The sequence below is a fragment of the Cylindrospermopsis sp. CR12 genome, from assembly GCF_001432185.1.
In the GTDB taxonomy this organism is placed as follows: Bacteria; Cyanobacteriota; Cyanobacteriia; order Cyanobacteriales; family Nostocaceae; genus Raphidiopsis; species Raphidiopsis raciborskii.
Window position 1 is genome coordinate 1 of sequence record NZ_LMVE01000006.1, and the last position, 57,671, is coordinate 57,671.

50 protein-coding genes, 2 tRNA genes and 1 pseudogene (1 of these 53 running past the window's edge) are annotated in these 57,671 nt (G+C 39.4%); 22 read left to right on the forward strand and 31 right to left on the reverse strand.

Going from position 1 to position 57,671, the window contains the following annotated elements; translation table 11 throughout:
• Positions 1–591: 591 nt before the first annotated feature.
• The 11 genes from ASL19_RS00360 to ASL19_RS00410 all read right to left on the reverse strand — a co-directional run bounded on the left by ASL19_RS00360 (position 592) and on the right by ASL19_RS00410 (position 10,782).
• Positions 592–1,269: a heme-copper oxidase subunit III gene (locus ASL19_RS00360; RefSeq protein ID WP_082604625.1), complete on the reverse strand. Its 678-nt coding sequence runs from the start codon at positions 1,267–1,269 to the stop codon at positions 592–594.
• Positions 1,270–2,943 (reverse strand): cbb3-type cytochrome c oxidase subunit I, encoded by a 1,674-nt coding sequence (locus ASL19_RS00365; RefSeq protein WP_057176838.1) that lies wholly within the window; start codon positions 2,941–2,943, stop codon positions 1,270–1,272.
• Positions 2,944–2,985: 42 nt separating this feature from the next.
• Positions 2,986–3,927, reverse strand: a complete 942-nt coding sequence (locus ASL19_RS00370; protein ID WP_057176839.1) for a cytochrome c oxidase subunit II — start codon at positions 3,925–3,927, stop codon at positions 2,986–2,988.
• Between the two features lie 60 nt (positions 3,928–3,987).
• Positions 3,988–4,596 (reverse strand): DUF2231 domain-containing protein, encoded by a 609-nt coding sequence (locus tag ASL19_RS00375; RefSeq protein WP_057176840.1) that lies wholly within the window; start codon positions 4,594–4,596, stop codon positions 3,988–3,990.
• Entirely contained in the window at positions 4,593–5,093 is a 501-nt protein-coding gene (locus ASL19_RS00380; protein ID WP_006279045.1) for a DUF2231 domain-containing protein, read from the reverse strand. The genes ASL19_RS00375 and ASL19_RS00380 overlap by 4 nt, the downstream gene beginning before the upstream one ends.
• A 467-nt stretch (positions 5,094–5,560) precedes the next feature.
• On the reverse strand, positions 5,561–6,502 hold the full coding sequence (gene holB / locus ASL19_RS00385; protein WP_057176841.1) for a DNA polymerase III subunit delta': 942 nt from the start codon (positions 6,500–6,502) through the stop codon (positions 5,561–5,563).
• A 16-nt stretch (positions 6,503–6,518) separates the two neighbouring features.
• On the reverse strand, positions 6,519–7,169 hold the full coding sequence (tmk, locus tag ASL19_RS00390; protein ID WP_006279047.1) for a dTMP kinase: 651 nt from the start codon (positions 7,167–7,169) through the stop codon (positions 6,519–6,521).
• Positions 7,170–7,603: 434 nt separating this feature from the next.
• Positions 7,604–7,676, reverse strand: a tRNA-Arg gene (locus ASL19_RS00395).
• 74 nt (positions 7,677–7,750) lie between these two features.
• Positions 7,751–9,109 carry an FADH(2)-oxidizing methylenetetrahydrofolate--tRNA-(uracil(54)-C(5))-methyltransferase TrmFO gene (trmFO, locus tag ASL19_RS00400; protein WP_006279048.1) on the reverse strand — a complete coding sequence of 453 codons (1,359 nt, stop codon included), beginning with the start codon at positions 9,107–9,109 and terminating at the stop codon, positions 7,751–7,753.
• Between the two features lie 9 nt (positions 9,110–9,118).
• A complete protein-coding gene (locus tag ASL19_RS00405) occupies positions 9,119–9,943 on the reverse strand; it encodes an SDR family oxidoreductase (protein WP_057176899.1) in 825 nt (274 codons plus the stop codon).
• Positions 9,944–10,110: 167 nt separating this feature from the next.
• Positions 10,111–10,782, reverse strand: coding sequence for a pentapeptide repeat-containing protein (locus tag ASL19_RS00410; RefSeq protein ID WP_057176842.1), 672 nt, complete (start codon positions 10,780–10,782; stop codon positions 10,111–10,113).
• Positions 10,783–10,897: 115 nt separating this feature from the next.
• Here ASL19_RS00410 and gcvP point away from each other — a divergent pair, with 115 nt between their 5' ends.
• Positions 10,898–13,798 (forward strand): aminomethyl-transferring glycine dehydrogenase, encoded by a 2,901-nt coding sequence (gene gcvP, locus ASL19_RS00415; protein ID WP_057176843.1) that lies wholly within the window; start codon positions 10,898–10,900, stop codon positions 13,796–13,798.
• Positions 13,799–13,826: 28 nt separating this feature from the next.
• Here the strand turns inward: gcvP and ASL19_RS00420 are convergent, their stop codons facing one another.
• The 5 genes from ASL19_RS00420 to psbZ all read right to left on the reverse strand — a co-directional run bounded on the left by ASL19_RS00420 (position 13,827) and on the right by psbZ (position 16,683).
• A complete protein-coding gene (locus tag ASL19_RS00420) occupies positions 13,827–15,056 on the reverse strand; it encodes a glutamate-5-semialdehyde dehydrogenase (protein ID WP_006279052.1) in 1,230 nt (409 codons plus the stop codon).
• A 15-nt stretch (positions 15,057–15,071) separates the two neighbouring features.
• Positions 15,072–15,479, reverse strand: coding sequence for a hypothetical protein (locus ASL19_RS00425; protein WP_006279053.1), 408 nt, complete (start codon positions 15,477–15,479; stop codon positions 15,072–15,074).
• Positions 15,480–15,662: 183 nt separating this feature from the next.
• Positions 15,663–15,734: transfer RNA gene (locus ASL19_RS00430), tRNA-Gly, on the reverse strand.
• A gap of 101 nt (positions 15,735–15,835) precedes the next feature.
• Positions 15,836–16,339, reverse strand: coding sequence for a 6,7-dimethyl-8-ribityllumazine synthase (ribH, locus tag ASL19_RS00435; RefSeq protein WP_006279054.1), 504 nt, complete (start codon positions 16,337–16,339; stop codon positions 15,836–15,838).
• A 155-nt stretch (positions 16,340–16,494) separates the two neighbouring features.
• On the reverse strand, positions 16,495–16,683 hold the full coding sequence (gene psbZ / locus ASL19_RS00440) for a photosystem II reaction center protein PsbZ (protein ID WP_006279055.1): 189 nt from the start codon (positions 16,681–16,683) through the stop codon (positions 16,495–16,497).
• Between the two features lie 118 nt (positions 16,684–16,801).
• Here psbZ and ASL19_RS00445 point away from each other — a divergent pair, with 118 nt between their 5' ends.
• Both ASL19_RS00445 and ASL19_RS00450 read left to right on the forward strand, forming a co-directional pair.
• Positions 16,802–19,540: a CBS domain-containing protein gene (locus tag ASL19_RS00445; RefSeq protein WP_057176844.1), complete on the forward strand. Its 2,739-nt coding sequence runs from the start codon at positions 16,802–16,804 to the stop codon at positions 19,538–19,540.
• A 14-nt stretch (positions 19,541–19,554) separates the two neighbouring features.
• Positions 19,555–20,160 carry a molybdenum cofactor guanylyltransferase gene (locus ASL19_RS00450; protein WP_057176845.1) on the forward strand — a complete coding sequence of 202 codons (606 nt, stop codon included), beginning with the start codon at positions 19,555–19,557 and terminating at the stop codon, positions 20,158–20,160.
• Here the strand turns inward: ASL19_RS00450 and ASL19_RS00455 are convergent.
• The 4 genes from ASL19_RS00455 to ASL19_RS00470 all read right to left on the reverse strand — a co-directional run bounded on the left by ASL19_RS00455 (position 20,151) and on the right by ASL19_RS00470 (position 23,911).
• Entirely contained in the window at positions 20,151–21,098 is a 948-nt protein-coding gene (locus ASL19_RS00455; protein WP_057176846.1) for an FTR1 family protein, read from the reverse strand. The two genes, ASL19_RS00450 and ASL19_RS00455, sit on opposite strands and share 10 nt — an antisense overlap.
• A gap of 68 nt (positions 21,099–21,166) precedes the next feature.
• The gene (locus ASL19_RS00460; RefSeq protein WP_040010301.1) at positions 21,167–21,601 is read right to left on the reverse strand and encodes a bacterioferritin; all 435 of its coding nucleotides are present in this window, start codon (positions 21,599–21,601) and stop codon (positions 21,167–21,169) included.
• A gap of 160 nt (positions 21,602–21,761) precedes the next feature.
• The gene (locus ASL19_RS00465; RefSeq protein WP_057176900.1) at positions 21,762–22,757 is read right to left on the reverse strand and encodes a helix-hairpin-helix domain-containing protein; all 996 of its coding nucleotides are present in this window, start codon (positions 22,755–22,757) and stop codon (positions 21,762–21,764) included.
• A gap of 155 nt (positions 22,758–22,912) precedes the next feature.
• Positions 22,913–23,911, reverse strand: coding sequence for a multicopper oxidase domain-containing protein (locus tag ASL19_RS00470; RefSeq protein ID WP_057176847.1), 999 nt, complete (start codon positions 23,909–23,911; stop codon positions 22,913–22,915).
• Positions 23,912–24,535: 624 nt separating this feature from the next.
• Here ASL19_RS00470 and ASL19_RS00475 point away from each other — a divergent pair.
• From ASL19_RS00475 to ASL19_RS00505, 7 genes are all read left to right on the forward strand, one after another.
• Positions 24,536–25,459 carry an energy-coupling factor ABC transporter permease gene (locus ASL19_RS00475; RefSeq protein WP_006279062.1) on the forward strand — a complete coding sequence of 308 codons (924 nt, stop codon included), beginning with the start codon at positions 24,536–24,538 and terminating at the stop codon, positions 25,457–25,459.
• Positions 25,452–26,099 carry an energy-coupling factor transporter transmembrane protein EcfT gene (locus tag ASL19_RS00480; RefSeq protein WP_057176848.1) on the forward strand — a complete coding sequence of 216 codons (648 nt, stop codon included), beginning with the start codon at positions 25,452–25,454 and terminating at the stop codon, positions 26,097–26,099. Before ASL19_RS00475 ends, ASL19_RS00480 begins: the two co-directional genes overlap by 8 nt.
• Positions 26,100–26,110: 11 nt before the next feature.
• A complete protein-coding gene (locus ASL19_RS00485; RefSeq protein ID WP_057176849.1) occupies positions 26,111–26,875 on the forward strand; it encodes an energy-coupling factor ABC transporter ATP-binding protein in 765 nt (254 codons plus the stop codon).
• Positions 26,876–26,923: 48 nt separating this feature from the next.
• Positions 26,924–27,385: a hypothetical protein gene (locus ASL19_RS00490; RefSeq protein ID WP_072149048.1), complete on the forward strand. Its 462-nt coding sequence runs from the start codon at positions 26,924–26,926 to the stop codon at positions 27,383–27,385.
• A 19-nt stretch (positions 27,386–27,404) separates the two neighbouring features.
• Positions 27,405–28,064, forward strand: coding sequence for a DUF1361 domain-containing protein (locus tag ASL19_RS00495; protein WP_057176851.1), 660 nt, complete (start codon positions 27,405–27,407; stop codon positions 28,062–28,064).
• A gap of 186 nt (positions 28,065–28,250) precedes the next feature.
• Positions 28,251–30,455, forward strand: coding sequence for a polysaccharide biosynthesis tyrosine autokinase (locus ASL19_RS00500; protein ID WP_235528887.1), 2,205 nt, complete (start codon positions 28,251–28,253; stop codon positions 30,453–30,455).
• 100 nt (positions 30,456–30,555) lie between these two features.
• Positions 30,556–31,713, forward strand: a complete 1,158-nt coding sequence (locus tag ASL19_RS00505) for a SpoIID/LytB domain-containing protein (RefSeq protein WP_057176853.1) — start codon at positions 30,556–30,558, stop codon at positions 31,711–31,713.
• Here ASL19_RS00505 and shc read toward each other — a convergent pair.
• Positions 31,700–33,616 (reverse strand): squalene--hopene cyclase, encoded by a 1,917-nt coding sequence (shc, locus tag ASL19_RS00510; RefSeq protein WP_057176854.1) that lies wholly within the window; start codon positions 33,614–33,616, stop codon positions 31,700–31,702. The genes ASL19_RS00505 and shc overlap by 14 nt on opposite strands.
• 130 nt (positions 33,617–33,746) lie before the next feature.
• Here shc and ASL19_RS00515 point away from each other — a divergent pair, with 130 nt between their 5' ends.
• Entirely contained in the window at positions 33,747–34,910 is a 1,164-nt protein-coding gene (locus ASL19_RS00515; RefSeq protein WP_057176855.1) for a glycosyltransferase, read from the forward strand.
• Positions 34,911–35,040: 130 nt separating this feature from the next.
• A complete protein-coding gene (locus tag ASL19_RS00520; protein WP_057176856.1) occupies positions 35,041–36,618 on the forward strand; it encodes a SpoIID/LytB domain-containing protein in 1,578 nt (525 codons plus the stop codon).
• An 83-nt stretch (positions 36,619–36,701) separates the two neighbouring features.
• Here the strand turns inward: ASL19_RS00520 and ASL19_RS00525 are convergent, their stop codons facing one another.
• A complete protein-coding gene (locus ASL19_RS00525; protein ID WP_057176857.1) occupies positions 36,702–37,001 on the reverse strand; it encodes a ferredoxin in 300 nt (99 codons plus the stop codon).
• Between the two features lie 273 nt (positions 37,002–37,274).
• Between ASL19_RS00525 and ASL19_RS00530 the strand changes: the two genes are divergently transcribed.
• The 4 genes from ASL19_RS00530 (at position 37,275) to ASL19_RS00545 (ending at position 38,930) form a co-directional block, all read left to right on the forward strand.
• Positions 37,275–37,931 (forward strand): helix-turn-helix domain-containing protein, encoded by a 657-nt coding sequence (locus ASL19_RS00530; protein ID WP_057176901.1) that lies wholly within the window; start codon positions 37,275–37,277, stop codon positions 37,929–37,931.
• Positions 37,932–38,021: 90 nt separating this feature from the next.
• Positions 38,022–38,279, forward strand: coding sequence for a hypothetical protein (locus ASL19_RS00535; protein ID WP_040010320.1), 258 nt, complete (start codon positions 38,022–38,024; stop codon positions 38,277–38,279).
• Positions 38,280–38,298: 19 nt separating this feature from the next.
• Positions 38,299–38,607: a DUF3181 family protein gene (locus tag ASL19_RS00540; RefSeq protein ID WP_057176858.1), complete on the forward strand. Its 309-nt coding sequence runs from the start codon at positions 38,299–38,301 to the stop codon at positions 38,605–38,607.
• Positions 38,608–38,711: 104 nt separating this feature from the next.
• The gene (locus tag ASL19_RS00545) at positions 38,712–38,930 is read left to right on the forward strand and encodes a hypothetical protein (protein ID WP_057176859.1); all 219 of its coding nucleotides are present in this window, start codon (positions 38,712–38,714) and stop codon (positions 38,928–38,930) included.
• A gap of 74 nt (positions 38,931–39,004) precedes the next feature.
• On the opposite strand, the gene cobW is transcribed toward ASL19_RS00545, so the two are convergent.
• Positions 39,005–40,078, reverse strand: a complete 1,074-nt coding sequence (cobW, locus tag ASL19_RS00550) for a cobalamin biosynthesis protein CobW (RefSeq protein ID WP_057176860.1) — start codon at positions 40,076–40,078, stop codon at positions 39,005–39,007.
• A gap of 59 nt (positions 40,079–40,137) precedes the next feature.
• Positions 40,138–40,554: pseudogene (locus tag ASL19_RS00555) on the reverse strand (amidohydrolase family protein); the annotation flags it as partial.
• A gap of 262 nt (positions 40,555–40,816) precedes the next feature.
• On the opposite strand from ASL19_RS00555, the gene ASL19_RS00560 reads away from it, so the two are divergent.
• A complete protein-coding gene (locus ASL19_RS00560; RefSeq protein ID WP_057176862.1) occupies positions 40,817–41,254 on the forward strand; it encodes a cupin domain-containing protein in 438 nt (145 codons plus the stop codon).
• Between the two features lie 173 nt (positions 41,255–41,427).
• Positions 41,428–41,880, forward strand: coding sequence for an NUDIX hydrolase (locus ASL19_RS00565; RefSeq protein ID WP_057176863.1), 453 nt, complete (start codon positions 41,428–41,430; stop codon positions 41,878–41,880).
• Positions 41,881–41,909: 29 nt separating this feature from the next.
• On the opposite strand, the gene ASL19_RS00570 is transcribed toward ASL19_RS00565, so the two are convergent.
• Positions 41,910–45,092 carry a DUF4114 domain-containing protein gene (locus ASL19_RS00570; RefSeq protein ID WP_082604626.1) on the reverse strand — a complete coding sequence of 1,061 codons (3,183 nt, stop codon included), beginning with the start codon at positions 45,090–45,092 and terminating at the stop codon, positions 41,910–41,912.
• A gap of 316 nt (positions 45,093–45,408) precedes the next feature.
• On the reverse strand, positions 45,409–46,620 hold the full coding sequence (locus tag ASL19_RS00575) for a hypothetical protein (RefSeq protein WP_057176865.1): 1,212 nt from the start codon (positions 46,618–46,620) through the stop codon (positions 45,409–45,411).
• Positions 46,621–46,982: 362 nt separating this feature from the next.
• Here ASL19_RS00575 and fmt point away from each other — a divergent pair, with 362 nt between their 5' ends.
• A complete protein-coding gene (gene fmt, locus ASL19_RS00580) occupies positions 46,983–47,978 on the forward strand; it encodes a methionyl-tRNA formyltransferase (RefSeq protein WP_057176866.1) in 996 nt (331 codons plus the stop codon).
• On the opposite strand, the gene ASL19_RS00585 is transcribed toward fmt, so the two are convergent.
• Positions 47,968–48,324, reverse strand: a complete 357-nt coding sequence (locus ASL19_RS00585) for a DUF6464 family protein (RefSeq protein WP_057176867.1) — start codon at positions 48,322–48,324, stop codon at positions 47,968–47,970. The genes fmt and ASL19_RS00585 overlap by 11 nt on opposite strands.
• 397 nt (positions 48,325–48,721) lie before the next feature.
• On the opposite strand from ASL19_RS00585, the gene psaC reads away from it, so the two are divergent.
• Together psaC and ASL19_RS00590 are read left to right on the forward strand one after the other, a co-directional pair.
• Positions 48,722–48,967: a photosystem I iron-sulfur center protein PsaC gene (gene psaC / locus ASL19_RS16390; protein WP_071985099.1), complete on the forward strand. Its 246-nt coding sequence runs from the start codon at positions 48,722–48,724 to the stop codon at positions 48,965–48,967.
• A gap of 129 nt (positions 48,968–49,096) precedes the next feature.
• Positions 49,097–49,324, forward strand: a complete 228-nt coding sequence (locus tag ASL19_RS00590; protein ID WP_057176868.1) for an NAD(P)H-quinone oxidoreductase subunit O — start codon at positions 49,097–49,099, stop codon at positions 49,322–49,324.
• A gap of 67 nt (positions 49,325–49,391) precedes the next feature.
• Here the strand turns inward: ASL19_RS00590 and ASL19_RS00595 are convergent, their stop codons facing one another.
• From ASL19_RS00595 to ASL19_RS00610, 4 genes are all read right to left on the reverse strand, one after another.
• Entirely contained in the window at positions 49,392–50,957 is a 1,566-nt protein-coding gene (locus tag ASL19_RS00595) for an HlyD family efflux transporter periplasmic adaptor subunit (RefSeq protein ID WP_057176869.1), read from the reverse strand.
• Positions 50,958–50,985: 28 nt separating this feature from the next.
• Positions 50,986–53,991, reverse strand: coding sequence for a peptidase domain-containing ABC transporter (locus ASL19_RS00600; RefSeq protein WP_057176870.1), 3,006 nt, complete (start codon positions 53,989–53,991; stop codon positions 50,986–50,988).
• A 39-nt stretch (positions 53,992–54,030) separates the two neighbouring features.
• Entirely contained in the window at positions 54,031–54,762 is a 732-nt protein-coding gene (locus ASL19_RS00605; RefSeq protein WP_057176871.1) for a peptidylprolyl isomerase, read from the reverse strand.
• A gap of 292 nt (positions 54,763–55,054) precedes the next feature.
• On the reverse strand, positions 55,055–56,590 hold the full coding sequence (locus ASL19_RS00610; protein WP_057176872.1) for a response regulator: 1,536 nt from the start codon (positions 56,588–56,590) through the stop codon (positions 55,055–55,057).
• 355 nt (positions 56,591–56,945) lie between these two features.
• On the opposite strand from ASL19_RS00610, the gene ASL19_RS17065 reads away from it, so the two are divergent.
• Positions 56,946–57,671 carry the beginning of a PAS domain S-box protein gene (locus ASL19_RS17065; RefSeq protein WP_235528888.1) on the forward strand. Its footprint extends 2,049 nt past the window's final position, so 726 of the gene's 2,775 nt are visible here — the first part of the coding sequence; its start codon is at positions 56,946–56,948; its stop codon lies beyond the right edge, outside the window.

The window sequence follows — 57,671 nt, forward strand, 5'->3', positions numbered from 1 at the left end:
TTCTGGTGCGTAATACATATTAGGGTTGGTGGAATATTAGGAGGGTTGGGAAATGCGATCGCCTTTATGAATGGGGTTGTCGATCCGAATATCAAATATTGGTGGTTGAAAAAAGACCTTATATGGGCACACAGATTCCCATGATGAAAATATATCATTGTCAAGTCAAGTAGTCAACCCCCCAATGGAAAATTTTCTGGCGCGTAATACAGGGTTGGTGGAATATTTGAGGGGGGTTGGGAAATGCGATCGCTCTTATGAACGGGATTGTCTATCCAGGAATATGAGATGTTGATGGAATATATCGCTCTTATGAACGGGATTGTCTATCCAGGAATATGAGATGTTGATGGAATATTCGGAGAGGGGACTAAAAAATGCGATCGCTCTTATGAAGGGGGTTGTCGATCCGAATATCAAATATTGGTGGTTGAAAAAAGACCACATTAAGTAGGGAGGCACAATTATTTGTAGGATGGGTCGCGAGACCCATGGGGGCGTTGAGTTTCATACTTCAACCCAACCTACGTTCATCTTAGATTTAATTCCACCCACCCACTTAGGTAGCGTCGAGGAGGGAATAAGAATGGCTTAATGCCAAACGTAGATAAGTACAAACAGAATAATCCAAATAACATCAACAAAGTGCCAAAACAAAGAGGTTGAGTTTACCCCAAAGTGACCATGATCGTAATTGCCAGGAAGAAAAGAGCGCATGAGAATTATCAACTGCAATAGAATACCTGTGAGAACATGTAACCCATGAAATCCCGTTAATAAATAAAACATACCGCCGAATGTACCGGAAGTAAAGCCAAATTCTAGTTGACTCCACTCCACATATTGACCATATAAGAAATAAGTACCCATAGCGATTGTGGCTAATAAGTATAATCGAAATCCAGGTAAATCATGTTTTTGTAAACGTCTTTCAGCCAAATAAATTACAAAACTACTAGAAACCAGAATAATTGTGTTAATTGTGGGACTTACTATTTCCAGTCCTTCCACCCCAGCAGGAAGCCAATTGGAATTGGTAGTTTTATAGACGATATAACCAGCAAAAAAACTGAGAAATATGACACTTTCCGAAAGTAGAAAAACAATAAAACCAAACATTTTACTGCCTTCTTCATCATGACCATGTTGAGATTGAATAGGATTGTTGAGCGAGCTTTCCATGATAGTTCTCCTTAGATAATGGTTATAGAAATAGGTTTTTTCAAGAAAAGAAAGAGGCGTTTTCGCCCCTTTCAGGTGAGGTGATATTTACTCAACCATTTCCATGGTAGAATTCTCCAGATTAGCGGTTAATGGTTCCGACTTACCATAACCGTATGGTTCACTAATAATGATAGGAATTTCTTCAAAATTTTCTACCGATGGAGGTGAAGAAATGAGCCATTCTAAACCTATAGCTCGCCAAGGATTAGGTGGAGCTTTCTCACCGTCTAACCAAGAAACTAAAATGTTGAAAATAAATGGTAAAGTGGACATTCCTAACAGAAATGCTCCCAGACTAGCCAAAATATTCCAAAACGTGTACTCTGGTGCATAGGAAGCAACTCTTCTTAACATCCCCTGCAAACCCAGAGGATGCATAGGTAAAAAGTTTAAATTTGTACCAATAAATGCCAGCCAAAAATGCACCCTTCCCCAACCCTCATTAAACATTCTTCCAGTCATTTTGGGGAACCAATGATAAATAGCAGCATACATTCCCATAGTTACCGTTCCATATAGTACATAATGGAAATGTCCCACTACAAAATAGGTATTATTCACATGAACATCAATGGGAACCGACGAGAGCATAATCCCAGTAATCCCAGCAAAAACAAACATGATTAAACCACCCAGCGCAAACAACATAGGAGTGGTTAATTTAATTTTGCCTCCCCAAATCGTTCCTACCCAAGCAAATACCTTAATTCCCGTAGGAACGGAGACAAACATAGTAGTCAGCATGAACAATAACCGCATCCAACCAGGAGTTCCACTCACATACATGTGGTGTACCCAAACAATAGCACTAACCACCGCAATTAACATGGAAGAAATAGCCACTACCTTATATCCAAATAATGGCTTGCGGGAATAAACAGGAAAGATTTCTGAAAAAATACCAAATATTGGGAGAATAATCACATAAACTGCAGGATGGGAGTAAAACCAGAAATAATGTTGAAACATAACTGGATTACCACCATTAATAGGATTAAAAAATCCCGTTCCCACTGTTAAATCAAACAATAACATTACTGCTCCAGCTGTCAAAGCAGGGAGTCCAAATAATTGAATAATTTGAGCACTAAAAACTGCCCAAACAAACAAAGGCATTTTAAAAAACCCCATTCCTGGGGCACGCATTTTGACAATGGTGGTGACAAAGTTCACTGCGCCCATAATTGAGGAAACACCGGAAATAGCTACAGCTAATAACCAAAGAACTTGACCATTAATTAAATTGCCAGTAGGATTTTGTAAACTGACTGGGGGATAGGCCCACCAACCAGCTTGAGCAGGTCCACCGGGAACTGCAAAGCTGGACATGAGTAAAATTCCCACCACAGGAACCATCCAAAAAGCAGCTGCATTGAGACGGGGAAATGCCATATCCCTCGCACCAATCATGATGGGTACGAGATAGTTTGCTAGACCTACAAGGGAGGGGAATGTCCATAGGAACAGCATCACTGTTCCGTGCATGGTAAACATCCCATTATAAACCGTGCGATCTATTAAGTCAGATTCGGGAGTAACTAGTTCTCCCCGCAAAATCATAGCGAAAATTCCACCGACAAGAAAGAAAATAAAGGAAGTTACTAGATATTGAATACCTATGACTTTATGGTCTGTACTAAAGGTGAAATAGGTTTTCCAGTGAGTTGGTGTTGGGTGATGATTTGATTCACCACCAAGATTAAGTAATATGTTAGTCATGATTTTAGATGTTACATTTTACAAATTGGATATTAGCTGAACTTAAAGATGACTATCACCCACGAAATTGACCACTGGAGGTGCAGCAGGTGGAACAGTTTTCCAACCCAGTTGGATGTTTTTATTGTGGGTCTGAGCATATTCTGTAGCTGCTTGATTGGGAGCAGCTGTAGGACTTTGACTAGCTGCTTTCTTTAACCAGTTTTCATAATCTTCTGGTGCTTGGACTATTACTTTTGCTTCCATAGTCGCAAAGTAAGTACCACTATATTGAGAGTCGGTAAGACTATATTTACCAATGAGAGTTGGGGTAAATTCAAAGTCTATAGTTTTACCAGGAACAATATCCTGTTTAACTCGAAATGCTGGAATATAAAAACCATGGAGTACATCTTCTGATTGCAGTGCTAAATGTACACGTTGATTGCTGGGTAAATGCAGTTCCGTACTAGTAATACCCTGTTGAGGATAGCTAAATATCCAAGCCCATTGTTTAGCAACTACATCTATGTTTTCCAGAGGTTTATCTAAACTTGTTGCGGTTGGTTCTTGCTCTTTTTTTCCTAAGCTAAGTTGGATAGGAAGAGGATTATGTAAGTGTAATAAGTGACCAGGTCCCTGGATTCCTATAGTTTCATAAACTTGATAACTGTAGGTTGCTATCCATAGGACTAACATGATGGGAATAGCAGTCCAAATAATTTCTAGGGTAATATTTCCTTCGATATGTGGACCATCAGTAAAGTCATAGATTCTGGCTCTATGGAATAGGACAGAATATAAAATTGCTGCTGTAACCCCCAGAAAAATAAAGGCTCCTATGGTTACTAAAAAACTGAATAGATTATCTATCAAATGTGATTCAGCTGCAGCTTGCGGTGGTAACCAAGAATAGGATTGTTTACCAATAAAGATGCTCAGGAAGGTGATGAATATTCCTAGAGTCATCACAAGAAAAATATTCACAATTAACCGGATATTCATAGTTATGTCTGGGTGAATTTACTAAGAGAAAATGGGCAATAGGCAAATAGAATAGGTTAACTATTTCCCCAATACACTGTTGACATCCTCTCCCATTCTCAACAAATTATCTGCCGTATTATGTACACCAAATTCTGCTGCTAATTGGGCTCCTAGAGTTCCATGCGCGTACATAATTACCATGATCAAAACTCCGGCAAAAATATAACTCCAACCTACCTGCATATCGGCATCTTTATAGGTTATATAACGTTGCCATCCTCTCCAAAAGGTCATTCCTACCATTAAGGCTAATAAGAAAACACCACCTACACCATGCCACATCATGGTTTCCATAGCTTGCATTCCCCAAGAACTCTTGAGGTTCACCGGTGGAGTGGCTAATAACATTTCATAAAAACCCGCAGCAACTGTAAAAAATGTAATTACAGATGAAGCTACCATGTTGTACCAACCAACTTCAAATAATTGAGCTCGGTTGACAGTTAAACCCAGAGATTTAAACAAGAAGTGGTCTATAGGAAATAGAACAGCTACTAAATCGAAAATAACTCCAATGATAAACAGTCCTAAAGTTAGGTGAACTAGATTTGGATGAATGGGGATTGTGTAGGGTAATCCGTTGGCTCCCATTTGAGCACTTACTTGATCAATTAGTTCTGAATTCATTTCAAGATTCCATCCTTTACTGCTTCCACAACTGGTACTGTATGAATGCCATAAACCCATACCAGTTCATCACCTAGATATACTTGAAAACCTACTAGTATGGTCACCAGTAATCCCACAGCTAAATAGTGCACCGGCAATTTTTGTGGATTACGCGCACGCAGTACATAACGCCAAGCTGTGATTGCAGCTAAAATTCCTGACAGTGACCAACCAATTAGGGTATGGTAGTTTAAAACTGATTTCACAATATTGTAGGGTTTGGCTAAACCAGCTTCAAACTGACCGAAAATAATTGCTATGAAAATAGAAACTGTAGCTACAAACAAGTTCCAAAATCCCACTTCATAAAATCTGGTTTTTCCTGTGAAAAAGCCAACTGCATCACAAAAAAATGCAAATAATATCATGGCAATTACGAAGTGAACCACAATCGGATGGAGTGGATCTGGATAGGGTAAATTGTGGTCGTTCAATGAGGTTAAATACTCAAACATTAATTTCTCCTCTTTAGTTAGATGCTCGTCCAGTATTTACAGCTGGCACCAATTTTCGCTGAGCTATATTCATCAGTCACTACCAGATTTTCATATTCTTGTGCTTTTATTCTGTTCATCTAGCGTTACTTTTAGATTGATTCCCTAGTGATTTTTCAGCATTTTGTGGTTACAAGTCATAATTATTGGACACCCTTGTATTGCGGTATTGCGTAACTTTTTGTCCTCTAATTTTTTTAAAAATACCTTATGGGTTACGCTAACCCATCATAACTCGGTCAAAACTAAAAGTTTGACAAAATGGTAGATAGCCATGATATTCAACTTCACTGGATGTAGCTATTATGAAATACAAAGAAAATATTTTGATGTCTACTATTTTACATTTAAGAATTATTGCTTTGCTTGGTAAAGTATAGTTTTGGTAGCTTTCTATAGATGGATCCATGACACATCGCAAAAAAGGTCTATACTCGCAAAATTGCTAAAAATGTACATTCCCAAACCAGTCGCGGTTGAGCGTAGCACAACAAGTTTTTTCGAGTCTTTTCTAATTCTTGAATAATCTGTGGTTTATGTGTTTTTTGCCAATAATACTGTTGTAAGTATTCAATTAACCATAGCTGTCCTTCCGTGTCTAGCTCCCGATCAATTCTTCTACCCAATTCCAAGGCGTGTAAGTATGAGGTGGGCAATTTTTTTACTTCCTGGAGTAATTCGCTATTAATGCTTTGTAGTTGTTGGTGAGCCAAAATAGCACTTCCCGGACTCCCCGCAGCTAGGTTTAAGATTTCTGGGTGTTCTAAAATCTCTAGGTTTCCTGTTCTGGTTAACACCTGAGTTAAACTACTACTGTCTAACCTATAAAAGGGAATTTTTTGACACCGGGAAACCAATGTGGGTAGAATAGATTCCGGACTAGGTGCAATTAAGATTAAAGTTGCTCTTCCTGGTTCCTCTAAAGTTTTTAGTAGAGCATTAGCAGCAGATTCAGCCATAGCCTCTGCTTGCTCTATTACTACCACGCTACGTACAGACTCTAAGGGAGGACGGGATAAAAATTGAGAGATTTCCCTAATTTGCTCCAATCTAATTACCGGTGGTGCTTTACGCTTAACCTTTTTTTCTGCTGCTTGTGCTGCGGTTAGTCTTTCTCCTTGATATTGATAGGTGGGTTCTACCCAGAATAAGTCTGGGTGATTTCTTTGACTAACACGGTTTTTTAAAACGGACAATTCTTCACCATCTCTAGAACCAGCAAACAGTAGTTGGATAAAACACGTTGCTGCTAAACTTCTCCCTACCCCATCCTTCCCCGCAAATAAGTAAGCTGGTGCAATACGGTTTTGTTTCACGGATGCAGTTAATAGTTCTATGGCTTGTTGCTGTCCTATCAGTTCTTCAAACATGAAAATGGAATGGTGTCTAAGCAGTAGTGTTCACCAACGATTTTACAAACAAATTGTCAATTAAAATTTTCCTGATGTTTTCCTGGACTAATTCCGGTTCCCGATTACCATCTACCCGAATTATCTTCGATGGATGGTTTTTAGCTATTTTATTATATCCCTCTTGCACACGATGGTGAAATTCTATTGTTTCTTGCTCCATTCTATCCAGTTCTGCTTGACCACGTTTACGACTTAGTCCTATCTCTACATCTATATCTAACCAAATGGTTAGGTCACTTTCTAAACCTCCAGTAGCAATCTGATTAAGTTGGTCAATTATAATCATGTTTAACCCCCTACCATACCCCTGATAAGCAACAGTGGAATTTGTATAGCGATCGCACAGAATATATTTCCCGGTTGCTAAGTTTGGTTTAATAATACTGCTAACATGTTGTGAACGGTCTGCTGTATATAATAGCAGCTCTGCCATTTCGTCCAGTGGTTGCTCGTAAAATGTTTCCAGCAGCAACTTTCTTAAATTTTGTCCCAGGTGTGTTCCTCCTGGTTCGCGAGTTAGCAAAAAAGAAATTCCCAGGGTTTGTAACCACTGCGCCAACATTTGCATTTGAGTGGTTTTACCTGATCCTTCCACTCCCTCAAAGACAATTAACTTACCTATCATACTTATAGTATTTGTGGTTTGAAAACGACCACATTATAGATCGAGGAAGAATGCTTAGGAAAGGGTCTTGCGGTTAGATTATGTGCTACAATGGCAATTATATATCATAATGAAAAGGCTTGGTTGTTGACCAAGCCTAGATATATACCAAGTGTTTACCATGCTTATTAATTTAGATTGATAAAAATATAATCTCATCTTCCTAAAGTATAGCTTTAGCCAAAACGCTATAAACTTAGTTGATAGACATTGTATGGCTATATGTTGAAAAACTAAGTTTGTACACTTCCATTGGATAGATGAAATAGCAGAAAATAGAACGTAGACTTATCGATATATGGTAAACACCTGGTATATATAAGAGGCTTGGATTGTATTCAAGCCTTTTTCATAGGTTTTTATCGCGGACAAATAATCTGGCAATTTACATTAAGCGAGCGCGGAGGGATTTGAACCCCCGACCCACAGAACCGGAATCTGTTGCTCTATCCACTGAGCCACGCGCCCTCATACTCCCAAAAGTATAATGCCATTGTAACACGGTTTTACTGGTTAGCTGGAATTATTTCACCAATAATTTATTAAGAATTGTTAAGATTCCCACTCAAGGAAGAAAAATATTGGGACTTCCACTCATCTAAATCCGCTAATGATCTATCTCGATAACGCCCGTATTTTTCTGGTTTGCTCTTGATTTTAACGCCCAAATCTGGAACTATGCCAAAATTGGGTGGCATGGGTTGAAAATGCTTGGGCGCTGCACCACTAATAAACTCAAATAAAGATCCCATCATTGTGGTGTTCGGTAGGGTGAGAGGTTCCTTCCCTAGGGCAATTCTTGCCGCATTAGTCCCTGCTAGCCAACCACCAGCAGATGCAGCGGTATAACCCTCCGTACCAATTAGTTGTCCTGCTGCTAGTAGGGTATGTCGTTGTTTAAATTGCAGGGTCGGTAAAACTAACTGGGGCGCGTTTAAAAAAGTGTTCCGGTGCATTACTCCCAATCTAACAAACTCGGCGTTTTCCAAACCGGGAATCATTCTAAACACCCGTTTTTGCTCCCCCCAACGTAAATTGGTTTGAAACCCTACCATATTCCATAGTTGGCCAGCTTTATCTTCTTGTCGTAACTGTACTACTGCGTAGTTACGCTCTCCAGTTCTTTCATCTGTTAAACCCACCGGTTTCAGGGGACCATATCGCATGGTGTCCTCCCCTCTTTGTGCCATTTCTTCTATGGGTAAACAGGCTTCAAAAAACTTCGCTGTCTCTCTTTCAAAGTCCTTTAATTCTGTTTGTTCCGCTTGGCAAAGTGCTTCCCGAAATTCTAAATACTGCTGTTTACTCATGGGACAATTTAAATAGGCCGCCTCACCTTTGTCATAACGGGAAGCCATAAAGGCAATATCCCTATTAATGGAATCCCCTACTATTATGGGACTAGCAGCATCAAAGAAGTTGAGATATTCTAATCCCGTGAATTGTTGAATATCAGCGGATAATTGGGGACTGGTTAGTGGTCCTGAGGCTAAAACCACTATCCCCGCAGGAACTTCCTTTACCTCCCCTCGTCGTAAATCAATCAAAGGGTGATTGGCTAAGGTCTGGGTGAGATCCTCTCCAAATTTTCCCCTGTCTACCGCTAAAGCACCACCCGCTGGTACTGCATGTTCATCCGCTTTACTAATAACTATAGAGTCAAGTTGTCGCAGTTCTTCATGCAGTAACCCAGCTGCGCGATCGCTTGCCATAGCTCCAAAGGAATTACTACACACTAGTTCAGCTAAGTTTTCCGTATGATGGGCGGGACTAAAGCGTTGGGGACGCATTTCGTGTAGAATCACGGGTACTCCTGCTTGAGCTATTTGCCATGCTGCTTCTGTGCCTGCAAGTCCACCGCCTATTACTTGTATTGGTTCTTTTATGAGTTCTAATATCATAGTCGTATTTTATAAAACAATATGGGGATGAATAAATTGATAACCCGCATCCTTGAGTTTTTGGTTAGAAACCCAGGTATTATACTGACGAGTACTTTTGTTGGTAGCATCCCATATTACATTGGGCAAATTATGAGTTTTTAAAACACCATCAATGAGTTCTCGACTAGTAAAATGACTGTCGTCTACTAAATTATAAATCCCTTGTAACCGTTGCCAACGGGCAAATTCTACAACTCTCACAATATCATCCAAATGTACCCAGTTGGTGATTTCCTCGCCATTTCCCTCACGGGTTGTGCCAGCTGTTCTGCTAAATATTTTAATTAGTTCTCTTCCTGGTCCATAAATTCCCCCTAACCGCAAAATACAAACGCGCAGATTCTCCGTTGCTGCTGCTAGTAAAATTTCCTCGGTTTTGCCAAGAATCTGACTGTTCAAATTGGGTGGAGCTGGTGGTGTCTCCTCATCTACCCACACACCGTTTCTATCACCATAAATCGCATAACTACTTGTGTAAATTAATTGTTTAATTTTAGGATGGTATTTTATTAAAGAGGTTACTGTTTTAGCAGTTTCCAAATAGGTTTTTTCATAACTGCTACTACTTTTAGCACCTACAGCTAATAGAACCACATCTTGATTTTTTAAAACCCTATTTAAAACGACTTGGTCATCACCCATAGTGACTTCAACTGCATCTGCTACTTCTTGTAGGGTTGAGACTTTATGCTCACTGGTAGTAGTTACAGTAACCCTAAAACTCGGATTTTGCCGCCAAAACTTAGCAACCGCATAACCAACATACCCACAACCAATAATTGCTACATTCATAATCATTTACACACCAAAAAAATACTTAACCTTACTCATGCCAACCTTGCGGTTACTGGCAGCGTGCTTATTTTTACTACCTGTGGCTGATACTTTTTAGGAATAGGATTTAGCATGATATGTAAATGAAAAGCACAATTTCCGTTATACAGGATACTCTTTTCTATTTAACCATAAATTGCACCATCAGGCATAATGGCTCCTGTAAGGTTTGCACCCACTAGCTTGACCAGGAGACGCTCCCCTGAGCGCATTCTAGCACCAGTTAGGTCAGCACCTCGCAGATCTGCACCGCTGAGATCTGCACCTATTAAATTGGCTGAACGTAAGTTTGCCTCTCTTAAATCTGCCAATAGTAAGTTGGCTCGGAATAAATTAGCTCCTGATAGATTTGCACCTCTAAGATTAACCTTGTGCATAAAAGTATCACTAAGATTAGATCCACTTAAATTGGCATAGCTAAGATTTCTACCTGATAGGTCCTTATTGCTGAGGTTAGCATGGCTAAAATCTCTACCACTGAGATCGGGATTTTGGGGAGGGTGTTGATTTGGTCGGTAATAGTTAGTCTGTGGTGGTGGGTAAGGGGACTTTTTGGATGTAGGTGGCTCAGAATTATGTCCAGGTTGAGACTGGTCTTGAAAGGAGCGTAATTTTTCCCGTGCTTGATTTAAGGCCTTGATCTTATCATGGGCTTTTTTCTGTAAGCGGTGATTATCCTTAGGTAGGCGATCAGGATGCCAAACAAAAACTAAATCTTTGTAAGCTTGGTTAATCTCTTCTATGGTTGCACCAGGCTCTAAGTCTAATAGTGTGTAATAACGCTCCAGTTCGCTCATGATGATTTATTAGTAGAAAATCAATTGACATGCTCAGAAGAAAATGAACCTCCCTCTTCCCTAATATTTCAAAATCATTAGAATATATTAAACCATAGCATTGGGAGCATAATTTGTGGTAGCCAATCCCACTTATCGTCAGATTTCGACTGAAACTACCTCTCCACTGGGAGAGTTTGTCAGTAGACACATTGGACCGAAAGCAGGTGATATTCACCAGATGCTAAACTCCTTGGGTCTATCTAGCTTAGAGGAATTAATTGAGCAAACAGTACCCAGCTCAATTCGCTTTTTTCAGGAGTTGAACCTACCAGCTGCACAACCTGAACATACAGCACTGGCTAAACTCAAACAAATAGCCAATAAAAATCAAATCTACCGCTCTTACATTGGTATGGGGTATTATGACTGTATTACTCCCCCAGTGATTCAAAGGAACATCTTAGAAAATCCTGGTTGGTATACAGCATACACTCCTTACCAACCAGAAATTGCCCAGGGACGTTTGGAAGCACTATTAAACTTCCAAACCATGATCATTGATTTAACTGGATTGGAAATTGCTAATGCTTCTCTATTAGATGAAGCAACAGCAGCAGCAGAAGCCATGAGCATGAGTTATGGTGTGTGCAAAAACAAATCCTCTAACTATTTTGTTTCCAGCACCTGTCACCCTCAAACCATTGATGTGCTCCAAACCCGAGCTAAACCTTTGGGAATTAAAATCATTATTGGAGATCATCAAACCTTTGATTTTGCTGAGCCAATTTTTGGTGCTATTCTCCAATATCCTGGAACAGATGGTAAAGTTCACGATTATCGCCAGTTTATAGCCCAGTCCCATGCTCAGGGTGCATTGGTGACCATAGCAGCAGATCCATTGAGTTTGACCTTATTGACACCACCAGGAGAATTGGGAGCGGATATTGCCATAGGAAGTACCCAGAGATTCGGTATTCCTTTGGGTTTTGGTGGACCTCATGCGGCTTATTTTGCTACTAAGGAGGAGTATAAACGGTCAGTTCCAGGGCGAATTGTGGGGGTGTCTAAAGATGTTCACGGTAAGCTGGCCTATCGTTTGGCTTTACAAACCCGTGAACAACATATTCGTCGCGATAAGGCTACTAGCAATATTTGTACAGCTCAGGTACTTTTAGCGGTAATGGCGAGTATGTACGCAGTTTATCATGGTCCCAATGGACTGAAAAAGATTGCAGAAAATATTCATCAACTGACTAAGGATTTAGCAGCAGGACTGGAAAAATTGGGTTATGAAGTCCTGAATAGGAACTTCTTTGACACCCTGCGTGTGGGGTTAGGAAATAGGAGTTTGGAAACACTCCTGATAGCTGCAGATGAGAGAAACATCAATTTGCGGATTTTTGATGATGGGGATATAGGAATTTCCCTGGATGAAACCACAAGTTTTACAGATGTGATAGATTTGTGGCAGATTTTCGCTTTTGCTAATGGAATAGGGGATGGGTATGGTTTCCCCTTCAAAGTTGAAGAAATTAGGGAAACTAATTCCTATCTGGGTCAAATTCGCACTAGTCCCTATCTTACCCACCCCATATTTAATAGTCACCATTCTGAAACTGAATTACTGCGGTATTTACATCAGTTGGAAACTAAGGATTTATCATTGACAACTTCTATGATTGCCTTAGGTTCCTGTACTATGAAGTTAAATGCTACTTCGGAGATGATTCCTGTTAGTTGGGCGGAATTTAGCAAAATTCACCCCTTTGCACCAATTACCCAAACTAGAGGTTATCAAATCCTCTTTCAACAATTGGCAACATGGTTAGCAGAAATCACCGGTTTTGCGTCTATATCTTTACAACCTAATGCTGGTTCTCAGGGAGAATACGCAGGACTATTAGTCATTCGTGAATATCATCAAAGCAGACAAGAAGGACACCGCAATATCTGTTTAATTCCCCAATCTGCTCATGGCACAAATCCCGCAAGTGCAGTTATGTGTGGTATGAAGGTGGTAGCTGTCGCTTGTGATGAATGTGGTAATATCGATTTGGGAGATTTAAGCACCAAGGTACAAAAACATAGTCGTGAACTGGCCGCTTTAATGATTACCTATCCATCAACCCATGGGGTGTTTGAAGAAACTATACAGGAAATCTGTGCCCTAGTTCACCAACATGGTGGACAGGTGTATATGGATGGAGCTAATATGAATGCCCAGGTGGGTATTTGTCGTCCCGGTGATTTGGGTGCGGATGTTTGTCATTTGAACCTACACAAAACCTTTTGTATTCCCCATGGTGGTGGTGGTCCAGGAATGGGTCCCATTGGTGTTGCTCCCCATCTGGTGGAGTTTCTACCAGGTCATTCTGTGGTTAAATTAGATAGTGACCACGGTGCGGTTTCTGCTGCACCCTGGGGAAGTGCCAGTATCTTGGTTATTTCCTGGATGTATATAGCTATGATGGGTGCAGATGGCCTAACTCAAGCAACCAAAATCGCTATTTTGAATGCTAATTACATTGCCAAGCGATTGGAATCTTTTTACCCTGTTTTATATAAGGGTAAACATGGTTTTGTCGCCCATGAATGTATTTTAGACCTGCGAGGAGTAAAAAAATCAGCAAACATTGAGGTGGATGATATTGCTAAACGTCTCATGGACTATGGTTTTCACGCTCCTACGGTCTCTTGGCCTGTAGCAGGAACAATCATGGTTGAACCTACGGAAAGTGAGTCGAAAGCTGAGTTGGACCGTTTTTGTGATGCACTAATTGCCATTCGTCAGGAAATTTTGCACCTCGAGTCTGGTATTATGAATCCGGAAGATAATCCCTTGAAAAACGCCCCCCACACTATACAAAGTTTGATTGTTGGTGATTGGAACCACTGTTACTCCCGCGAACAAGCTGCTTACCCTACGGACTGGACTCGTCAATTTAAGTTTTGGCCGAGTGTAGGTAGGATAGACGCCGCTTTTGGCGATCGCAATTTTGTTTGTTCTTGTTTACCTTTAGATTCGTACATGTAAAATAGTAGGAGGGCTATCCCCTCCTACTCTAAAATCTCCCATTCCCCTGAATAATATGTTTCACAGTGGTCAAAGTTTCTAAACTAATGAAACCTCTCCTGTGACCTCTTTGATTTGACATTCCCAAAAACACCGCATCTCCCCTGGAAGAATTACGAGCAAATCGAGGAGAAGCATTGATATATGTGGATGCACTGTTAACACCTAAGGCAAATTGTCTGCTTTCTTGGTAAGACTCTGTGGCTATAGCATCCGCGTGACTACTACTATATTGATTAATCCAGGCGATCGCACTATCTAGGGTATCTACCAATTTGAAAGCGATGGTCTTATTTAAATATGGAGTTCCCCATTCCTCATCTTGAACCAATTGCAGTTGGGGAAAAGCTTGTACTAGTTCGCCATCTCCCTTGAGTTGAAAACCCCTGTCTTTTAGACTGTTCCACAGTGCAGATAGGGAGGATGGTAAGGACTGACGGTGGACTAAAACCTTTTCAATAGCATTTACTGGATCCGGTTCGCTTTCATGACTATCCAAGACCATCCATCGTACCATTTCTAAGCTCCCATTTAAAGACCAGTAAAGGTAACAATTCCCCATAGCTGATTTTAATACGGGACAGGTTGCTTGTCTAACTACTTGTTGAATCAAGCTGGAACGTCCATAAGGAATAACCAAACTTAAATAGTCTTCCTGAGTCACTAAATCCCTGATAGAAGTACCATGTTCTGCTGTAATTAATTCTACACAACCACTAGGGAGACCCGCATCTAAAATCGCCGTTTGGAGAATTTCTGCGATCGCTCTATTGGAATGACTAGCTTCCGTACTTCCCTTGAGAATAAGGCTATTACCAGTTTTCAGACAAAAACCGGCGGCAATGGCCCCTAATTCCGGTAAAGCCTCATAAATAAAACCAATTACACCCAAGGGCATAAGTTGGGTATAACTTTGAGAATCTTCCTGTTGATAATCAGCAGTTCTCACCCGTCGTAGGGGATCGGATAGTTCCCCCAATCGCTCCAGCAGATCCACGGTTGCTTGCAAGCGACTAGGGGTAAGTTTAAGCCAGTCCAGGATTAATTCTGGAACTGCCATTTCCCTACTTGCTTCCAAATCAAGGGTATTGGCTTCCAGAATATCATCAAAGGAGCATTTTAGTGCCCTGGCCATTGCCAAAACGGCGCGACTCCGTTCCGCACCTTTAGTTGTACCTAATTTGATGGCAGCATGATAAGCACGTTTGGCAATGTTCATGTACTAACAATAAAATCAAGGTCTATAATTGAACCAGGCAATAATTGCAGGTAGAGTGGCTAATAATACCACAATAGTTGCCCAAATAATCATACCTGAACCATTGGTAAATCGGAATGCTAACGGTAACCCAATAATCGCGAATAACAAGATCATGGCTAAAACCATGGGAAATTGATTTTTCCCTAATTTGGGTTGCATTGGGTTCCATTTTCTCCCAGTCCAAGACCAAGTTCGCTTATAGGGGTAATTAGTACAGAGCTGTTCTAGTACATAACCATTACCTTCTACAACAAATATTTGTTGACAGCGATCGCATCCGAAAGCATCCGTTAGAGTGATGGGTACTAGGCGGCCCCGATGCCTGCAGGGACAAGCATGATCCGCATCTAGGTCTATTTTTTCTAGTTTCTGAGGTGGCACGACGAGTGTAAATATCTGTAGCGAGGTTGAGGGGGTGAATTCATTCTGGGTTAAGAACAACATAATTTCAGGAGACCGTTATTAAACTCCAAAGTTTTGAGATTCACGCCTCCTCTAATATATTCTGACTAAAATCAAAACCGCCACATTTCACCAAAATTGAATTGGTGATACTTTTTTCAGAGCGGGTAACGCGATTCGAACGCGCGACATCAACCTTGGCAAGGTTGCGCTCTACCACTGAGCTATACCCGCATATCCAACACACTCCTAATATCTCAGATTTTTGGTAGATTGTCAACCCCTATTTTTAAAAAATTCCTAAATAATAATCCAATAATTTTTGTTCCAGGAATTTAGGATTGGACTGATTTTGCCAGATTGGGGCGCAATTGGCGCATCAAACTAGCCATTTCTATGGCATCCATGGCATAATTCCAACCGTGATTACTTTTAATCCCTGCTCTTTCCAACGCTTGTTGCATGGTATCTGTAGTCAAAATCCCAAAAATCACTGGCACACCAGTTTGAAAGCTGGCTGCAGCAATTCCTTTAGATACTTCAGCGGATACATAATCAAAATGAGGTGTTTGTCCCTTAATTACTGCACCTAGACATATTATTGCATCATAACGTTGAGAAATTGCCAACTGACGCGCCACTGTGGGAATTTCAAAACTACCGGGAACCCAAACATAATCTACTTGATTTCCTTGGGGGTCAGGATTTATCCCATGACGCTTGAGACAGTCTTGGCATCCTTCCAACAGCTTTACAGTCACGAGGTCATTGAAGCGACCAATAACCAGAGCAAACTTTAAAGCTTCCGCTTGAGTAAATGTTCCCTCAAAAACTGCCATTATTGCCTCTTTAAGTAAATATAAAGGATTAAATTTGTTTAACTGTAACTTAGGGTAAAAAGATAGAAGAGTGGATAAGTATAAACAGTTAAGTTAATAACTATCAGCTCCTCTAATCTTTAGATTATGGTTTTTTGTCCATTGGTAATTGTTCTTTAAACCACAAAGAAGTTTAATACACCAACCAAAAGGACTAAAGCAATCCAAATTCCGGAACCGAGCCAAAGGAGCTTTTTGGAATCAACCCAGTTTTGAGGGGTTGCGTAAGCAACAGGAACACCTACCACCAGGACGAAAGAGAACAAAACCAAAGATACTAAAGCAAATTGGAATACTATGGTCATTTTACTTTTCCCAATACACCGAAATCATGACTTGTAAACGGACTGTCGCGTTATCATAGACAGAGTTACATAATTTTATCATCAAATAAATCCCTTATATTGGGAAGTCCCCCCTGTTATGGAAATAATTCTTTGTCACACAACTGCTGATTTTGACGCTTTAGGGGCGGCGGTGGGATTAGCTTGTCTTAAACCAGGTAGTAAAATAGTATTGACTGGAGGAGCCCATCCACCAGTAAGAGACTTTCTCTCCCTATATCGAGATGAGTATCCCCTAATTGAAAAACGTTCTGTCAACTCTGAGCATATTCGCTTCTTAAGCATAGTAGATACCCAACAGCGCAATCGTTTAGGTAAAGTCCAAGCATGGTTAGACCTAGCCAATCTAGTAGAAGTTACAGTTTACGATCATCATATCAATCAAGAGAGTGACATTATTGCCACTAGGTTATATATTAGCGAAGTAGGTGCAACAACCACCCTAATAGTAGAAGAGTTAATTAAAGAGAATATAATTATTAATGCTGCTCAAGCTACAGTGATGGCTTTAGGCATTCATGTAGATACAGGTTCCCTAACCTATGGTCAGTCTACAGCGAGAGATGCAGTAGCATTAGCTTGGTTAATGGAGAGGGGAGCAAATCTAGGAGTAATTGCCACCTATAGAGATCCTGGGTTATCACCAGAAATTCAAAGATTATTAGGTGAATGTTTACAAAGACTAGAATATTTGTGTTGGAGGGGGTACACCATTGCTTGGATGACCCTCAAAACAGATAATTTTGTTCCTGGGCTATCAGGTTTAGCAGCGCAACTGATGCAGTTAACAGAAATTGATGCCTTACTTTTAGCCCATGAATATACATATAACGATGCCGAATTAAGATTAACAGTAATTGGTAGAACCCAAATTCCCCATACTAACCTAAATATATTATTTACCCCATTTGATGGTGGTGGGCATTCTCAAGCAGCATCCTTAAATGTTAAAAACACCAGTTCAGCCATAGTTTTAGAAAACCTATTAGCTGGACTAAAACTGCAAATTCCCCAACCACCCATAGCCAGAGATTTAATGTCTTCTCCTGTGAGAACTATCAGACCAGAAACCACAATTGCTCAAGCTCAAAGAATATTATTACGTTATGGACATTCTGGGTTATCTGTGGTCAATAACCAAGACAAGTTAGTAGGTATTATTTCCCGAAGAGACCTAGATATTGCCCTACATCATGGTTTTGGTCATGCACCGGTTAAAGGGTATATGACCACGGATTTAAAAACCATTACACCCCACACCGAATTACCACAAATCGAGTCCTTAATGGTAACTTATAACATTGGCAGATTGCCAGTTTTAGAAAATGGTAATTTAGTGGGTATTGTCACCAGAACTGACCTTCTCAGACAACTGCACCAACTGGAAATTAAAAATTTGCCATTAGCACCACAGAGTAATGGTCAGGAATTAGATTCAATTAAGTTAAACCTGGAATTAGAACATCGACTTGCTCCCCAATTTTGGCAATTATTAACTAGAGCATCCCAAGCAGCGCAAGCAAGAGGTTGGCATTTGTATTTAGTTGGTGGGGCGGTTAGGGATTTGCTATTAGAGAATGATCCAAGCAACCAATTAATGCTCCATGATATTGACCTAGTAGTAGATGGTTTTCATCAAAGTGCAGATGTGGGAGCTGGAGTAGAATTAGCCAGGGAGCTACAGCAAATTTATCAAAATAGCCGTTTAGAAATTCATGGAGCATTTCAAACTGCGGCGTTATTGTGGCATAAAGATCCGGAATTAGATTGTTTATGGGTAGATATTGCCACAGCTAGAACAGAATTTTATCCTTATCCTGCAGCAAATCCAGAAGTAGAAGCCAGTTCCATTCGGCAAGATTTATATAGAAGAGACTTTACAATTAATGCCATGGCACTAAGATTAACATCTCCCCACGGTGGTGAATTACTAGATTTTTTTGGTGGATTAATAGATTTAAGATCCCGAAAAATTAGAGTTTTGCACCCCAATAGTTTTATTGAAGATCCCACCCGAATTTATCGAGGAGTGCGGTTTGCCATCAGGTTTGGTTTTGCCATTGAACAGCGAACTGCTGAGTACATCCATTATGCCATTAATAGTGGTGTTTATGATAGAACAGTGCAAGAAAATATCAAAACACCAGCTTTGCATACTCGATTGAAAGCTGAATTAAAACTGATTTTACAAGCACCCTATTGGCAATCGGCTTTAAAATTATTAGATCAGTTAGGAGCTTTACAATGTATTCATTATACCTGTAATTTAAATTATGGCATCTTGCGAGAATTGGTTTTATTGGAAAAACTATTGAAAATTCAAGACAGATTTTGGCAACCAGCTCAACAATTACCACCTACTTGGTTAATCCGGTTAGAGATATTAATTAGCAGCTTAGAACCAGAGTATAGAAGTAAGGTAGCAGAAAACTTACAATTATCAGAGACCAGTGTAAATAGACTCAAGAAATTAGAAGCAGCACAGGTAGAAATAAATAGAGAGTTGGCAACTTGTGAATTAGCTAGTGTAATATTTAACCTACTACAAAAATACGACTCCGGAACTTTGATGTTGATAGCTGTAAAAAGTTCCCGGGAGATTAGAAGAAAAATCTGGTATTATTGGAGGGATTTAGTGCATGTTCAACCTTTATTAAAGGGAGATGACTTGAAAAAAATGGGTTACAAACCAGGTCCAATTTTTAAGCAGATTTTAGACCATTTATTGATTGCTACTTTAGATGGTAAAATTAAGACCAGAACCCAAGCAATAGAATTGTTAACTGAAGCTATAAACTCAGACGCACCCAGTTTTTAAAAACTGACCACACTATGACAACCCTAAGTAGCATAATTTTGGCAGGTGGCAAAAGTTCTAGAATGGGCAAAGACAAAGCTCTAATTTCCATTGGGGGAGTCCCTTTATTAGAAAAGGTCTATCATGTAGCTAGAAGTTGTACTAACAATATCTACATAGTCACACCCTGGGTAGAAAGATATCAGGATTTGCATTTGCCAGGATGTGAATTTATTCAAGAAGACCCAAACCATACCCAAGGTCCCCTAGTAGGTTTTGCTAGGGGAATGGAAAAAACAGTCACAGAATGGGTTTTGTTATTAGCTTGTGATTTACCAAATTTGCAAATTCCAGTTTTCCAAGATTGGGTACAGGAATTGGACAATACACAACCCCAAAATATTGCCCGGTTGGTGAAAAACTACTATGGTTGGGAACCTCTTTGCGGTTTCTATCGCACCAGTTGTTTACCCCTACTGGTGGATTTTATTAATCAAGGAGGACTTTCTTTTCAAGGATGGCTCAAACTATATCCAGTTGCTGCTCTACCCCTATCAATACCAGATATGTTGTTTAATTGCAACACCCCTGATGATTTAAGGATGGTAACTAAAGAAGATGAACCGCATGGCTATTCTTGAGTGGTTAGCACATTTTTTTTAGGTGGATTATTTCTGCTATTCAAACTACGAAAATATAAACCCCCAACAGTAGTTAACAACAGTAAGTATCCAATTCCCTGTACTAAATAAAGCTTGTCTCTATAACCAAATAAGGATTTAAAAATAATTCCTGGGAATTTTTCATCAGGTAATATTGAGCTGAAGTTCCAAACCAATGGACCCAAAATACAAGAATGGATTTTGGTAAAGTGTTCATAGTAAAAACAAAGATTTTCTGATGCACGACTAGTGATGGCTAAACTAGCAATTGCATCATCAAAATGTCCCATTCCAGAAACTAATAGTCCAGCAACTATTAAAACTAATAAAATTCCCATGACCTGGAAAAATTTCCCAATGTTAATTCTTACACCCAGTTTAAACAACAAAACCCCAATTCCTGCTGCTGTTGCTAAACCCCCAATTGCTCCTAGGGTGGGTAATAACCCTTGTTGAAAATTAGCAGCTACAAACAAAACTGTCTCAAATCCTTCACGAACTACAGCAATTAGAACTAAACTGAAAATACCTAAACCACCATGTCTGTTTTTAGTTAAAGCTTGTCTGACCGCTCCTTCAACTTGTAATTTCAGAAATTTAGCCTGTTGGGTCATCCAAATCAGCATCCAACTGAGCATAATAATCGCTAGTATGCTAAATATTCCCTCTAAAATTGGTTCAACTGTACTGGTGTATTCAGGATTAACAGACCCTAAAAATTTAATTATTCCGGTAAATAAAATACCGATTAGACCACTCACAATAACACCAACTACAACACCTGCATAAACCCAAACATTTAATTGAGATTGTTTGGACTTATTTAATAAAGCTAAGACGATGCCAACTACTAAAGCAGCTTCTACACCTTCACGCAGGGTAATCACAAATGTAGGTAGAGCAACACTAAAATTCATTGTCAATTAATTTAAGTAATAGGTCTATATATTAAGGATACCCAACAAGTTGGGTATTTTTAATTCTATCAGCTGAAATCTCGGAGCATCTTTTTGAGTTCGAGATTATGCATCTCTTCCTGCCCAATCATGTTGCGAGCGAACTCTTCCAAGTAAATACTAGCATCAGCAACATTTTCTAAAAGTGATTTGTACATGTCTAAGGCTTTGCCTTCATGGATTAAACTTTCTTGCAAGATATCCTTGACACTATGCTTGAAAGTCTCTTCCATTTGAGCAATTCTGAGAGTCGGATGTCCATCCAAACCGGTTAAAATTTCTCCTACTTGTTGTGCATGTAGTAGAGATTCGCTGGCTTGAGCTTTAAAAAAAGCAACTATTGGCAAGCGATTTGGTCCGGTGACCATCAAGGAATAATGGGTGTAGCGCACTACTCCAGCTAGTTCAAATTCCATGATGGTGTTGAGAATGTCAATTGTCTTTGGGTGATCTAGTTCGCGCATTGGTTGTAGAGATAAGAAAAATGAAAATTTGTCAGGACTTGAGTGAGCAGTTATACGGTTTTTAACTGAACTATCTGGATGAAGTTGCTAACTTTTTCCCTCTTTTTTTCACTTAATTCCTTATTCTAGATGGTTTTTCCTGGCTAAACTAGCTTACAGATTACATCACGGTGAAAAATTTGGCATTTTCTTCTATGGTTTTAACCAGTGAGCTCACTTGCTCGGGAGTTTTCACTATCTGATTAGGTGGGATAGCAGAAGGCCAAACTTGTAGCAGTTCAGTTAGAGCTGTATCTATGGCTTTTTGTGCTTCCGGATTCACTGTTGCCATTTGTGGGGAAACACTCTGATATAGTTGATGGGAGTAGATAACGAAACCACGGGAATCTTGATACTCTATGGGAGCGGTGATTTTGTTTTTAGCGATCGCTGCTTCATATTCTGCTGTTGCTGCATCTAGTAGTCCCTTAATCACTTGTAATATGAACTTGGGTTGTAAGCGTTGTTCATTGGGTAGAGCTGTAATTGCAGTGTCTATATCTGACATAGCTGCGGTTAGATTGGTTGCCACCTTTTCATCTTGAGGACGGAATTTAACTAGTTCGGTCAACTTCACTAAATCCTCTTTAAATTGTTTGACCTTCCGCTCGTTAAGTTGTTCTTCTATGTCAACATAAATCTCTTCTACTGGATGTCCGATATGGGGTTCGGCCTGTTTTGGTTGGTTTTCTTTCAACAGTTCCTCTGCTACCAAAAGATGTCCCTTCATTAATGCCAATTTTGTCATATAGTCTACATCTTTGGCTTCTCCGGTAAGCACCACTTCCTCTACGGTGACCATATCCTTAATTTGTTCAAACTGTTCCTGTGTAATTACTTTTTTACTCACCAAATCCGCTGTTGAACCGTAGGGACGACTAGCTTGAATTTTGTTGGATAAAGCGGGAACCCCTAATTTCCCTTCCAATTTGTCCAATTCCGATAAAATGGCATTATTAATATTAATTTTGCCCTTACCAGTGTGAGTCATATCACTGGTTGTCTGTGTAACTGCTGGTGTAACACTGGTTCCCCCAGGGGGTTGACTACCACAGGAACTTAGACACACAACTAGACAAGCTACTATGGATAAGATTAGATGTCGATGTTTGATCATTTTCATCCCAGATAAAAAATTTACTGATGTTCTTGATTGATACAGTTGAAAACTATTCCTAGTATTGTTGATGATATTTTGAGATCAAATGATAATATTTGTCAATAGTCAGTTATGGCATAAATATGAAACAAGAAGTTTTAGCAGTGATAAACCTAGTTTGATTCAGGAATCACTTCCAATTGACCCATACAGCCGTTTTCAGCAATGATGTCCTGGTGGGGATGGAACATATACTTACCTGGATAACGAAACCTAAATTCTAAAATATGCCTTTCTGCAACACCCATGGTCACAACATCTGTTTTGTAAGTGGGAGTCATGGTCATCCCCAAGGGATAAACATCAAAAAAGTTGGCATGTAGATGAAAGGTGACAGCAGGCTCAAATTCTATAATGTTTAAAACGTAGGCTCTAATTAATTGATTTTGATAAATCTGAATAGGATGGTGCATGTAATAATGGGGCAGTCCATTGAATGAATAATATTCATTTTTATTGTCATCATTGATATCATATCCAGACATTATTAAAACAATCTCATCTGCATTAGGACGTGAGTTGGGTGGATCCACAATTAACATCCCATATAATCCTTTGGCAATGTGACGAGTAACTGGTTCAACATGACAGTGATATAAATGGACTCCATAGGGGTCAGCATCAAACTCATATATAGTTGCTTTGCCATTGCTAATGGGACGTATACCATCCATTTCTGCTGGATGTATCCCATGAAAATGCAAAGAATGGGAGTGACCAGCTTGATTGAGAAATAAGACTCGGATTCTCTCCCCTGCTTTAGCTCTGAGGGTTGGTCCGGGAATCCTACCATTTAAATCCCAAATGTTGTAGGATACCAAACTGTTCAAGTGAATTGTGGAAGTACCTGCTATTAACTCAAATTCCCGAATATTTCTGCCATTTTCTCGCTTGAGAGTTCCATAATCAAAGTTTCGCAACACCTGCATGGGTTTGGTGGCCTCTTGGGATTCTGTCATTTCCGTAGGAGGAATTTTAACAGCGTTATTATAGCTGTTTACCATCCGTAAAATAACTGAGCTACCAATTAACCCTCCACCAGCTAGACCCATTTGTAATAGCCGGCGCCGGTTCCAAATTGTACTCTTACTCCAGTCAGGATTTTCAGACATTAGATACTCGGTAAATCATTGGTTGCATAGGTGGCTGAAGGCCTCTTCCTCCAAAATTATAGCACAAGTAGCCTAACTCATGGTCAAACCCATGAGATTCTCCTAATGGGACATAAATGCGATCGCACTCTGACATACCTCCAGCTCAAGAGAAAACCTAATCTACATTACACTGTTTTCAGGACTGCACGACCACACAACTATAATTTAAGCTAAGTAGGGAGGCACAACTATTTGTAAGATGGGTTGGTAACCCATGAGGGCGTTGGGTTTCATACTTCAACCCAACCTACGTTCATCTTATTACACTTTAAATTTAGAATTGCTACCGTTAACCTTGACTTATTCATTAAGTATTAAGTACTTATGATAAAAAATTATTATAACTATTTACAAATATTTATGGTTTGATGTGAAAGTTTCAGGTGGCAATTGTTTCCATTAGAAAACATTCTAAAAATATCCTAAAATTCCGTCAAAATATCCTCCCATATGGCATTGTGAAAATAAGCAAAATATAGTTTCCTGTAAATTTGATGTCTCTTTTGATATCTATTGAGTTTGTAATTGTATTGCCCAGTATTGCTTAACCTAGTATCAAAAAAACAAAAATCCGGGGTTTTTATGCATATACCAGATGGATTTATTTCAGTACCAGTAGCAACAACTACTAGTTTAGCTAGTGCAGCTGCATTATTTATATCATTCAGGCGATCGCAAACTGCCTTTGGAGTACGTCGAGCTCCCTTATTAGGACTAACCACAGCCTTTATATTTGCTGCGCAAATGGTGAATTTTCCCGTAGCTGGAGGTACGAGTGGACACCTTTCAGGTGCTGCATTAGGAGCAATAATTTTAGGCAGTCCTTGGGCGGGAATTCTCTGTTTAGGGACGGTTTTGATTATTCAAGCTGTGTTGTTTGCCGATGGTGGAATTACTGCTTTAGGAGCTAACATTTTAAACTTAGGAGTAATTGGGGTTTGGGTAGCATGGATATTAACCCAGACTTTACAGCGTTTGCTGGGTGGTTCTGTACAACGTTTACCCCTAGCAGCAGGTATAGCAGCAGGAATTAGTGTAGTAGTATCAGCGATCGCCTGTGCTATTGAGTTAGCGATTTCTGGGACAGCACCGGTGAATTTAGTCTTACCTACAATGACGGGTATACATATTCTAATTGGTATAGGGGAAGGATTAATTACCGGGGGTGTACTAGCGTATTTAGCCAGATCACGTCCAGACTTACTACCAGGAGAGGAAGAGAAATTTCGGGGTTGGTTAATACCAGTGGTGAGCATTTTGCTGATTGCTGGAGTTATATCCTTGTTTGCTTCCGCATGGCCAGATGGCTTAGAAAAAGCAGCGGAGAATTTAGGGTTTATTAAATTGGCCGAAGAAGTCAGAATTGTGGTACCCACCCCCTTTGCTGATTATGAAATTAACGGATTAGGGCAAATTGGTACAAGCATTACTGGTTTATTAGGTGCAGCATCTTGCTTTGCCGTAGCCTTTGGGATTGCTAAGGTGATTAAACCCAAAAATGCTTAAAATATCCTTGCCATTACGCTTACAACTATCCTTAATTGTAGTCATCGGAACGGCTTTTTTAAAGTATCACAGTTGGCTGCAATTATACATTTATGGAGCGATCGCCCTAGTATGGGTGGTGATATTAGGGGTAGAGATAGTGAAACTGGGTGGGTTACTGGGTGGGGAATTAATTTTCCTGTGTTTGGTAGCATTACCCCTAGGGTGGGAAAAGGCCAGTTTTTTATTAGTTCGTTCTCTGATTTGTTTAATAGTGATGAACAGCTTTTTACTTACCCTACCACCCCACAGTTTTGGCATTGCGCTCAAAGGATTACCCATTCCTCTAGTATTAAAAGAAAATTTACTCCTAGCAGGACAATACCTAGAAATTCTGCTGGCCGAAATTCACCGGATGCAGCGCGGTGCCCAACTGCGTGGTTTAAGTGGTACTAGGGGATGGTTACGTTATGCTAGTGCGGCTATGATTGGTGCTTTGTATTTAAGGACTTTAGAAAGAGCAGAGCGAGTTTATGCTGCTATGATTACCCGTGGTTACAACGGTCAACTTCCCATGGATTTCCAACCTAAACCACAAGAACTTTTGACAATTATTTTAGTAATTGTTATTGCTAGTTATATCACTGTTAGTTCATATTAAAGTAATAAGTTTTGACATCCTTAACCTCCTATTCTTCCATAACCCACTTGTTTCCTGAGACCCTTGTCCTAGAAGTGAAAAGTCTAGTGTATGCTTATACAAATAAGTGTACAATCTTAAAAAATATTTCATTTAAATTAAAAACAGGCGATCGCGTGGCTTTAATTGGTGCTACTGGTTCAGGGAAAAGTACTCTTTTAGAAAACCTAATTGGGTTAAAGTATCCCCAGGGTGGCACAATTACCATCAATGGGGTTCCGGTGGAGCCAAATACCGTAGCAAAAATACGTAAACAAATTGGATTTGTCTTTCAGGATGCCAATGATCAACTGTTTATGCCAACAGTATTAGAAGATATTACCTTTGGACCACTCAACTATGGTGTTGCACCAGTGGTAGCTAAAGAAAAGGCCAGACAACTACTAGCTGATTTTGGTTTAGAAAAATATGCCCATCGTTCCCATCATGAACTATCTGGAGGTCAAAGACGTTTAGCTGCAATTGCATCAGTATTAGCTTTAGAGCCAGAAATCTTGATTTTAGACGAACCAACCACCGGACTAGATCCTGCATGGAGAAGACATTTAGCCCAAGTCCTATTAAAATTGCCCATACAGGTTCTGTTAATTGCTTCCCATGACTTAAACTGGTTGGGTAAAGTCACCCAACGTGCGTTAGTGCTAACAGATGGTAAAATTCAAATAGACCGTCCAATTCAACCCCTGTTAGCAGATGGTAAAACTCTAGATGACTTGGGTTTACCGGTAGGTTGGTGAGAGAAGCAGAAGAAGAAACAGATAAAAACTATTTTATCCCTATAAATTATGCGTAAGAGTATGGCATGCCTTTGTCTATATATAGGTTTTCTGGTCACCGGTTGTACTCAGAGTAAAGTCTCCCAGTGTCAACAATTATTAGAAGCTGTGAGTGAAGGTAGTATGATGATTGATCAAAGTAAGGGTTCTCAAATTGCAACCAGTTTAAAACTAGCGCAAGACTTGGGAAACACGAGTAAAGCAATTAAAAAATTGCACCTAACCGATCCACAACTGCAAAAATTCCAGAGTGACCTGGGCCAAAATTTTGCTGGTCTTAGCCATTACATTGGTAAAGCTGCTAAATCTCTTAGTGAAGCAAAGAAAACATTAAACTCCCCATCTGGACAAGAAAAAATTAGGTACGCTAAAAGGGGAATAGAGTCATCCTTAACTACAGCAGAAGCAGCTGGTAAGCAATTAGACACTTTAGGAAACAAATTAAACAAGTACTGCAACCCAAACAAATAAAGCGAGTGAACCTGTAATCATGAAAGCAGAAGTAATAGAATTAATAGTGAAAGTTATCCAGGTATTACAAATAAATATCAGATGGATGACATGGAACTTATTTTTAGCATTTATCCCCTTAGTTCTAAGTATTTGGTTATTTCGTGGGAGACAAAAACCATCCTTAGTTTGGTGGCCAGTATTTTTAGTGTTCTATGCTTTTCTACCCAATGCTCCTTACCTATTAACGGATGTCATTCATCTGATTGATGACATTCGCAATATTCCATCAATTTGGGTAATTACACTAATCTTGATTCCCACATATTTATTAGTCATCCTAGCTGGATTTCAAGCTTATGTTATTTCCCTCATTAATTTAGGTCACTATTTGCATCGTATCCAGCGAAGTTCATGGATTATGCCAGTAGAATTAATTACCCATATACTAAATGCCATTGGCATTTATTGGGGGCGTTTCTTGCGCTTTAACAGCTGGGATCTAGTTACTCAACCAGATACAATATTAACTAAAGGTATAGAAGAATTACTAGGAAAACAACCTTTAGTAATTATCCTTATTAGCTTCATAATTCTTTGGGGATTATACTCATTGGTGAAACAAATTACCCTGGGAATTATTTATAGACAAGAAAGAAAAGTTTCCACTCAAGATAATATTCAGATAAGAAGGCTATAAAAACCTTAGCAAAAAGTTTATCAAAGCTTTAAAATTTCTGGAGATAAAGTTACTATTATAGTCCTGACATAATATATATGGGAGTGGATCAGTTAGTTGATTACACAATAACTACATAATGTCTGCCAAAAATAGACATTAGAAGAATCTCTATATATATAGTTTGAATATTAGAGGACTTGTCTAGTGACCACAACTATTCTCAATGATAAATCGATGGTTAATACCCAGACAAAAAAAAGATTTGATATAGGAAAAATATCAAAAATTCTCTCATATCGGCGCTTTTTGATCATGGGTATTTCCTGTGGAGTAATTTCAGTTACAAGTCTGATTGCTGTTATCACGAAACCCATGTATCAAAGCTCCATGCAGGTCATGATTAGTGATGATTTGGAACCAGAGTTAAGATCTAATCAGACTTCTAATAAAACTGACTCTTATGGTCACCAAATGAGGTTTTTGCTCAGTGGCAAGATTTTACAAAAAGCAGTGGATTTACTACATAAAGATTATCCAGATATTCAACTAAAAGATATTAGAGACAAGGTTGATTTTGGCACAGATGGGCGGTTAGAAATTAGACTTGCTGATAATATTTCATCAACATCTAAAGTTAATAACCCCATATTTGTTATTTCATTTAAAGATTCCAATCCAGTCAAAACACAAAGAGTGCTACAAGCTCTAGAAAAGGCTTATCAAGATTATAATCTGGAAGTAAAAAATCAGCGTCTTAGTCAAGGAATGAATTTCGTAAATAGTCAATTGCCAAAATTGCAAACTAATGCTTTAGCTGCAGAGAAAAAATTGGCTATTTTTCAAAAAAAACATAGTCTTATTGATCCACAAATACAAACGAAAGTCTTCTTCCAATCTTTGACTGATATTCAAAAGCAACGAGAAAATTATAGGTCTCAAATTAAAGATTTAGATGCAAGAATCAAAGATATAGAAAGAAAACTCTTATCTTTCCAAAACCAACAAAGTTTCGCCAGTTTAAATGATGGTAAAAATTATCAAAACTTGGTTGCAGAAATTAGAAAGACAGAAGCTAACTTAGCTCAACAACTTTCTCGTTATACTGAAAGCTATCCGGTGGTAATTAGGCTCAAAGAAAAACACAAAATGCAACTGGAGGTTCTGAAAAAAGAACTACAACTTTCCCAGGTCAATAACTCAACAAAGGATAAATTAAACCCCGAATATATTGCAGGAATAGAAAAGAGATTATCCGAAGACTTATCCCAGTTCAAAAAACAACAAATTCAGCTGGTTGAGCAGGATAATAAATTGGCTAAATCTGAACTTGAAATTCGCGAGCTTTTGAGTAAATTTCCGGGGATTATTACAGAGTATAATCAGCTATTATCAGCAACAAAAATCCAGAGACAGAATCTCGGACAAATGCTACAATTTCAACAGTCTTTGGGAATGAAAATTGCTCAAAGCAGTTTTCAGTTGGAAGTTTTAGAGACACCAAATATAGGAATTTATATTGGTAACAGAAAATGGCTATTGATTCTGGGAGGAATAGTAACCGGACCAATTTTGGGTATTATTGTAGTGTTGGTACGGGAAATGTTCAACCGGGCAATTATTTCACCCCTAGACTTACAAAACATTGCCAACATTCCTTTACTTGGTTCTCTCCCTCAATTAGGCACATCTATTTTTAAAAATAGTTGGAAAAGCAGAATCAAAACTAGATTAAAAGAAATAATTCAACGAAAACAAGAAACAGCAGCAATTGCAGAAAATACAAGGGATGTAATTAGCTTATCCGGTAATCGGAACCTGGATATGATTTATCATAATCTGCAAGTCAGCCATAATTCCCTGCCATTTAAATCTTTAATGTTGACTTCTGCATTACCAGGAGAGGGTAAAACAACTTTGGCTATAGGCTTAGGTGCTAGTGCGGCAAATATGCACCAAAAAGTATTGGTTATTGATGGAAATTTACGCTCTTCCCAATTGCACAAAGTTCTGTCAATTCATAATGATTGGGGTTTATCTCTGTTATTGCTGGACGATATAAAGACACAATTTCCCAATTATGTTCAACCCATTCATCCCCTCATTGATGTTCTCACCGCAGGACCACAACCAGATAATGCAGTTAGTTTATTGACTTCGGGAAAATTCCAGGAGTTACTGGAAGTATTGGATGGTATTTATGACCTGGTAATTATTGATGCTTGTTCCCTATTGGATGGTGTGGAAGCTAGAATTATGGCATCGGTTTCTAATAGTATTGTCATGGTAGGAAAAATTGGACAATTAACTCCAGATCAACTCATACAAGCTAGGGAAATATTGAGCGATTTCAATTTAATTGGTATTGTCTCTAATCAATTCCACCATTCTGATACCAACTTTAATTTTTAACCCTGTTGAACCTGGGAAATAACCAGCAGAAAATTGCCTAGCACAGAAATTTCGTGTAAACTGGTAAAAGCTTTTAACTTCAATTATTAGTATTATTAGCATGAAAAACCAATTACACTTGAATACCTTACTAAACTCTTTATCTCCTTACCGTTGGAGCAAAAATTGGTGGATAGCTATTATTTTATGGTTCGCTTTCACCGCTCCCGCTCAAGCATCCGTTATTTTGCGTATAGCTATCGAAAAGGAAGTTGAGCAAATTAAGGTTGGTGCATCCACTACAGCTGTGGTTAAGGATGGTTCTGGACGCAATTTAGGAGAACTAACAGGTAGTAATTCCTATGCAGCACAGGCAATTCCAGGAGGAGTAGCTTTAGACAGATGGCAGTCTGGTTTATTTTGGATTGAACCTACTGCTAAAGGATATGTCTACATAGGCGATCGCTGGTTTCGTGGTAGAACTCTTATTGTATCTACAGGGAAGGGTATAACCGCTGTCAACTGGGTAGACCTAGAAGAGTATCTCTACAGTGTAGTTGGTGGAGAAATGAGCTCTAGTTGGCATGAAGAAGCTCTCAAAGCCCAGGCGATCGCAGCTCGTACCTATGCTTTGTACAAGAGAAAGGAACAACGGAATAATCCCCTTTATGACCTAGGGGATAGTCCTGATAGTTGGCAAGTTTATCACGGTGTAAGCAGTGAATCTCGTAGAACCTATAGTGCGGTTGATGAAACTGCAGGTCAGGTTCTCACCTATGAGAACCAAATTATTCTTTCAGCATTTCACGCTTGTTCTGGTGGACATACGGAAAATGTGGAGGATGTATGGGGGAACCCTCTTCCTTACTTGCGAGCAGTTCAAGATTTTGACCAAAACATCAGGGAATGTAACTGGAACACCACTTTCAGTTCGGAAGAAATTAGTGCCCGTGTTCCCGGTGTGGGTAATGTGAAGGAAGTAATGATTGAGTCTTTATCTCCTTTTCGGAGTGTTAAAACCTTAAGAATTGTTGGTGATCAAGGAAGCAAGGTTCTCAAAGGTGAAGAAGTTCGTACCATCCTCAAGCTTAGAAGCACCCGTTTCACGGTGAATAAAGATGTAAATGGTAACTTTGTTCTACAAGGATTAGGTTTTGGCCATGGTTTAGGAATGAGTCAATGGGGAGCTTATATTCTAGCCAAAAATGGATTCAACTACTTACAAATCCTAGGATACTACTACAAGGGTGTAGCTTTAACTCCGATTAAGGCCAAGTAGAGTTCACAATTCTCCTATATCTCCCCAAAGCTAGTAAGGGAAAATACTGTTGATAGAGATGATATTTGAGATAAAAATGACCGGGGAAACCAGTTCCGGTAAAGTATGACTCATCCCAAGTACCGTCTAATCTTTGGGTTGTTAATAAGTAATTAACAGCTTTTTCCATAGTGGCCAAATCAAACTTTTGCTTTGCTTCACCAGCAGCAATTAGTCCCATTAATCCCCATGCGGTTTGAGATGGTGTGCTGTCACCTTTTCCCTTAAAGTTGGGGTCACCATAACTCAAACAGGTTTCACCCCAACCACCGTCAGGGTTTTGTACTTGTTTCAACCAGCTGGCACCTTTTTCTATGTTACTAAGATATTTCCGGGGATTAATCAAGGCCAAAGCTGATAGCACACCACTAGTTCCATAGATATAATTAACTCCCCAACGTCCAAACCAACAACCTTCCGTTTCTTGTTCCCCCAGCAGATAATTCATAGCTTGATCTAGCTTCTGGGATGGGAGTTTACAAACACCCAACATTTCAATTACCCTAGCGGTAACATCCGCAGTATTGGGGTCAATCATAGCTTTTAAATCACCGTATGGGATATAATTGAGCCATTCTTGGTCATTATCAATATCAAAAGCGGCCCAACCCCCGGATTTGCATTGCATGGATATAATCCAATTCACAGCTCGTTTAATAGCTTGTTTTTTTAGATTTTCATTGGGTAATTTGGCTTGATGTAAGGCCATCACTACCACAGCAGAATCATCCACATCAGGATAAAAGCGATTGTCAAATTCAAATGCCCAAGCACCTGGTTGGCCTTGTTTATTTTTGACACCCCAATCTCCATAATCTATTATTTGCTTATCTATTAACCATTCTCCAGCTTTGACAATTACTGGGTCATCCGGAGCCATACCCGAATCAATAAGAGCTCGAATTGCCCAAGCTGTGTCCCATACGGGAGAAACACAAGGCTGCACGCAGTAGCTGTTATCTGTTTCGATGACAAAATTATCAACCGCCTTTAAACCTCTATAAATAATTGGATCGTCCACTTTATAGTTTAGACATTTTAAAGCTAATAGGGAATTTAACATGGCAGGAATAATTCCTCCCCAGTCCCCCGTAGACTCTTGACGCTCTAAAATCCATTTCTCTGCTGCTTTTATCCCCTGGTCTCGCAATGGGACTAAATTTAAACTTTCTGCCAATTTGAACCCATCATCTAATAGGGTGAAGATGTCTGACCAATCATTGTTTTTTGGCAGTGCCCACTGCGCATTATCTATTCCTTCAGCATATAGCTCATCTAAACTAATGGGAGAATCGATATCAAAGACTGGTTTTTGATTAAAGACTATTAATAATGGTACTGTGCTAGAACGGGCCCAACTGGAAAGCTCATAAATATTGAAGGGGAAATAATCTGGTAATAGCATGACCCAGGGCGGTAATGAAGGTAACCCTCGCCAGTTATAACAACCGATTAATGCTAGATGTAATTTGGTGAAAATGCGGGTTTTACTAATGCCACCTTTTTTTAAAATCCAGGATTTAGCTTTTACCAGTGCTGTATCCGTTGCAGGTACCCCCAATAACCTTAAGCCCATATAAGCTTCCACGCTGGTACTGAGATCTCCCCCATCTCCATAGTATAGTTCCCAACCACCATGTTCTCTTTGTTGGCATCGCAAATAATTTTCAATTTTATATAAAGCCCTATTTTCACAGGTTCCCCAAATTTTATGTAACAGTAAAACTTCTACAGTAATAGTCACATTTGACTCTAGTTCACCCCACCAATAGCCCTCTGGTCTCTGGATTGACAATAGATGCTCTTGACTAGCTGCGATCGCCTGGGTAATTTCCTTAATATTTGTCCTAGGTTGTGTTTGCATAAAACGTTGATTTTAACAGATCCCCCTCCGTGGAGTTTTGCCACCTAGCCTTGGTGATACCTATTATATTATCATATTTATCTATATTCGAGTATATTTCTGATGAAACTAATACCTTAGAGAAGCGGAGATGGAACAAATTCTATTAGGTTTGATGGTTTTATCCTTAGGGACTTGGTTGTTTTTGCTTTTATTTTGGGGGCAGTTTTGGCGGGTAGATCAACTATTAAAGCCCATAACCCCTACAACAAATAACTTCACATTTTTACCTAGAATTTGTATAATAATTCCAGCACGTAACGAAGCAGATTTTATAGCCACAACCATAAAATCACTTTTGTTACAAGACTATCCAGGGGAGGTGAATATATTTGTAGTGGATGACCAAAGTAGGGATGGTACGGCCGATTTTGCCAAGGAAGCAGCTTATGCAGTTGGTCAGGTTAACCAAGTAGAAGTTGTGACTGGTAGGGATTTACCCACAGGTTGGACTGGCAAAATTTGGGCAATGGAACAGGGTGTGCAAAAAGCTCTGGAATTAAACCCAGATTATTTTTTGTTTACCGATGCGGATATCGAACATCATATAAGCAATTTAGGTCAATTAGTCCACAAAGCAGAAACAAAAGGTTTAGATCTAGTATCTATAATGGTCAAGCTCCGGTGTCAAAGTTTTTGGGAAAAACTATTAATACCTGCTTTTGTCTTCTTCTTTCAAAAACTCTATCCCTTTGCTTGGGTCAATAATCCCAAAAAATCTATGGCTGCAGCAGCGGGTGGATGCGTTTTAATTCGTAAGCAAACCCTAGAAAAAATTGGAGGACTAAAAACAATTAGTCACGCTTTAATTGATGATTGTTCTTTAGCCAAAGCTGTGAAATCCCAGGGGGGAAGAATTTGGTTAGGACTAAGTTCCCTAACTGTCAGTTTACGTCCCTATAATTCCTTAGAAACTATTTGGAACATGGTAGCTCGCAGCGCCTATACTCAGCTAAGTTACTCTCCCTTACTATTAATGGGTAGTGTGTTGGGTATGGTGATAGTTTATATCTTACCTGTGGTGGGAATCATTATTGGTTTAGGTATAAATAATGTGCTGATTTCTCCCCTGGGTTTAATAACTTGGCTATTAATGAGTTTTGCTTATTTACCCATCATTATCTTTTACCAATGTCCTCTCTGGTTTGCCGGGTTTTTACCCCTAATTGCCCTCTTTTATACCTTGATGACCGTAGATTCAGCTTATCGTCATTGGCAAGGTAAAGGTGGTAGCTGGAAAGGTAGAGTTTATTAGGTGGGTTTCCTGGAGAAAGTCTAATATTTAGTAGTAATTGTCGGGATTTGGGCAAAAATCAACGATTATTATGTTATGGGTTTATGGGTGACCGTCGTCTATTACTCAATCAGCTTTCATTGAAGTTTTCATGAGAATATTTTTCTGGCGTTCAGCATGCAATATACTAGTCACCCTTTCCCTATTGGGACTAACGGGAGCTTCTGATCCTATCAGCAGTCAAGATAGGGAACTGAAAATTGGCATTGTACAACGATTTGCTTCGGTTAAGACGGACAAATTAAACCTCAAAGCTACTTCTGGTGACGATTTAACGCTAAAATGGCAGACAAATGATGGACAAAAAACTGTGATTTCTACTGCTAACACTGTTGAGCTGATTCCAATTATGGAAACTCTCAGACAACCCCAAGTGTGGGAAGTATTGGTGCTGGGAGATTATCGGACTTTTGAAACAGCAGAAGACAGTGCCAAAAAGTGGCGTTCTCAGGGTCTGGAAGTGGAAATAGCCCAGCCAGAACGTTGGCAAGTTTGGGCAAAGCGAGATGTTTATAGTACTCCTTTACTTAGACGTTTATTATTGAATAGCATTCATACATCCGGTGATAAACTACCTTATTTAAATACGCAGGTTATTAAACAAGTAGCTAGGGTAACCTGGGAAGTTAATGGTCGTCAATACACTAGTAGTTATCTGGAAATTACTAGTCGCAAGGGAAAGATATGGGTTAATAATAACCGAAAACCCGGTGGTAAAAAACTTTTTCCTGGTAATTTGTATTTACAACCTAATGCCTATGGTAGCTACTCTTTGGTAAATCTCGTAGGTGTGGAAACTTATTTACGAGGAGTTATACCCTATGAAATTGGTACAAAAGCACCCGAAGCAGCTCTTGAAGCTCAAGCAATTATCGCTCGTACTTATGCCCTACGCAATATACATAGATTTGCTGTGGATAACTATCAGCTATGTGCGGATACCCACTGTCAGGTATATGATGGATTGAATGGCGCAAGTAAAAAAACCGATCAGGCGATCGCCAGCACTAGAGGTAAAGTGTTAACCTATAAGAACGAGCTAGTGGATGCTCTATATTCTTCCACTACGGGAGGTGTAACAGCTTATTTTAGTGATGTTTGGAATGGGGAAGATCGTCCTTATTTACGTCCCGTGGTAGATGGGCCTAAAGACATTTGGAACCTGTCCCAGAAAAGTTTGGCTGATGAAGAGAATTTTCGTCAGTTTATTAGTTTGGAACAAGGATTTAACGAAAGTAAATGGGATGTATTTCGTTGGCGTAGAGAAACAAGTTTAGAGGATATTACTAAAGATTTACAAAAGTTTCTAAAAGCGAAAAATAGTCAGTATGCCAATTTTAAGAATATTGAAGCGATGTCCATTACTAAAAGAAGTCCCAGTGGCAGAATTTTAGCATTGGCTGTCAAAACGGATATTGGAATCTTCGATTTACACAAAGATGAGGTTCGTAGTGCTTTTGCAGCTCCTGTAAGTACACTGTTTTACTTACAACCAATAAATAAGGGAAAGTCTCAGGTATGGGGATATGCTTTTATTGGTGGGGGGTTAGGACATGGAGTAGGTTTAAGTCAAACAGGGTCTCAAAATTTAGCCCAATTAGGTTGGTCAAGTGACAAAATTCTTATCTTTTATTACCCGGGTACAAAAATTGAAATTTTCCGTAGATAAGGATAGACCAACATAATAATACCGCCATACTCTTATAGTCTCATAATCGTAGGGCGGCATTTGATTGGGATAACGGGTAACTTTTAGTAAAGTTCTTCTTCCTTGTGGGTCAATATTTCTACATCTGAGGTAGGATATGCAACACAAGTCAAAACATAACCAGCTTCAATTTGATCATCATCTAAGAAGGATTGGTCAGATTGGTCAACTGAACCACTCTTTAGTTTACCAGCACATGTGGAGCAAGCACCAGCGCGACAAGAATAGGGAAGATCTAAACCTGCTTCCTCAGCTGCATCTAGAATGTAGGTGTCATCAGGAACATCTATTGTATTTGTAGCGTTTTCAGCTTCGTTGATGAGTGTGACTTTGTAAGTAGCCATGTGTTATTCCTCTTTTGTGATCGGGAGTGTGAAGTACAGGCCAATAAAACCAATGGATAGGTTGTCTTTTGAGAACAGCCATCGGTTTTTATTTACCTCAATTTCTGATACTAGGGGAAAAGTTAAATCTTGTAACGAAAAATCTACTACGATTAGTAATGAAGTTCAGTTCCCCGCAAATGATAAGTTTTAGTTATGTAATTGAGTGTGGCACAATCTCCTGCTGGAAGGATGAAGGCCAACCATACAACTCTAGACTTGGCAGGTTTTTTTATGTCTTCCACGGATTTTACACCCCAATTGCGGATTTTAATGGGCAAAGCTGGCATTTCCAGTTTTAAAGATCTTGGTCGCACCGCTGCTATCTCAGACAGGCAAATATTACGCCTACGGCGTGGATGCGTATCAGGGATGAAACTCAACGTGTTGCAGAATTTGTCTGCTACCTTAGGGGTTTCCTTGAATCAACTGGTGGAGATTTTTTCCGATCCTCGTCATCAGATGGAGACTAAACAGCTAGATTCTGACTTGACACGGCAACAACTAGTTCAAATACAACAAGAATACGAGCGATCGCTAGTTAAGCTAGAACAGCAGCGGGAAGTTTTGGAAAAAGAGTTTCAGCAAAACACATTACAAATTATAGAGTCTTTATTATTGTTTTTTCCTACTGCTGCACACAAGGTCAGGGCAAACCCCCAACTAGAAGCAATAAAAATATTACCCTTAGTGGAAAAACCATTAGAAAAACTCTTATCTACCTGGGGAATACAGGCGATCGCATCTGTAGGAGCAGAAGTGCCCTACGATCCCCAATATCAGGAATTGTTGCAGGGTACTGCTGAAATAGGTGAATCTGTAAAAGTAGTTTATATTGGGTATAGACAAGGAGATAAACTACTTTATCGAGCTAAAGTCAGTAGAATGTAAAAAGTCTTTTGGTGGGAGTTGACATGGTGAGCGTTTATTTTTAGTATGGGATTAGATGGTAAACCTAAACACCGCATCACCCTGTTATTTATGCCTCCTCGTTGGCCACGTAAACCCGACCGTAAAGACCCAGAATTCCGTAAGCTAGATGATCGGATGAATTTTGCCTTTCATATAGCTGTTGCTGCGACCATTAATTCTGGTCTGTGGTTTTTCCACTTTCTCAAATCCACATCTTGGGAATGGTTAACCCCACTAACCCTCCTGTGGGTGGGGGTTATCCTCTTGCACTTGCTCTATATTACATTGATTGCTAATTATGAGGAAGGACAGCAAATAAAGGATTAGATCAGGAGAAATTCAAACTATGGCTAAAATTAATAGTACTGAGTTGTTAGAATCTCTAGCATCAGAAATAGGTGATAATGTTTACATAGATATAGCCAAGTGGCATTTGTATCTAACCGATGCCAAGCTCCATCATCTTTTAGCAGAAAGATGCTATTCCTTGCTGATTGAGCACAGTGTCACAGAAGAACGAGTTTTAGGATTGTTGTCAAGTATCAAGATCCAAATTGGTGGTGGTCGAAAGGAAGTTCCTTTAATTGACCTGTTACCTCTCCAATGTCAAGTTCATTTGGTTGATATATTAGAAAAATATCAACAAGAATTTTAGAGAACTTATAATCAACATTGATGCAATTTACTGGTAGTGATCGTGTTTCAACAACTAAACTAGGATAAACAACAAATATAACTTTTCTATAGGGAGAGTTGAATATGTTTTTACAAGTCAAAGGTAAAGTAGACCTAGTTAAAATTGTTGATTTTCAGGAACTACTGGATCCCAATAGTAGCATAGTCCATGGAAAAGACCAAGAGGGAGAGGAAGAGCAGGACATGGATATCTATGAAAAACAGGATTTAGTTTTTCCCTCTGGAGAAGAATTACCCAGATGTTGGCGGGATCCACATTATCGGAGTTTGAGATCCAGATAGTGCTGGACGGTTCACAGTTTTTAAAAACATCTACCTGTGTGTTAAGGCACCACGGGTCTGGTTGAAATTGTGACCTACAAAGCAGCTAATTCAGATTCTATTCTTGATGACTGTAAATCTCGACCAATGAAAACTAGTCGGGTTTGTTTTTCTTCCTTGGGTTTCCAGGGGCGATCATAAAATTTGTCAAATCGTGTGCCTACTCCCTGCATGACCAATCGCATAGGTTTATTAGGAACAGCAACAAATCCTTTAATTCTATAAATTTCCTGTTTTTTTGCCAGTTTTTGTAGTGTGTCCTGCAATTTTTCTGGGTCAAAACTACGATTAAAAATTAGATGGGTCGAGTTAATTTCATCATCATGGTCATGATCCTCATCCACGTCATGATGGCTAGGACGCTGATCTAAATTATCTTCAACTGCTGCTTGGTATCCCAACAATATGGATGGGTCAAGTTTACCATAATCGCTGGCAACAATTTTCACTTCCCTGGGTAATTCCTGGGTAACCAATTCTAAAACCTGAGACTTTTGTTGCTCATCAACCAAATCTGTTTTATTCAAAATCACTAAATCAGCACAAGCTAGTTGATCTGAGAACAGTTCTTGTAATGGCGTTTCATGTTCTAGACTGTCGTCTTTTTCTCTCTGACGTGCGATCGCCTGTAGATCGCTAGCGAAGGTGCCCGCTGCAACTGCTGCACAATCTACCACTGTAATCACAGCATCCACCGTAGCAGCGCTACGAATTTCTTGCCAACGAAAAGCCTTCACTAAAGGTTTAGGTAGTGCTAAACCGGATGTTTCAATGACAATACAATCAATAGTATGACGGCGTTTAATTAGCTCCTGCATAGTAGGGTAAAACTCTTCTTGTACGGTGCAACATAAACAACCATTTGTCAATTCAAATATATTAGTATTTTCTTGGGTATTTTCCTGATTTTGGGGATTGGTTGAATTTTCATCTTCTGGACAAACTTGGCAAGATTTTAATATTTCTCCATCTATTCCTAATTCACCAAATTCGTTTACCAGTACTGCTATGCGTCGTCCTTGGTTGTTTTGTAGTAAGTGACGAATCAAGCTAGTTTTACCACTCCCTAAAAATCCTGTGATTACTGTTACGGGTATTTTTGCGGCCATGTTGACTGAGTTATTTTTCTACCTATTGATTTTAGCAAAAAATTGACCTAAATTATATAGAAAATTCTCATACCCGAGCTAGGTTGATAAACTGTAGCAATGGTTTCTAATTCTTGACCTGGAATTAACACCAAATGATCTACAACACTTGTACCTCCAGACAATAGAGTTTCCACCCCGGTACCTAAAGCACTAAGATAGACTCTTTCCATATCTAAGGGAGAAAAATCACATAAGTGCGCTAACCATAACTCCAAAGGTAAGGGAGGGATAATTCCCCGTTGCCATTTTTCTACGGAATGGGTGTGAGCGTTAAAAAAACCTGGTAGCACCAGTTTATCTTGGCCATCAATTAGAGTACCAATGACATTTAAATTTTGCCCCACCTGAGTAATTATACCCCCCATCACTTGAATATCTAGGGTTGTATAACCTTCTTTCACCGGACTTAGGGCATTCTTAATAGTGAAATTCATCATTTTTGCCTTTTTGTAAATTTTACCTTTTTTTAAAGTTAATTCCCTAACTCCCGAATTATTATTATTTGTTGTTTGTTATTGTTTGTAGTTAAAAATTTAGCAATCATTTTGAATGCTGAACCAATCATTATGGAAATGCTGGGGGTGAACTAAGGATTAGTAAAAGATTGACAGGTAAAGTTAAGTCTAGACGGCGTTGTGACTTGTAAAATCAAGCTAGTTACCATTATAACAAAACTAAGTAAAAATTCTTAATTCTATGATTAGTCATCATTGTATTATTCCCGTGATAAAATCTCCTCGAGATTATCAAGCATACCGTATTAGCCCTCACGATACCAATCGGTTAGCAATTATCTTCGATTCCAACACAGCTAATACTTCTTTAACTTGCTGTGTGGAAATTTTTGATATTGGTGGACAAACTCCACCCAATCGCCATCAATGGGCCATAGAAATGTTTTTCATTCTCAAGGGAGAAGGTATAGCAATTTGTGACGGTAAAAAAGTAAATATCAAAGCTGGAGATAGTTTATTAGTACCACCCATGGGGATCCATCTGATTAGAAATACGGGTAAAACTCGTCTTTATATACTTACTGTTATGATTCCTAATGAGGATTTCTCGGAACTGATTAGAAGTGGGATACCTGTAGACCTGGATGTGGAAGATCTGTCGGTTTTAGGAAGACTTTGACCTCCGTCTAAGGACACCCAACCTACAAGATAGCAATAGCGCAACAGAAAGATGTAACTAAAGACATATACTATAGATTCCACATTCTACCATAATAATCATCTTATAGGTATTCCCTTAATTAGAATTGAAAGATTAGCTCAACAGAAATCTATGTCAATAATATGAGGAAGATGAGGAAGAAAAACAACAAAAGTTGTAAACAGTCAGGAGTAATTCCCTATCGCCTCTGTGACGGGAAAGTAGAAGTATTATTAATCACCAGCCGTAAACGGCAAAGCCTCGTAATTCCCAAGGGAGGAATTTGTAAGGGGATGACACCACCGGATTCAGCTGCAAAGGAAGCATGGGAAGAAGCAGGTGTAGTTGGTCAAGTTAATACCCAAAAGCTTGGTGCTTATAAATATCGTAAACGGGGCAATATTTATCAAGTTCATCTATTTTGGTTACCAGTAGAAAAAATCTTAGAGGATTGGCCAGAAGCAAGTCAAAGACAGCGAATATGGCTAGATATTAATCATGCTGCTATTATAGTTAAGGAGAACTCTTTGAAAAAAATTTTGCAAAATTCCCAAGAACAAGTCAGGGTTTTTACTAGCGAGCGATTAGAAACCCATAGTTTCTAATCGCGTAGATGAGTCAGAGACCTAGAAAATTAAACATTAGCAGACATATTAACTTGAACAACCAAGTCATTGTAATCCCTATCCCCACCACCTCTGAGATCTTCAAAACCAAAGGTATTGTCTCCTAAAAGTCGAACATGGTCAACCCGATCAGAATTAGCACCTAAATATGTGAAATATATGTCGGGATTGGAGTTGGCGGAAATATCGCTATTAAGAACAGTGTCGGGTCTGCCATTGACAATTATAAATGGCACATACAGCCCTCCTCCTGATAAGGTACTATTAAAAGTAGACTTATTTCCATCAGGAACATTTAAACCCAAACCACTTAAATGTTGATTAACAGCAGCTTGAATGTAACCAGCGTCTCCCGGAAGCAAATCCGCAGTTCCATCATTATTGGTATCAATGCCACCCTTTTCATCAGTTACCTTATAAAAGCCCACATAATTATCAAAGCTCGCCTCCCTATAAACTGTAAATTGGGCATTTACGGGACCCGTTACCCCGCGTAAATCTATACTTTCTCCCTGGGACTTCTCCTGTAAATTTGCCCCCATAGGTAAGGGTTTAGTAGTAGGTCTAGCTTTGAAAACTAGATCGTTGGACTGCAAGGAAAAACTATTATCAGGCAATTGTGTTACCTGAAGATTTGAAGAGTCTAAAAAAGTTACCTGATTAATTGGCAACAGGCCATTTTTAACAGAATCAGTAGTGCCATTATCTATAACATAGAATCTCAAATTGGGGTTTGCTTCCTGAAACCCTAAGATTCTGGTGACATTTGCGTTATTAAACTCATTAGGTGTTTTGGAAAGAATGGAAAAAACTACCTTACTTCTCGCTAAAGCAGCTTCTGAATAACCAACCTGACCAGGTGCAATACCGTTAATCTTACCACTAGGATCATCAACAGTAAATACTCCTAATTCACGTATGGAAGCAGGAATCTTATCCATAAGCTGAAATTCAACCCTAGTAGTGCTACTACTCAGGACATTATTATTACTGCTCAAGATATTATCAGCGCTTCCCGTTGATGTGGATGGAATGTCAGAGGAATCGGTAAGATCAGATCCCGTTGATGTGGATGGAATGTCAGGGGAATCGGTAAGATCAGATCCAGATCCTTCCGTTGAGTTATTATCGCTATCACCTTCTCCCATAACTCCATCCAGAATTTCATCGAGAGTCCCCTCAGATTCGCTGTTGTTATCTTCAATAACTCCACCGGTAATTTCATCCTCAGTTCCATCAATAGTGAATTCTGCGGTTAAGGATAGTCCTCCCCTATCTGTGGTAATCACACTGATGGTGTAAATGGGCTGATTTTCAAAATCGAGGGACTCCTTGCTGATTAATTGATTATCCTGAATACTAAATAAACCATTGTCAGGATAGTTCTCATCATCGGATAAGCTATAGGTAAAAGAATCATCCGCATTCGGATCCACAGTTGTAAAAGTGCCAATTACATTTGATTCCAGACCATTTTCATCAACTCTATTGTTAGTTTTTAAAAACAAACCGCTAGGAGCTTCATTGATTATGTCGGATTCACCACCATTTCCTTCCGTTACTTCATCAGTAATTTCTCCGGTATCTGTGGGACTATTTTTGCCAAAAACTACATAGACTTCCCCAGAACCAGCAAAGGGAGCGCTGATTAGTATATCACTGACACCATCACCATTGATATCTCCCACACCACTAGCTGAATAACCTAAATTATGGTTTTCCGACTTACCATTGATGACAAAACCTTTGGTATCATCAATTTCTGCAAGATTAATGGTAGAACTAAATTTATTTCCGCCAAAGATTACATAACCTTGTCCAGAATTATCACCATTAGCATCTGCATGACTAGCACTAACCAGAAGATCGTCAATTCCATCACCATTCACATCTCCTAGACCAGTTACAGCCCAGCTTGCCTTATCTAGTTCGCCAATACCGTTAATTACAAACCCATTATTACCATTAAGATTGGACAAGTCTAGTTGGGAACTAAACTGGGTACGGGCACCAAATACAACATAAGCCACGCCAGCTGCATCTATCCCATTGGGATCTGCATCATGGGCGCTGACAATTATATCCCCAATACCATCATGATTAATATCCCCCGCACTACTAACGGAGAATCCTAATTGATCGCCCTCCTGTCCATTGATGACAACCCCATTAACACCATCAAGTTGGGAGACATCTAAGGAAGATGAGAATGATTCCTTCCTACCAAATATTACATAAGCTTGTCCGGAACGGAAACCGTTGAAATCATTAAAGGGTGAGCCAATAATCAAGTCATCAATTCCATCACCGTTAAAGTCTCCACCTCTATTGAGACCAACACCTAAGTAGTCATCTGCTCTAGAACCATTGATAACAAAGCCATTATTGCCATTAAGACTATTGAGATCAAAATTGGGATTACTGGGATTAAATTTCTCGCTACCAAATATTACGTAAACCTTACCAGCTTGATCACCTGTCACTGGGGTATAGACGTAAGCGTTGGGAGGTGCAGCAATAATTACATCATCAAAACCATCTTGGTTGATATCACCTGCACCACTGACCCTATAACCTAATTGGTCTTGAGGATTTAGACCGTTAATAATAAAACCGTTATCACCCAGATTGGAGGGGTTAATAGTGGGGAGAGAACTAAAACTCCTGCGGCCAAATATTAGGTATGCTGCTCCAGAGTCATCTCCATTACTGTCCGCAAAAGGAGCGCCAATGATCAGGTCGTCAATACCATCACCATTAATATCTCCTGCTGCACTTACAGAACGACCTGATTGATCGCCTATTCCACCACCATTAACCGTAAACCCATTGATTCCATCTAAGGTCGAGATGTCTATAATGTTGGCAAAACCGTTGTTGCTACCAAATACTATATAACTGTTTCCCGCATTACTTTGGTCATTGGGATCACTTAAAGGTGCCCCAATAATAATATCATTAATTCCGTCACCATTAATATCTCCAGCATTGCTAATTGAGTACCCTAAATTGTCATCTTTATCATTACCGTTGATGATGGTCAATCCATTTTTTCCATCAAGTGTGGAGAGGTCAACAAATTTTTTAGTCATAATTTCTGTGGTATTTTTCTTTGCTTGCTGTTTGCTATTAATTGTGGTTTTGTTGATAGATGTATCTCTCAATCTCCATGGCAAAATACCCATATTCATTGCTTGAATTAGGGAAACAAAAACCCAATTTCAAAAAATTTTCCATGCCAGATGCCTAATGTTTATCGCTAGAAAATGTCAAGGTTTTAAGCTATAAGCAGTGGGTTTGTACATTGACTTTCTATCAAACACCTGTAATAATCATATCGTAGATACAGTGCTATCAATTGTCAAGTGTTCAATTATGAAGTTATTTTGTTATCAACTGTTGAATTGTGAGTTTTTTTTAATGGTTTTACCCAACAAGATAAATAAGGGCGAATGTTAACATTCGCCCTTACTTATTTTCAATTATTCCCTAGGGGCACACGCTATATTATCTAGCAGCAACTTCAGGATCTAACCAAATATTTTGTCCTTTATTACCAAAAGTTATGGGTTGATCATCACTAACGTTCATGTTAATATTCTTACCATCACCACTAACTTGCACTAATGGCCAGTTTTCTTCTCCTAACTCACCTGAGCGGAATAGCACATAATTGGGTTGTTTTTTGCTCCAACCCAATAAAATGGCAATTTTCTCATGCTCCCCTTCTCCTTGAGGGGGAACTACTGTGGTGGTGGCATTTTGTTGGCGATTCCAAATGACTGCATTATCTGTTACATCTGCTGTGTTGAAAGTGCCCACAAATTTTCTGGCTAAAAACTGATCCCCTTTTTCTGACCAACTAACCGGGACTAAAATCCCTATCTTACCTTGATTGTTGGTCTCTGGGGTAAATTTTCCATTCTTTGATAACATATCAACAGCGTCTGATGTTTTAGCCAGGATATTCAATCTTTTAGTCTGTCTATCTTCAATAAACAACAGACTACTAACCTGGCTATTGTGCATTTCCGGTTCTACTTCCAGTTGTACCCGACTATAAACTGCATATCTACCATCAGGAGATACCACAGGAGTGCTGCGATATTGCCGCACTCCTGAACGTCCCTGACCACCAATTGCTTCCTGGGTCATTACTATCCACTTCCAGGGTATGGGATGGGGACTATTAATGGGATCTGCTGGCACTCCATTGGATATGCTTACCTGCTCTTCTGTAGGTACAATTTGTGAACTTCTTGCATCGGAAGGGATTACACCCGTAGCAATACTTTGATTTGGATAATTTTTACTTTTTGGATGATTAACTCCCTTATCATATATGGCGGATCTATTTGTTCTAGTGCTGGTACTTTCTTCCATCTCCTTCACACCTAACATATTTTCTCTTTCCAGCTTAACTGCATTTTGTTTTTTGTTAGAGATTTTAGATCGGGAAGACACAGAACTGCTTTTATTAGGTGTCTGGGTTACGGGTAAAGTAGGACCCAATTTGACTGATGGGGAATTAAATCCAGATAAATCTTTGGACTCACCCGATTGTGAGGTACTTTTGTCTATTTTTACTTGGGATTGTCTTGCTAAGCTAAAATAGGCTGACGTACTCAAGATAGGTACTACTATTAATATAACAACTACAACCCGATTAAAACGTGGCTGGGGGTGGAACCATCCTGACTGAGGGAGGGATTTAAGCATGGCTTTCACTATTGATGAGATTTAAGGTGCTGGGCAAGTAGCTTTGTGTGTGCAAGGAAGAGTGCAAATGTTATACATAGCAAAAAATGATAACTCAGGAGGGTATTTACCTATCCTACCTAACAAAACTATGGTAGCGTGCACCTTTGTAGTAGAGTCAACTGAGGAGTTGACTTCTCCCCGCTCTAAAGAGACTTAGTTTTAAACCAAGTTTGTCTAGCATAGTACAAAGCGAAGTTATATAAATCCTTTGATTCATGGCAAAGATATTCTATTATGGCTAGAGTATCTTTGTCACCGCTAATTAAAACTTGTTGACATCCAATCAGAAAAACTACCTCCTTAAAACTAACCAACCTCCGATGAAAATAGTGTTTTTTGGCACTCCTAATTTTGCTATTCCCACCTTAAAAAAATTGTTGAATGATTCTAGATTTCAGGTTTTAGCAGTTGTCACCCAACCGGATAAACGCAGAGAAAGGGGGAATCAACTTACGCCCTCTCCAGTTAAAACCTTGGCTAAGGCTCATAATCTGATTGTATGGCAACCAGAAAGAATTAAGAAGGATTCTGGGACCTTGACTAAACTAAGGGAACTTAATGCGGATTTCTTTATAGTAGTTGCTTATGGGCAAATTCTATCTACAAAAATCCTCAACATGCCAAAATTAGGTTGTATTAATGTACATGGTTCAATTTTACCGGAATATAGAGGTGCTGCCCCCATTCAGTGGTCTATACACAAAGGAGAAAGACAAACTGGTGTGACAACTATGTTAATGGATGCGGGTATGGATACAGGAGATATGCTTTTAAAAGCCAGCTTACCAATTGGACTATTAGATAATGCTCAAGTTATTGCGGATAAACTAGCTGAAACTGGTGGAAACCTGTTAATAGAAACCCTAACCAAATTTAGAAATGGAGAGATTACACCAATTCCTCAAAATGATTCCTTAGCTACCTACGCCTCATTAATTAATAAAGAAGACTATTATTTAGACTGGTCAAGAACAGCTATAGAACTACACAATCAGATCCGAGGATTTTACCCCAACTGCATCACCACCTTTCGTCATCAACCTTTAAAAATCGTCGCCACTGTTCCCCTAGAGTCCGCCTACATTCAGGAGTTGCCAAAGGAAATCCAGTCCAAACTTGAGAAAGTACCTGATTTGTCCGCCCAATTAGCATCGCCAGGATCTGTCCTCAGTATTATTAAAGGATTGGGTGCTGTGGTTCAAACTGGGGAAGGTTGTTTGTGGTTGAGAGAGGTACAACCAACAGGCAAAAAACTTCAGTCGGGATGGGATTTTGTCAATGGTAGTCGTTTGACAGTGGGAGAAACTATTGGTTAGCAACGTAAGAACTACAGGAATCACACGGACCATCTGGGTTGACAGCACAACGAATAATTTCTGAGTGGGCATTATACTTACAATTGGCATCCCCCACTACCCAACGTCCATTTATAAAACTTTTTTCCGATGGTCTTTTAGCTGTTTGAACGTAGATGGCAATCCTATGTAACCTGTAGCGTCCAGTTCGGAACTGATACCTGTGATGGCGTTCTAAAACGGCATAGGTTTTCCCCTCAAAATCTAAATAATTTCCCGGTTGAGGAGCCCAATCAAGTTGTAACTTACCAAGATACCGCTGTGGACTGGTCAAAATTATCTCAGTTGCTAAAGAGTCTGGATGCATAATTTATATATGGCGCTAAGTAGGGAGGCACAATTATTTGTAGGATGGGTTGAGGAACGAAACCCATGCGGGCGTTGATTTTATATTTAATTCCACCCACCCACTTATGGCTAAAGCTATAATATAGATTGAGCGCTAAGTAATTGATGGGAGGCTTTACAATTCTTTAAAATTTCTTCAAGTTGTGGGGGGGGCGGCAAATTCCATACCAGTCAGTCCTTTTGTTGATTAAACCTCCATGGACGGGTTCTTGGGAAATCATTTTGTTGGGGGAGCTTATTAAATTGTTTAAAGTTATGTAGCCTTTTACTTACAGCTTAGCCTGGACTGGGGTAAACTATGCCTTGATATTATTCCTTCTCCAGAGAAGAACACCACCAAAGGAGTAGTTTTTTCAATGTCTCATACCGTAAAAATCTACGATACCTGCATCGGTTGCACTCAATGTGTACGCGCTTGCCCCACTGACGTTCTAGAAATGGTTCCTTGGGACGGATGTAAAGCCGCTCAAGTTGCTTCTTCACCCCGTATTCAAGACTGCGTAGGTTGCAAGCGCTGTGAAACAGCTTGCCCAACTGACTTTTTGAGCATTCGGGTTTACCTTGGGGCTGAAACAACTCGCAGCATGGGTCTAGCATATTAATCTACGCTGACCTATACCTGGGCAAAAAGTAGCAAGAACTGAGCTGGGGAAGAAATCTATGATTTAACTTGATTCTTCTTGGCTCAGCTCTGCTCCTGGAATACAACCTGCAATATAAATTAGAAAGTTATGGCAATTAAAAAAGGAAATATGGTTCGTGCCCTGCGCGAAAAGTTAGAAAATAGTCTGGAAGCTAAAGCTAGTGATGGGCGCTTTCCTTCCTATTTATTTGAAAGTTCCGGGGAAGTGGTGGATATTAAGGGAGATTACGCTTTAGTGAAGTTTGGTAAAGTGCCCACGCCAAATATTTGGTTGAAGCTAGACCAATTAACTATACAACAAGACGCGGCTTCTTAGTCTTATGTCAGTTGTGGGAGGTTAAACAGTTTAATTCAACCTCCTGCAATATGTCCAACACTAATCCCTACCTTACTTCCTGCAAGCTCTCAACTTGCTTAGTAAACATTTCCGTAAACAAACTCATAACGCTCCGTTCCTCACGCACTTTGATATTAGCAGTAATGGCCATACCAGACTGTAAAGGAATACTTCTACCTTGAGATTCCATAGCTTGTTTATCTAAACTAACTCGCGCTGGAAAGCGATAAAACTGATGGGTCTGGTCAGGAGGTAAAGCATCTGAACCGATATTAGTTACTTTACCTTTGATATCACCAAACTCACTAAAGGGGAACGAATCAATTCTCACATCCACCTTCATTCCCTCCTTCACAAATCCAATATCCTTATTGGTGATAAATACCTCCGCTATATATTTATCATTGGGGACAATCTGTAATAGCTTTTGGGTAGGATTGGCGACAAAACCGGGGTTTTTTGCTTGCATGTCAAATATTATCCCTGATACGGGCGCACGCAGTTCTTGATATTTAACGTTTAATTTGGTTTGGGAAATTTTGCTACTAATATCTGCCAACTTCTGCTCATTGTCTAAAATTATTCTCATAAACTGGCTGTCTATTTCGGCAATGCGCTTCTTGTTAGTAGCAATTTCTTCCAAGACATTTTTGTCAGTCACTGCTATGGTATTGGTCACCTCTTGTTCTGCTCTTTGAATATCGAAGCCCAGGCGTTTTTCTTCTTCTTCTAACTGGGCTATTTCCGCTTTTAAATTTTGTACTTGTTGTTGCTGATTGAGATATTGCAGTTGAGAAATTCCCCCCTCTTTGGCCAGGACTTCTACCCTATCTAAGATTCCTTGTTGAATGGACAGACTGTTTTGTGTGTCCTTTCTCTTAACTATTGTTTGAGACAGTTGCTTTCTAATTTTTTCTACCTCAAATTTAGCTGCATTAGAGCGAGATTCCAGCTCTTTTCTAGCTACAATTAGTCTTTTTTGTTCATCAATTCCAACTCCTGTTTCTGGTCTGGAATTTCCCAATTGTGAACGTAACAGTTGGTTTTCTTCCACCAGAGAAATGCGACTTTTTAACAAAAATGCCGACTCTGCTGGTAGACTACCACCCAGAAAATTCAGTTCTGAGCTAATAGCACCGCTTGCATTCATCAAACGACGATAGATGTCATTTTCCTTGATTAAAGCAGCACGAACTTTATTGAGGGCGCCTAGCTCAGCTAGGGTAGCAACGGATTCAAATGTTAATAATAGATCCCCTGGTTTCACCTCTTGTCCATCTTTGACATGAACAGACTTCACCACCCCACTAATGGGTGCTTGTACATCTTTAACCGTACCCTCTGGTTTTAATTGTCCTGTAGCGGGAACTACTTGTTCAATTTTTGCATAATAAGCCCAACCCACTCCAAAACAGGCCACAAGCATCAAAGTAATCATGATTGTGCGTGACCAGATGGGTGATTGTCGTAAAACTATGGATTGTTCAAAGCTGTCTTGATAAGCATGACTTAAATTCCCTGCTTTGGCTTTTGATGGGGTTTGAAGCACTCCTATACTAGCTGGTTTGCCATTACCATTGCCATTAGTTGGATGATCATTAAATTGACTCATAAGGTTCCTTGGGTTGGTTGAGTGATAATTAGAGGTTGACTTCCTGTTGCTGGTAAAGGTAGGAATAGTGTCCTTTAGCAGTCATTAGTTCCTGATGACTACCCTGCTCCACCACTCTACCCCCATCCATAACTACAATCGTATCTGAATTACTGACGGTATTGAGACGATGGGTAATGAAGAAAACTGTCTTGCCACGAAATGCCTTGGCTAAATTTAAACATATTTGCCTTTCTGTGGGATAGTCTAGGGCACTTGTGGCTTCGTCTAAAACTAATATTTTAGGTTTTTGCAGTATGGAACGAGCAATGGCAATTCTTTGTCTTTGTCCTCCAGACAGGTTCGACCCTTTTTCCCCAACTTTGGTGTTATAACCATTGGACAGACCCATGATAAATTCATGAGCAACTGCTATTTGAGCTGCTTCTACCACTTCCTCTGTGGTAGCGTCAGGATTGGTTAGGGCTATATTATCGAATACTGTTCCATCAAATAACAGGGGATCTTGGGGAACCACGCCGATTTGTCTTCTGACGGAATAAAGCTCAACCTTGTTGACATCGTAACCATCAATAAAAATTCTCCCAGACTCAATGTTATAAAGTCTGAGGAGTAATTTCATCATGGTGCTTTTTCCTGAGCCACTTTGTCCCACAATCCCCACAAATGTGCCCGCTGGAAAATCTAAACTGACGTTATTTAGTTGCAGGGGTCCGTTAGTCGCAAAGCGGAAGCAAACATTTTCATATTTGACCGCACCAACAACACTAGGTAGGGGAATATTATCTTTGTCTACTTCTGCTTCCTGAGGTGTGTCCACAATATCGCTCAATCTCTCTAGGGACAAACCGGTTTCTTGGAAGTTTTGCCAGATTTGCGCTAGTCTTAGTATGGGACTGGTAACATAACTAGAAATAATTCTAAAGGCAATTAATTCCCCTAGGGTTAATTCCCCTTTTAAAACTAAATAAGCTCCTACCCACAGCACTAACAAGCTACTTAGTTTATTGAGAAACTGACTGGTGGAATTGGCTAATGTTGATGTAATAACTGTTTTAAAACCTGCGGAAACAAACTTGGCATAACGCTCTTGCCAAGAAAAGCGCGATCGCAGTTCAATATTTTGGGCCTTTACCGTTTGAATACCAGACATTACCTCCACTAAATAGGACTGGGTAGTGGCATTGCGTTCTGCTTTGGTGCGCAATTGTCTGCTAACGGTAGGAGCAGCAATTAATGTAATCACGACAAATAGGGGAATAGTTCCCAGTCCCACCAGAGTTAGTTCCCAACTATAGAACAGCATAACGACGATATAAACCACCGAAAATACTGCATCTAGTCCCACTGTCAAAGCTGTTCCTGTGAGGAACTGGCGAATATTTTCCAACTCATTCACTCGAGTAGCTAATTCCCCCACGGGTCTGCGTTCAAAATAACGCAGTGGTAGTCTGAGTAAATGGTCAATAATTTGTGAACCTAAACCCATATCAATTCGGTTAGTGGTATCCACAAATAAATAGGTTCGTAAGGTAGTTAATATGGCTTCAAACACACCAACAGCTAATAGTAATACCCCCAAAACATTCAGGGTACTAATACTATTTTGTACTATGACTTTATCGATAATTAACTGAATAACTAGTGGATTTGCCAATGCGGCCAGTTGTACAAAAAATGAAGCGATAAAGACTTCTATTAAAACCCGGCGGTAACGTGATAAGTAGGGGAGAAACCAACGTAGTCCAAAGCGTTCTTGAGGAGTTTCGGAGGTGGGACTAATCTGGAGGACTTTGATTTGAGGTTGTAGATTAGTATCATCGGTTGGTATTTGCTGTAGGAGTTTGCTGGGTTTATAGTTGATTATTCCCCGGGATGGAATAGCTACAACTATTCTATTTTCATCTGCTTCATAAACCACAGCGTAACCATCCTGGTGCTGGATAATAGCTGGTGTCTGAATCTCCGTAATTTTAGTGGCATCAATATCTACTAACTGGGATTTTAACCCAACGACTTCCCCCACATAGGCGCAAAGTTGAAAAGATACATTACCTTGGCGTTTAAGGTTATCACTTAAAATCCTACGAACTACCTCCTTACGCAGGGGAACCTGGAAATGTTTCGCCAGCATTTGAAAGCAAGCCAAGGTAGAATCTAGTTCATCTCGCCCCCCAAAAAAAGGATATTTCGGTTGTTTTTTTCTGGATTTTGCTTTTTTATTTTCCTGGGGGGAAAATTCTCCCTTTGTGGCAAAGGGAATATCTATAACATCTTCGGTTTCCCATGGATCTTCTATCTTTTCTAGTTCCCTATTCTCTTGTTGTTCCAACAACAATAACACTTGAGAACTAATACCTAATAACCGGGCTGGACTTTTTCCTGTAACCTGTAAAACCTCTCGATTGTTGCTCGATAGTATCTGAGAATTCACAGGGAAATTTGTAATCTGACCACTACTCACAAACCATGTTCTATCACTTTCTAGTTGGTCTAATGGAGTTTTTCCTGGTGGTAAATATTGGATTTTAGACTCTGGTAAAATATCTCGGGTTATATCCTTCAAATTCAGATTTCCATAGGCTTTTTGAGCTACATGATGGCTGATCACATCAAAAACCTCTATGATGTGATTTTCTTCTTGGCGCTCCTTGCCAAAATCAGAGTTTTGAGAAAATACCGATAGATAATCTACGGGGTTCCAGGTTAAACATATTACCTCCGTTGAGGCGATCGCCGTTTCACATGCTATCTGTCGCAGGTAACTAATTTCGCCAATTACTGCTCCTGGTTCCAACATTTTGAGGGTAATTGGCAATTGGCTTTGGGGATGATATCCCAGGAGTCTCACCTTACCCTGGTAAACAATTACTATCCGTTCCGGTAGTTGTTCCTTACCGATAATTTTCTGACCCAACCGATAACGCAGGGCCTGTTGTTTTGACAATAAATGGTTAATTTCCGTTGGGGATAATTTTTCAAACCCCGGAATTTTTTGCAGAAATTCCGAAAACTCCTGACTGCTGTAGTTCATACTAATTAAGTGTAATTAAGTGCAGGGTTAGTCATTTAATTAATTTTCTGACTCTTTAATTTGCCAGTTTTGGGGTGAAACTTGTGCTTGTAACCAGGACTGAAACCGCTCATTGAGCAACCTTTGGCGCATCCCATTATCTAACTGGGCGGGCAATAATTTTTCTAGCCGCACTATCACTATCCAATCTCCTATGGGGGTTGGTAGTGATAGCTGCTGGGGTTGACTTGTGGATAAAATTCTCACCAATAGTGGATGAAGAGACTGTAATTCCACTGGACCGACTAATCCGCCAGTTTGAGCTTCCGGTCCTTGAGAGTATTCCTGGGCAAGTTGGTTAAACGACTGCTCCCCTTCTTGAATACGAAAATATATTTCTTGGGCAATACCAATATCAGCAGTGGTAATTAGGGAGTATATAACCTTATCTAATTGGGGTTTACGTTGGTAAAAGTACGAGTCTATCTCTTTTCCCCAAGTCACCTCCTTAAACTTTTCCAGTTTTAGTTGACGAGTCGCCATACTTTGTAACTGTTCTTGACTTATTCCCTGTTCTTTTTGTCCCTGATATTGTTGATTTAACTTTTCATAGGCCAATTGCTCCTCCTCCGGTGTAGAAGAAATCTGGGCGATCGCCTGTTCTATAATCACCTCTTTAAGCAGTGGTGGTATTAATTGGTACTTATTCAATAATTTTAGTACTTCTGGGGCGGTCAGTGTATGATAACTTTCCTGTCCAGAGACGTTGCCAAATTGTAGAACTGGATTCATATCATTAATGTCAGCAGATTTACTTATGGTTGCAAAAATCAGCCCAAACTTTTTACCGCAAATTTATCTAAATGTTAAGTTTATTGTCAGTTCATTGCATGATTTTACTCTCCAAATTATGTGTAGCCAAGTAGGTTTAGTGGGAAAAAAACATATAGTCTGTCAATTTTAAGTAACAGATACACCAGTGTTTACAAAGCACTTCATCAACCTATCACAACTTAGGCAAATTGTCAGCTGGATTTGGCATTTTGGCAGAAAATACTGCGGCTAATCTTAAATAACTTCGTTTTTAACCGGGATAAAGACAAAAGGTATTACCACCACATCTTTTAGCTCCTATAAGTGCCTGATTAGCAGTATTTAAGAGTTTTTGAACCGTAGACCTGGACCTGGGTAATGTACCAGTAATACCAAGGCTAAGTGAGACTTCTACCGTACCAACCACAGTTTGATGAAGATCATGGGCAAGACGCACGGTAGCATCCAAAGACATATTCGGCAATAGAACACCAAAGCTCCCCTGGTTATAGTAAGTAAAGCAACTAGGTGGGTAAATGTATTTACGTATAACTAAAGCAATTTGACGGAGATTAGAGCTATTTTTTGTTGTCCCTTGATTTACATCAAAGTTATCAATAGCACAAAAAATCAAACTTAATGGCAGACCATCAGAACTTAGCATTTGCCATTCTCGATTAAGAACAGCAAGGAAATCCTGGGGGTGAACCATATAGGGAACATCAGAAAAAATGCTGAAATTGTGATTTGTTTTTTCTCTTTCTTGGGTAACTTCCCACTCTAAAGCATGGATGAGGGAATCAATTGCCTGAATGTCTACATTAGTCAAAGATTCCTTCACCAGAATATTCTCCATTTTAGCGGCTAATTGGGAACATTGGGGGTAGCCGAAAGTACCTAAGCTACCGGACAAACTGTGGGTCATTCTCATCAGATATTGCTGTTGTTGACCATTAGTTATTTCTGTTTCCAATTTAACAAGTTCCGCTCTTATGTTCCCAATTTTATTGGATAAGGATATTTCAAATTCTGCCTTAACTTGTTCAATTAAATCCAGTCCTTCACCTATACTAGAATCTGTTATTGGTAAGCTTGTTTGGGTTGGTATAGTTTCTACCCGTTCTAATTCCCTTTTGCTTGTAAGACGATAGCCCAGTCCATGAACAGTTTCAATCACTTCCTCCTGCATCCCAGCTTTTTTAAGTTTCCCTCGCAGATCCTTAACCAAATTAGTCACTGCACCATCCGTAGGAGAATCATCTATTGACCATAATTTGTCTATGATCTGACCCCGGGTAAAGATTTTTTGTGGGTGGCGTAAAAATAATTCTAAAAGCTGAAATTCCCTGCGACTAAGATTAATACTTAATTCATCATACTTTACTTCTATTAACTCAGGATTAAGTGAAAGCTTATTATGTATTAATGTAATAAGACCAGGCTTAGCACCAATTCTTCTAGAGCAAGACCTAATTCGTGCCAGTAATTCATGAATACAGTATGGTTTAATCAAATAGTCATCCGCTCCAGCATCTAGTCCGATAATAATATCTTCTTGTGTAGTTTTTGAGGTTACCATAATAATTTGACCTTGATAACCCTTATGGCGCAGCGTGTGACACAAACTTAGCCCATCTAATTTGGGCATAAGTATATCCAGTAGAATCAGGTCATAATTGAACTGATATCCCATTTCTAGACCCATTTCACCATCAGTAGCTATATCCACCACATAGCGATGGGCAACCAGTGAGGTTTTAACAAGTTGACATAGGGATGTATCATCATCTACGATCAGGATTTTCATAATCAAGATTAACAATTGAATTAAACAAGACTTTTTGTTGGTTATATAGATCCGCCTATTATCCCTATGGTGATTTTACTTTACAGAAGGGCTCCCATTTTTAGTAATGGTTAATCAAAGTCACTAGCTGATCCCCAAATTATCCTAAATTTGCATCAATTTAATGCAACTAGCGTTTTAGTCGTTGTTAGTGCAAGTGTTTTAATTTCACCCGCTTTTGCAGTAGATCTGATTTAACACTACTCCTGCAGTAGTTTTTCAGGCTACCATAGAGAGGTTCAAGATACAAGGAAGCTGATTCATTCCGTGACCAATTTTTCGGATTATCTCTATGAATGCAACATACCAAGATACAATGACAATAAACAAGATTTTCGGAAAAATTCCTCTAAAAATATTACTGAGTATATTTTACTTAATACCAATTATCACTAGTGTGGCAGTGGTCAGCTATGTATCCTATCGTACTGGAGAAGAATCAGTAAATGAGTTGACTAACGAGTTGATGACATCCACAACAGAACGGGTTAGAGATCATCTCAATAAGTATCTACAAATACCACAAAGAATAGTAGCTATAAATCGTCAGGGAATAGAAAACTCCTATCTGATCCCGGAAAACTGGGAAGCATTGAGATTATACTTTTTCAGTCAACTTAAAGTATATAAAACCCCAGCAGCTATTTATTTCGGTGGTGCTAATGGTACATATATAGTTTCCGGTCAGGACGAGATGGGAATAATTTCACCCAAAAATTCTTACTTGGGGGGTGGTACGCACCCATCCTATCTTGGTCAACGACGGGTTTATATTGTGAATGAACAGGGAAAATATGTCAAAATTATCCCTGGACAAACTAAACCCTTTACACCCATTAATCTTCCGTGGTTTAAAACTGCTCTAAATCAAAATAAACAAACATGGACACCAATATATCCCTATCTTTATATTCCCACAGCTATCATTTCCGCTTTTAGTCCTGTTTATCGTAATAATAAATTTATTGGGGTTGTAGGTTGTGATTTAGCTCTCACTCACGTTAGTTTACACTTGCAAAAATTACAGTTTTCACCATCAGGA

Excerpts from the sequence above, each read along its gene's own strand:
- ASL19_RS00465 (WP_057176900.1), bottom strand. The coding sequence starts at position 22,757 with ATGATCAAACATCGACATCTAATCTTATCCATAGTAGCTTGTCTAGTT.
- ASL19_RS00490 (WP_072149048.1), top strand. The coding sequence starts at position 26,924 with ATGCGTAAGAGTATGGCATGCCTTTGTCTATATATAGGTTTTCTGGTC.
- ASL19_RS00480 (WP_057176848.1), top strand. The coding sequence starts at position 25,452 with ATGCTTAAAATATCCTTGCCATTACGCTTACAACTATCCTTAATTGTA.
- ASL19_RS00595 (WP_057176869.1), bottom strand. The coding sequence starts at position 50,957 with ATGAGTCAATTTAATGATCATCCAACTAATGGCAATGGTAATGGCAAA.
- ASL19_RS00505 (WP_057176853.1), top strand. The coding sequence starts at position 30,556 with ATGAAAAACCAATTACACTTGAATACCTTACTAAACTCTTTATCTCCT.
- ASL19_RS00370 (WP_057176839.1), bottom strand. The coding sequence starts at position 3,927 with ATGAATATCCGGTTAATTGTGAATATTTTTCTTGTGATGACTCTAGGA.
- psbZ (WP_006279055.1), bottom strand. The coding sequence starts at position 16,683 with ATGACCATAGTATTCCAATTTGCTTTAGTATCTTTGGTTTTGTTCTCT.
- ASL19_RS00450 (WP_057176845.1), top strand. The coding sequence starts at position 19,555 with ATGACAACCCTAAGTAGCATAATTTTGGCAGGTGGCAAAAGTTCTAGA.
- ASL19_RS00375 (WP_057176840.1), bottom strand. The coding sequence starts at position 4,596 with ATGAATTCAGAACTAATTGATCAAGTAAGTGCTCAAATGGGAGCCAAC.
- cobW (WP_057176860.1), bottom strand. The coding sequence starts at position 40,078 with ATGGCCGCAAAAATACCCGTAACAGTAATCACAGGATTTTTAGGGAGT.
- ASL19_RS00495 (WP_057176851.1), top strand. The coding sequence starts at position 27,405 with ATGAAAGCAGAAGTAATAGAATTAATAGTGAAAGTTATCCAGGTATTA.
- ribH (WP_006279054.1), bottom strand. The coding sequence starts at position 16,339 with ATGGCAGTTTTTGAGGGAACATTTACTCAAGCGGAAGCTTTAAAGTTT.
- ASL19_RS00525 (WP_057176857.1), bottom strand. The coding sequence starts at position 37,001 with ATGGCTACTTACAAAGTCACACTCATCAACGAAGCTGAAAACGCTACA.
- shc (WP_057176854.1), bottom strand. The coding sequence starts at position 33,616 with ATGCAAACACAACCTAGGACAAATATTAAGGAAATTACCCAGGCGATC.
- ASL19_RS00475 (WP_006279062.1), top strand. The coding sequence starts at position 24,536 with ATGCATATACCAGATGGATTTATTTCAGTACCAGTAGCAACAACTACT.
- ASL19_RS00515 (WP_057176855.1), top strand. The coding sequence starts at position 33,747 with ATGGAACAAATTCTATTAGGTTTGATGGTTTTATCCTTAGGGACTTGG.
- ASL19_RS00455 (WP_057176846.1), bottom strand. The coding sequence starts at position 21,098 with ATGAATTTTAGTGTTGCTCTACCTACATTTGTGATTACCCTGCGTGAA.
- ASL19_RS00600 (WP_057176870.1), bottom strand. The coding sequence starts at position 53,991 with ATGAACTACAGCAGTCAGGAGTTTTCGGAATTTCTGCAAAAAATTCCG.
- ASL19_RS00570 (WP_082604626.1), bottom strand. The coding sequence starts at position 45,092 with ATGAATATGGGTATTTTGCCATGGAGATTGAGAGATACATCTATCAAC.
- ASL19_RS00535 (WP_040010320.1), top strand. The coding sequence starts at position 38,022 with ATGCCTCCTCGTTGGCCACGTAAACCCGACCGTAAAGACCCAGAATTC.
- ASL19_RS00470 (WP_057176847.1), bottom strand. The coding sequence starts at position 23,911 with ATGTCTGAAAATCCTGACTGGAGTAAGAGTACAATTTGGAACCGGCGC.
- ASL19_RS00575 (WP_057176865.1), bottom strand. The coding sequence starts at position 46,620 with ATGCTTAAATCCCTCCCTCAGTCAGGATGGTTCCACCCCCAGCCACGT.
- ASL19_RS00410 (WP_057176842.1), bottom strand. The coding sequence starts at position 10,782 with ATGAGCGAACTGGAGCGTTATTACACACTATTAGACTTAGAGCCTGGT.
- ASL19_RS00610 (WP_057176872.1), bottom strand. The coding sequence starts at position 56,590 with ATGAAAATCCTGATCGTAGATGATGATACATCCCTATGTCAACTTGTT.
- ASL19_RS00560 (WP_057176862.1), top strand. The coding sequence starts at position 40,817 with ATGATTAGTCATCATTGTATTATTCCCGTGATAAAATCTCCTCGAGAT.
- psaC (WP_071985099.1), top strand. The coding sequence starts at position 48,722 with ATGTCTCATACCGTAAAAATCTACGATACCTGCATCGGTTGCACTCAA.
- holB (WP_057176841.1), bottom strand. The coding sequence starts at position 6,502 with ATGTTTGAAGAACTGATAGGACAGCAACAAGCCATAGAACTATTAACT.
- ASL19_RS00365 (WP_057176838.1), bottom strand. The coding sequence starts at position 2,943 with ATGACTAACATATTACTTAATCTTGGTGGTGAATCAAATCATCACCCA.
- ASL19_RS00405 (WP_057176899.1), bottom strand. The coding sequence starts at position 9,943 with ATGAATGTAGCAATTATTGGTTGTGGGTATGTTGGTTATGCGGTTGCT.
- fmt (WP_057176866.1), top strand. The coding sequence starts at position 46,983 with ATGAAAATAGTGTTTTTTGGCACTCCTAATTTTGCTATTCCCACCTTA.
- ASL19_RS00530 (WP_057176901.1), top strand. The coding sequence starts at position 37,275 with ATGTCTTCCACGGATTTTACACCCCAATTGCGGATTTTAATGGGCAAA.
- ASL19_RS00585 (WP_057176867.1), bottom strand. The coding sequence starts at position 48,324 with ATGCATCCAGACTCTTTAGCAACTGAGATAATTTTGACCAGTCCACAG.
- ASL19_RS00445 (WP_057176844.1), top strand. The coding sequence starts at position 16,802 with ATGGAAATAATTCTTTGTCACACAACTGCTGATTTTGACGCTTTAGGG.
- ASL19_RS00565 (WP_057176863.1), top strand. The coding sequence starts at position 41,428 with ATGAGGAAGAAAAACAACAAAAGTTGTAAACAGTCAGGAGTAATTCCC.
- ASL19_RS00420 (WP_006279052.1), bottom strand. The coding sequence starts at position 15,056 with ATGAACATTGCCAAACGTGCTTATCATGCTGCCATCAAATTAGGTACA.
- ASL19_RS00460 (WP_040010301.1), bottom strand. The coding sequence starts at position 21,601 with ATGCGCGAACTAGATCACCCAAAGACAATTGACATTCTCAACACCATC.
- ASL19_RS00590 (WP_057176868.1), top strand. The coding sequence starts at position 49,097 with ATGGCAATTAAAAAAGGAAATATGGTTCGTGCCCTGCGCGAAAAGTTA.
- ASL19_RS00605 (WP_057176871.1), bottom strand. The coding sequence starts at position 54,762 with ATGAATCCAGTTCTACAATTTGGCAACGTCTCTGGACAGGAAAGTTAT.
- ASL19_RS00520 (WP_057176856.1), top strand. The coding sequence starts at position 35,041 with ATGAGAATATTTTTCTGGCGTTCAGCATGCAATATACTAGTCACCCTT.
- trmFO (WP_006279048.1), bottom strand. The coding sequence starts at position 9,109 with ATGATATTAGAACTCATAAAAGAACCAATACAAGTAATAGGCGGTGGA.
- ASL19_RS00540 (WP_057176858.1), top strand. The coding sequence starts at position 38,299 with ATGGCTAAAATTAATAGTACTGAGTTGTTAGAATCTCTAGCATCAGAA.
- ASL19_RS00545 (WP_057176859.1), top strand. The coding sequence starts at position 38,712 with ATGTTTTTACAAGTCAAAGGTAAAGTAGACCTAGTTAAAATTGTTGAT.
- ASL19_RS00380 (WP_006279045.1), bottom strand. The coding sequence starts at position 5,093 with ATGTTTGAGTATTTAACCTCATTGAACGACCACAATTTACCCTATCCA.
- tmk (WP_006279047.1), bottom strand. The coding sequence starts at position 7,169 with ATGATAGGTAAGTTAATTGTCTTTGAGGGAGTGGAAGGATCAGGTAAA.